Source organism: Mixta sp. Marseille-Q2659 (genome assembly GCF_940807255.1).
Taxonomy (GTDB): Bacteria; Pseudomonadota; Gammaproteobacteria; order Enterobacterales; family Enterobacteriaceae; genus Mixta.
This window is the reverse complement of sequence record NZ_CALNWY010000002.1, coordinates 165,732-221,714: the sequence shown is the minus strand read 5'-3', so window position 1 is coordinate 221,714 and position 55,983 is coordinate 165,732. Positions and strand designations below refer to the sequence as shown.

Sequence of the window (55,983 nt, the reverse complement as noted above, 5' to 3'; positions counted from 1 at the left end):
GAACAGGATGGATGGTATCGCGATATGTACCGCTATCAACAGCTGGAGGCGGCGCTAAACGAGGACGAGGTTAATCCCAGCAACGAGGAGAACGCCGGTGGCTGATACTAAAAAACTCTGGCCGACGTTAAAAAGATTACTTTCCTACGGCAAACCCTGGCGCAAAGCGCTGTCGCTGGCGGTGGCTATGCTGTGGATCGCTGCGGCCGCCGAAGTGTTAGGGCCAGTACTGATAGGCTATTTTATCGATCATTTAGTGGCGCGGCACTCGATGCCCATTGGGCTGGCTGCTGGTTTAGCCTGCGCTTATATTCTGCTTCAGGTATTGGCTGCGCTGCTGCATTACTGGCAAGCGTTACTGTTTAATCAGGCCGCGGTTGGTGTGGTGCAGCGCTTGCGATCGGACGTTATGGATGCTGCGCTGCGTCAGCCGCTCAGCGCCTTTGATATGCAACCGGTGGGACAGATTATTTCACGCGTAACCAATGATACAGAGGTCATAAAAGATTTATGGGTTACCGTGGTGGCGACGGTGCTGCGCAGCGCAGCGCTGATAGGTGCAATGTTGGTCGCTATGTTTAGCCTGGACTGGCGCATGGCGCTGGTTGCGGTAGCCATCTTCCCGTTGGTACTAGTCGTGATGTTAATTTATCAACGCTACAGTACCCCTATTGTGCGCCGGGTTCGCAGCTATCTGGCTGATATCAACAACGGCTTTAACGAAGTGATTAACGGCATGAGCGTTATCCAACAGTTTCGCCAGCAGGCAAGATTTGGCGAGCGAATCGGAGAGGCGAGCCGTTCGCATTATCTGGCGCGCATGGAAACCTTACGGCTGGATGGTTTTTTACTGCGTCCTCTGCTTAGCCTGTTTTCGGCCGCTATCCTGTGCGGGTTGCTGATGCTGTTTAGTTTCTCCTCCACAGGCATGTTTGAAGTCGGTGTGCTGTACGCCTTTATCAGCTATCTGGGGCGCCTTAATGAACCGCTTATTGAGCTGACCACCCAGCAATCGATGCTTCAGCAGGCCATTGTTGCCGGCGAGCGTATCTTTGAAATGATGGATGCGCCGCGTCAGCAGTATGGCAGCGAGCAGCAACCGTTACAGAGCGGACGCATCGATATTGAGCATCTCAGCTTTGCCTATCGTGACGGGCGTAATGTGCTGGAAGATATTTCACTTCAGGTGCCCGCGCGCAGTTTTGTCGCGTTGGTCGGCCATACCGGTAGCGGTAAAAGCACGCTTGCCAGCCTGTTAATGGGCTACTATCCGGTGAAGCAGGGCCGTATCGCGCTGGATGGCCGACCGCTGGAACAGCTTAGTCATCAGGTGCTGCGTCAGGGCATAGCCATGGTGCAGCAGGATCCAGTGGTGCTGGCTGATACCTTTTTTGCTAACGTCACGTTGGGACGCGACATTAGCGAGCAAAAGGTATGGCAAGTGCTGGAAACCGTTCAACTGGCAGAACTGGCGCGAGGTCTGACCGACGGCATTTATACGCGGTTGGGTGAGCAGGGCAATAACCTGTCGGTAGGGCAGAAACAGCTGCTGGCGCTGGCGCGCGTGTTGGTCGCCGAGCCGCAAATCCTTATTCTTGATGAGGCGACGGCAAATATTGACTCAGGTACCGAGCAGGCGATTCAGCTCGCTTTGCGCGAGGTCCGCAAAAAAACCACGCTGGTAGTGATCGCGCATCGTCTCTCTACCATTACTGAAGCCGATACGATTTTAGTATTGCATCGGGGCCAGGCGGTGGAACGCGGCACGCATCACCAACTGCTGGCGCAGCAGGGCCGCTATTGGCAGATGTATCAGCTACAACAGGCGGGCAGTGTACTGGCAGCGGGCAGTGCTGTAGAGGCCTGACGCTTTTTTGCACCACATTCAGGCGCACTTATCAGAATGTTCCCTATAAATGCACGCTAAAGCATCATAACGCACCTTAACGGTGCGTTTTTTTCTGCCCGTACTATTGCTGTTTCTCCGACCTTTCTTCCCCGCTTGCTGACAGTACGGTTTGGCGACGCCTTGTTTCTGTTCTTTCGCGCTTTGCTCATAAATGGCACAGCCTTTGCTTTACTCATCCTGCGTCGGGCAAATGGCCAATGATATTGAGCAAGGGGAGCGTATGAAGCTGGTTACCGTAGTGATTAAACCATTCAAACTGGAGGATGTGCGCGAAGCGCTCTCTTCTATTGGCATCCAGGGACTGACCGTAACAGAGGTGAAAGGATTTGGCCGTCAGAAAGGGCATGCGGAACTCTATCGCGGCGCTGAGTACAGCGTGAACTTTCTGCCGAAAGTTAAAATCGACGTCGCTATTGCTGACGATCAGCTGGATGAGGTGGTGGATGTGATCAGCAAGGCCGCCTACACCGGAAAAATCGGTGATGGCAAAATTTTCGTTGCCGAACTTCAGCGCGTTATCCGTATTCGCACCGGTGAAACTGACGAAGCCGCTCTTTAGGCCGGTTTCTGTATATTGTGATGGGATGGAATAAAATGAAAAAACTCATGACCAAAGGCCTTGTAGGCCTGGCGCTGTTACCATCGCTGACGATGGCGGCGCCTGCCGTTGCGGATAAGGCGGACAACGCTTTTATGATGATTTGCACCGCGCTGGTGCTGTTTATGACCATACCGGGGATTGCGCTTTTTTATGGCGGTTTAATCCGCGCCAAGAACGTGCTTTCTATGCTGACCCAGGTGTCAGTCACTTTTGCCATGGTTTGTGTCATTTGGGTGCTGTATGGCTACTCGGTGGCATTTAGCGAAGGGAATGCATTCTTCGGCGGGCTTAACTGGGTAATGCTGAAAAATATTAGCCTGACCGCGTTAACCGGCACTTTTTATCAATATATTCATGTGGTTTTCCAGGCCTCTTTCGCCTGTATTACCGTCGGGCTGATTGTGGGTTCCATCGCCGAGCGTATTCGTTTTTCCGCCGTGCTGATCTTTGTCGCTATCTGGCTGACGCTGGCTTACCTGCCGATTGCGCATATGGTATGGGCGGGCGGCTTCCTGGCACAGGATGGCGCGCTTGATTTTGCTGGCGGCACCGTGGTGCATATTAATGCCGCCGTAGCCGGTCTGGTTGGCGCTTACCTGGTGGGCAAGCGAGCAGGCTTTGGCAAAGAAGCGTTTAAACCTCACAACCTGCCAATGGTATTTACCGGCACGGCTATTCTTTACGTCGGCTGGTTTGGCTTCAATGCTGGATCGGCATCGGCGGCGAACGAAATCGCGGCGCTGGCTTTTGTTAATACCGTGGTGGCTACCGCTGGAGCGGTGCTTACCTGGACCTTTGGCGAGTGGGCGCTGCGTGGAAAACCCTCCTTGCTCGGTGCCAGCTCTGGCTTTATCGCTGGTCTGGTCGCCATTACGCCAGCCTGCGGCTACGTTGGTGTAGGCGGCGCGCTTCTTATTGGCCTGATTGGCGGCCTGGCTGGACTGTGGGGCGTAACGGTACTGAAGAAATGGCTGCGCGTTGACGACCCTTGCGATGTATTCGGTGTACACGGTGTCTGCGGCATTATCGGCTGTATCCTGACCGGCGTTTTCGCCTCTTCTTCCCTGGGCGGCGTAGGCTATGCCGAAGGCGTCACGATGGGGCATCAGATTTGGGTACAGATCCTGAGCGTCGTGTTGACCATTATTTGGACCGGCGTGGTGGCATTCATTGGTTTCAAAGTGGCAGATATGCTGGTTGGCCTGCGCGTGCCGGAAGAGCATGAGCGCGAAGGGCTGGATGTCAACAGCCACGGCGAAAATGCTTATAATCAGTAATCAGTAATCAGTAATCAGCTAATACAAAAAAAGGACGGTGCCTCATGCATCGTCCTTTTTTATCCTGTCAGCTGCGCTGACGCATCACGCCTTCCTGAACGGTTGAGGCAACTAAAATGCCATCCTGCGTATAAAACTCACCGCGTACAAAGCCACGGGCACCCGATGCGGAGGTGCTTTCCACGCTATACAGCAACCACTGATTTAAATTGACCGCCCGGTGAAACCACATCGAGTGATCGATAGTAGCGACCTGCATACCGGGCTCAAGGAACCCTTTTCCATGCGGCTGGAGAGCAACCGGCAGGAAATTAAGGTCTGAAGCGTAACCCAGTAAATATTGATGAATGCGTGCATCCTCTGGCATTGCGCCGTTAGCACGCAGCCAGACCTGGCGCGTCGGCGAATCAACATGGCCTTTTAGCGGGTTATGAAAAGTAACGGGGCGAATGTCTAACGGCTTTTCAGCCAGAAACTTGGCGCGTACTTTTTCAGGAATCATCGCCGCCAGCTGTTGCGCAATCTCAGTTTCACTGGCTAATCCATCCGGGCCTGGCACATCAGGCATCGATTTTTGATGTTCAAAACCGGTTTCCGGCGCCTGAAAAGAGGCGGTCATATAAAAAATAGGCTGACCATTTTGAATGGCGGAGACGCGGCGCGCGCTAAAACTATGTCCATCGCGCAAGGTTTCGACATCGTAAATAATCGCTTTTTGGCTATCGCCTGGACGTAAAAAGTAGCTGTGAAAAGAGTGAATATTTCGTTCAACGGGCACTGTTTGTTTGGCTGCATGTAACGCCTGGCCTACAACCTGCCCGCCAAATACCTGGCGGAGCCCCAGACCCTCGCTCTGGCCGCGGAACAGGCCCTCTTCTAATTTTTCTAACTGCAACAGGTTAAGTAAGTTATTTAATGCCTGGCTCATGGCGCGTTCCTCAATGATATAACGTGTTTAGTTTGCGAGATCCGACCAGTTCCTGCAACTACTGGTTATTACTAAAGGGATGGTTACTAAAAATGAACCTGGAGCTTGCCAGGCAAAAAAGGAGAACCTGTGCCAGAATTAAGCACATACAGCGTTTTATAGCTGTTTCGGCCAACTTGTCGCCGATACCACATTGATCAGAAGGAGAGGTTATCAATGAAATTCTGGTATGTAATGAGCGGAGCAGCGCTGGCCGTTGCCCTCGCAGGTTGTGCAGATAAAAGCGCCAACATTCCTGTTCCTGCTCCAGGTGCGGAATTAGCAGGACAATCAGTCATTGCTCAGCCAAACGTGAGTGGTTCGATTTATATTCGACAGAAAGTCGCGTTGCCGCCGGATGCCGCGTTAACGGTTACGCTTTCCGATGCTTCGCTGGCTAACGCTCCGGCAAAAGTTCTGGCGCAGCGCGTGGTCGTGACGCAGGGGAAACAGGCGCCGTTCCATTTTGTGCTGCCTTTTAACCCAGCGGATATTCAGCCGGACGCGCGTATCCTCTTAAGCGCGGCGATTACTGTGGATAATAAAGTTATCTTTATGACCGAGTCGGTAAAAGCAGCCGTTAATAATGGTGGAACAAAAATCGACTTAACGCTGGTTCCTGCGACGTCGGTAGCTATGCCGACCCAGAGCGGTGCGGCAACAACCGTACCATCAACTTCGCCGACCCAGGTGACGCCTTCGTCATCTGTTCCGGCGCCAACCAGCCTGTAATTGCGTCTATAGGGCCAGCATTGCTGGCCCTACCATTGCCAGCGATAGCGCGCCAGATCGACTTTTCCGTCGTCGCTGATTTCGATGCCTTCGGCCTCAAGCGCGTCACGCTGACGCAGCAGATCGTCCCCCTGCAAGGATATTTGTCCATGGCGATTGATAATACGATACCAGGGAAGACGGCTATCAGCAGGTAACCGCTTTAATAATCCACCTACCTGACGCGCCGCGCGCGGCGAACCCGCCAGTCGGGCAACCTCGCCGTAGGTTGTCACTGTTCCAAAAGGAATCGCCGCGATCACCTGCAAAACACGCTGTGCAAAAGAATCGTTTTCCATCATTTCTCTCTGCTGTTTTTTGCGCTTATCCTCGCAAAAAGCCAGACCAGAATAAATATTAAGCGCATCTGAAATGGTGTAAATGAGGAAATACGGAGAAAGGCAGGCGATTGTTTAATAAAACAACGGTTGCCGGCTGACGGCTTGCATTTGGTCCAGGCATCATTGATAATGCCTGCGCTCTGTAACGGAGCGCGTCAATGGGGGCCCTGTTGGTTCTCCCGCAACGCTAACTTGTGAACTCGGTCAGGTCCGGAAGGAAGCAGCCGCAGCAGGTGACGCGTGTGCCGGGATGTAGCTGGCAGGGCCCCCACCAATTCTGCTCCATCCTGCCAGACCTCTTTAATTACCGTACATATTTCCAGACTGAAACGGGAACTTTATCGTAGAGCTTGTTCATGGTTAATTCTGCTAAACGATGATCGGCAGCGGAATAAAAAACGGCCAGCTCATCATCCGGTAATTCATATTTATTCTTTTCAATGACACGTTCCAGCGTATCAATAGAACGGCAACGTCTTAAACGCATCAGATAGTCAGTTTTGGTCATAGTTTTTTCTGTCATGGTTAAACCATAATAAATGAACGGTTGCTAAAATGAATGGCTTGGCTGTAATGGCAGCTGAGCGCATTCTTCGGCGAAAAGATTAAATAGACGCCGGGCAGAGCGCTGCCAGCGCTGTAAATCCTGAACATTAATGCCGTAATTACTAAACAACATAAAAGTATCGTCAAGATAATCATCAATTTGGATGATTAAGTCTTCGTCTTCAGCATGCTTTATTTTGTAATTCATGGTGAAGGAAGCAATATGTTCAATAAGTTCATTGAGTTGCAAATTAGAAGCAGACGTAGGATCGTTAATCCAGCCATGATGGCTGTCGCCTAAAGTTGCCATACTTTCGTCGTACAGATTCTCACACAAGAAATTCAATTGGGCAATATCATGCCGTTTCGGTGAGTATTCGTCCATCTTTTTTCCCTCCATACATCGACCATTGTCTGCATGCGAAACAGCGAAAAAAGCTTCGTACTCTTTGGGTAATATTAAGATTCGTTAGTTAATCAGACAAGGTAAATATAACGTAAGTTTGCAATTTTCAGATAAGGTATTAGTAAAGTTACAGTTCATCCGCTGTAGAAGGGCGCGTATTATCAATGAAACCAAAAACCAGCGCGCCGGAAATCACCTCAAATTCAACAGTTTCTTGTTTCGTTTCTGTCTGATTAATGTCAAGACAGGGATTGAATACATTCCAGTCGAACTGGTAGTACATTTTATATCTGTTATCGCTCAGCGCTTCTACAGAAATAACCTTAATCGTTCCGGGAACTAAAAGAGCATTTTGTGAATACCATTGTAGATCCCCAATCAGCATTTTCTCTATTTTGGGAATGTTCTGTAGAAGAATGTCTTTTAATTTTAGCGGTTTTTTATCAGCTTGCAAAATATCGCAGGGTACAATTTTGCGCATTTTACCTCCGAAGAGTTTATTAATTCTTAAGGTAACAATGGGGATGAGTAGGCCAGAAGGCAAGAGGATTAAATTAAATTTGGACCTGCTTTTGTAGGCACAGAGCGGCTGCGCAAAGGCACATTTCTCCAGTAAGGAAAGGTTAATTATTTGAATTATTTATAGTTACGTTATATATGCGCTCAAAAACACCTTTATCCATGACATAAAAGGATACACTTTTTGTGTCCTAAACCTGATTGAGTACATGTCGGATGCGTTATTTTTATAAAAGGTGATGAGAACATTCTTACTGAGAGAGTGTTTATAAGGCTGGCAGAATTGCCAGCCCGGTCGAGCTTAACGTTTTTTCTTACGTCCCTGAACCGCCTTGAAACGCGGATTACTTTTACAAATGACATATATCCGGCCATGCCGACGTACTACTTGGCAATCTTTGTGCCGCGTTTTAGCGCTGCGTAATGAACTTAAGTGCTGCATAAAATTCCCTTAATCATTTTTGCCAAAGAAGCGGCCATATCGCTGATTAAAGCGCGCAGAACTGCCTTCGCGGCTGTAATCCTTTTGTTTACCGGTATAGTGCGGATGAGAAGCGGAAGAGACATCCAGCGCAACGTAAGGATAGGTTTCACCATCAATGTCGATTGTGCGATCGGTTTTGATGGTTGAGCCGGTTTTAAAATAATGGTCCACACTGGTGTCATGGAAGACGACGGTACGATAGTGTGGATGGATACCTTTTTTCATTTTTTACCCCAATTGATATGTTATATCATAACAATATTGTGCGCCTTTTGTTTTATGAATGCAATGGGTAAACCTGTTTAGAAGAGTCGTCAGTATCAGGCAGCGACGTAAAAGGGCAGGGAAGAAAAAGCGGCAAAAAAAGAGGCCACTTGCGTGGCCTCTGGGGAAAGTTACATCAGTTAATGTTGTTGCTCGACAGGATGTCCCTGTTCCAGCTCTTCTTTATGCTTGCTGAAGCGACGGCGCACCACAACAAAGAACACAGGTACAAAGAAGATGGCCAGAACGGTTGCGGTCACCATACCGCCCATTACGCCAGTACCTACTGCGTTCTGCGCGCCGGAGCCTGCGCCAGTACTGATAGCCAGCGGCAGTACGCCAAGAATAAAGGCCAGCGAGGTCATCAGAATTGGACGCAAACGCATACGCGTTGCTTCCAGCGTTGCCTCTATCAAGCCTTTGCCTTCTTTCTCCATCAAATCTTTAGCAAATTCAACGATCAGGATGGCGTTCTTCGCCGACAAACCTACCGTAGTAAGCAGACCTACCACAAAGTAGACGTCGTTACTCAGTCCGCGCAGCGTGGTAAATATCAGGGCGCCAATAACACCCAGCGGTACCACCAGCATAACGGCAAACGGAATTGACCAGCTCTCATAGAGCGCCGCCAGACAGAGGAACACCACGATCAGTGAAATCGCATAGAGCGCAGGCGCCTGGTTACCGGAGAGACGTTCCTGATAGGACATACCGGTCCAGTCATAACCAATTCCCTGCGGCAGCTGAGACGCCAACTGCTCCATCAGTGCCATAGCATCACCGGAGCTTCGGCCTGGCGCTGCCTGACCAAGGATCTCCATAGATGGCAGACCGTTATAGCGTTCCAGTCGCGGCGAACCATACTGCCATTGAGCGCTGGAGAAGGCGGAGAAGGGCACCATTTCGCCATTGGAAGCGCGGACATACCACTTATTGATGTCGTCCGGCAGCATACGTGAATCGGCTCTCCCCATCACATATACTTTTTTCACACGGCCACGATCGATAAAGTCGTTCACATAGGAGCCGCCCCAGGCTGCGCCCAGCGTCGTGTTAATATCGGAAATAGAGACGCCCAGCGCCTGCGCTTTTTCCTGATCGATAGTCAGCTTGTACTGCGGCGTATCTTCCAGGCCGTTAGGGCGGACGCCGACTAACGTATCCGAATGCTGTGCCACCATACCGAGCAGCTGGTTACGCGCCTGCATCAACTTGTCGTGTCCCAGGTTACCCTGGTCGATCAGCTCAAAGTCAAAGCCGGTTGCGTTACCCAGTTCGATAATTGCTGGCAGGTTAAACGGAATAACCATGGCATCTTTAATCGCGCCAAACGCCTGCATGGCACGCCCTGCGATCGCTCCTACCTTATTTTCTGTGCCGCTACGCTCATCCCAGGGTTTCAGGCTGACGAAGGCGATACCGGTGTTCTGACCGCGACCAGCAAAGCCGAAGCCGTTAACCGTAAACACCGACTGTACGTTCGCTTTCTCTTTGTTCAGGAAGTAATCAGTAACTTCATCGAGAACTTTCTGCGTACGTTCCTGCGTAGCGCCCGCTGGCAGCTGCGCCTGGGCTAACAGCAGACCCTGATCCTCTTCCGGTAGGAAGGAGGTAGGCAGGCGCATAAACAACACCGCCATACCCACAACGATAACCAGATAGATCAGCAAATAGCGACCGGTGCTGCGTACGATATGACCAACGCTATCAACATAGTGGTTGGTACTCTTATCAAACAGACGGTTAAACCAGCCGAAGAAACCGGTGGTTTTACCATGATCGCCTTTTTTGATTGGCTTCAGCATGGTAGCGCAAAGCGCTGGCGTCAGAATCAACGCCACAATGACCGACAGCACCATTGCGGAAACAATGGTAATGGAGAACTGGCGATAGATAACGCCGGTTGATCCGCCGAAGAAGGCCATCGGAATAAATACTGCGGAAAGCACCAGCGCAATACCTACCAGCGCGCCCTGGATCTGCCCCATCGATTTCCGCGTCGCTTCTTTGGGCGACAGGCCCTCTTCAGCCATCACGCGTTCGACGTTCTCTACTACTACGATAGCGTCATCCACCAACAGGCCGATGGCCAACACCATCCCGAACATCGTCAGGGTATTTATCGAGTAGCCAAACGCGCTAATAATGGCGAAGGTACCTAACAACACTACCGGCACCGCGATTGTCGGTATCAGGGTGGCGCGGAAGTTTTGCAGGAACAGATACATGACCAGGAACACCAGCACGATCGCTTCAAACAGCGTTTTTACCACCTCAAAGATGGAAATTTTAACAAACGGCGTGGTGTCGTACGGGTAAACAACTTTCAGACCGGCAGGGAAAGTAGGAGAAAGGCGCTCCAGCTCCGCTTTTACCGCATTGGCAGTATCCAGCGCATTTGCGCCGGTTGCCAGCTTAATACCCAGACCGGAAGCGGGATGGCCATTAAAGCGTGCAATAATTTCATAGTTTTCACCGCCCAGCTCGATGGTTGCAACATCGCGCAGACGCACCTGTGAGCCATCCGGATTAACCTTCAGCAGAATTTTGCCGAACTCTTCCGTCGAGGTCAGACGCGTTTGCGCAATGATCGAGGCATTCAGCTGCTGGCCTTTTACCGGCGGCGTACCGCCTAACTGACCGGCAGCAACCTGGGCGTTCTGCGTAGAGATGGCGTTAATCACGTCAACCGGCGTCAGCTGATAGTTATTCAGCTTATGCGGATCCATCCAGATACGCATCGCATATTGGGCACCAAACAGCTGCGTGTCGCCCACGCCTGAGGTACGGCTGATCGGGTCTTTGATGGTGGCCGAGACGAAGTCAGAAATATCATTCTGCGTCATGCTGCCATCTTCACTCACAAAGCCCGCTACCATCAGGAAGCTGCTGGATGATTTTTCTACCTGAATACCTTGCTGTTGCACTTCCTGCGGCAGCAGCGGCATTGCCAGCTGCAGTTTGTTCTGTACCTGCACCTGAGCAATATCGGCATCAGTGCCTGATTCGAAGGAGAGCGTTAATTGCAGCGCGCCAGATGAATCACTATTGGAGGACATATACATCAGCCCATCAATACCGTTCATATTTTGCTCGATAACCTGAGTTACCGAATCCTGCAACGTTTTCGCATCCGCGCCAGGGTAGTTTGCGTTTATCTGTACCGCCACCGGAGCAACGTTGGGATATTGCTCAATCGGCAGCTTAAGAATCGATAGCGCACCTGCCAGCATGATAATGATGGCGATAACCCACGCAAAAATGGGGCGATCGATAAAGAACTTAGCCATGTATCAGTGGCTCCTGTTTAAGACTGAGGTTTTTCAGACTGCGCCTGCGACTGTTGATTCGCTTTCGCATCGTCTGTCACTTCCTGCGGAGTTACCTGAGCGCCAGGTTTCGCACGCTGAAGGCCGACAGAAATCACACGATCGCCAGCCTGTACGCCCTCGGTGACCAGCCACTTATCGCCAATCGCCTGTTGAGCGGTAACATTGCGCACGGCAACTTTGTTGTCCTGACCAACTACCATCACCGTGGCCTGACCGGTCGGCGTGCGGCTGACAGCCTGCTGCGGAACCAGAATCGCATTCGGGTTAGTCCCTTCTTCAAGGCGCGCACGTACGAACATACCTGGCAGCAGACGATGATCCGGGTTCGGGAACACGGCACGTAGCGTAATAGAACCCGTGGTCTCATCAACGGTAACATCAGAGAATTCCAGGGTACCTGGCTGCTGATATTCGCTACCATCCGGCATCATCAGCGTCACATTAGCTTTGCCGTCGGTCTGTTTTAGCTGACCGGATTCCAGCTCTTTACGTAAACGCATGTATTCATCGCTGGATTGCGTCACGTCGACATACATCGGATCGAGCTGTTGAACGGTTGCCAGCGCCGTGGTTTGGCCACTTTGCACCAGTGCGCCTTCGGTAACGGCGGATTTGCCGATACGGCCACTGATTGGTGACGTCACTTTGGTGTAGGCCAGGTTAATACGTGCGGTTTCCACGTTAGCCTTAGCAACGGCGACGGCGGCTGCGGTCTGGCTTTGGGTGGCAACAGCCTGATCGTAATCCTGCTGACTGATATATTTGGTGCCTAACAGCGGCTGATAGCGTTTCACCGTAACGGCAGCGATTTGTGCATTAGCCTGAGCCTGAGCGAGATCGCCCTTGGCGCTGTTGTAGGTTGCCTGATAAGGCGCCGGGTCGATCTGATACAGCGATTCGCCCGCCTTAATATCGGTCCCTTCAACAAAGTTACGTTTTAAAATAATCCCCGAAACCTGCGGACGGACTTCCGCCACGCGGTAAGCGGAGGTTCTTCCCGGAAGCTCAGTCGTAATTTTCAACGGTTCGCTTTTAATTGTTACAACACCAACCTCAGGCGCCTGCTGCTGCTGGCCAGACTGTTGGGAATTATCATCACATCCTGTTAGCAAAAAGCTGCCTGAGAGCATCAGGACGGCCGCCAGAGGCGTTAACCCTCTGTTATTTTTCATAAATCAACCTCGATTGTTCAATATCGATTGGTCAATGGATCACAAACCGTTGAGCCATTGCTGCGTTTATATTATGGTCATGCTATGGTACATACATTCGCAAATGTATGTAAATCTGCCGCCGGGTAAAAGCGTTCACTATGGCACGAAAAACCAAACAACAAGCCCTTGAAACGCGGAATCAAATTCTTGATGCTGCCATTGCACGCTTTTCTGAATTTGGCGTTTCGTCGACCTCTCTTGCCGATATTGCCGCCGCAGCGGGTGTCACACGGGGCGCTATCTATTGGCACTTTAAAAATAAAACCGATCTGTTGAATGAGATCTGGGCGCTGTCTGAGTCTGGCCTGGAGGACGTTGAGCAAGAGTATCAGTCAAAATACCCTGACGATCCACTTTCTGTGATGCGTGCCATGCTGTGTTACGTTTTTCAGGCGACAGCGCGCGATCGTCGCCGCCGCGCATTACTGGAAATTATCTTCCATAAATGCGAATTCGTTGGCGAAATGTTGCCGCTACAACTTATGCAACAGAACCTCTATCTTGAGTGCTATGAAAAAATAGAGGATGTATTAGCGCACTGCATTGAGGCGGGGCAGCTGCCTGCCGGGCTCAATGTACGCCGTGCAGCGATTATTATCCGCGGTTATATCACCGGCATTATGGAAAACTGGTTATTTATGCCGGATAGCTTCGATATTCAAGAGGATGCGCCAGTGCTGGTAGATGCGCTGATCGATATGCTTAAAATCAGCCCTGGCTTATGTCAGGCATCCGTTAAGTAAGCATGTGCGCCTGCTGTTTTTTCTCATAATCGCGGCGTACGATTTCCAGCGCCGCCAGAACGGTTTCCGGCGCCATTTCACTTTGCTCAAGCAGCATAATTAAATCGATAGCCAGTTTAATTTCATCAGACGCACTTTCCAGCGACATTCTTTACTCCTTAACGTCGTATCACGCGCGTTACCGCGACTAACAGCAGGGCGCCCGCTAACGCCAGCAGTAATGCACGCGGATGCAGGCTGGCCAGGGTTCCCCAGTTAAAATAGACGCTGCTATAGCCGCCGACCAGGGCGCCGATTATCGCCAGAATAAGCATCGGCAGCCGACCGCTACGCACAGCCAAAAATTTACTTGCGAACAGACCAACGGCAAGGCCAACCAACAGCCAGGATAACAGTCCCATATTGATGTCCTTAATTAAGCACCCGTTCTAAACCTGTAAAGAGCCAGCTATAGATAAAATAGCCTGTCCGCGGCTGCTGAACAGCCAGCCCGCTGTGATAAAGTGAGCGCGCTGGCTTTTTTACAGGATACCGCATGCAGCGCCTTATATTACTGATTATTGGCTGGTTGGCTATCGTGCTGGGCACGTTGGGCGTGGTGTTGCCGCTGTTGCCGACGACGCCCTTTATCTTACTGGCGGCCTGGTGTTTTGCCCGATCTTCGCCCCGTTTCCATCATTGGCTGCTTTATCGTTCCTGGTTTGGCGCCTACATTCGTCACTGGCAGCAACATCGTGCGCTGCCGCCCGGCGTTAAAGGGCGCGCGATGCTTCTCATCATTGGCACTTTTGCGCTGTCTGTTTGGCTGGTTAAACTTTTTTGGCTGCGCATTATGTTGCTGTGTATGCTGGCTGCGTTATTGCTCTTTATGTGGCGCATGCCGGTAGTTGCAGGGCAAAAATCAGATAAATCCCCCAGGTAAAAGCGACGTTAGCTTTTTTACCTTATCGCTTTTCAAACACTTAAACTGCCAGGATGGCAAACGGTGTTGCATTTGTCCTGCGCTTTGCTTAGATTTGGTCGTTTTCGTGCGTGGCTTCCCTGATTTTATTATTTTCCGTCTGCGGCGTAGACCGTCAGCGTAAGGCGAAGCTGCGCGAGTCAGTTTAGTATTCACCAGGCATAACATTATGACCGCGACTGCGCAGCAGCTTGAATTTCTTAAAGACAGTATTAAAAGCGTTCCAGACTATCCGAAGCCAGGTATCCTGTTTCGTGATGTCACCAGCCTGCTTGAAGATCCGCGAGCTTTCGCTACAACGATTGATCTGTTCATTGAGCGCTTTCGCGATCGGGGAATTACCAAAGTTGTCGGTACGGAAGCGCGCGGCTTCCTGTTTGGCGCGCCGGTAGCGCTGGGTTTGGGCGTTGGCTTCGTACCGGTGCGCAAACCGGGCAAACTGCCGCGTGAAACCTGGAGCGAAACCTACGATCTGGAATATGGCAGCGACCAGTTGGAGCTGCACCGCGATGCGATCAAACCGGGCGATGTGGTGCTGGTGGTTGACGATCTGTTAGCGACCGGCGGTACCATTGAAGCGACCGTTAAACTGATCCGCCGCGCCGGCGGTGAAGTGAAAGACGCCGCGTTTGTTATCAACCTTTTTGATTTAAACGGCGAAGCCCGTCTGAACGCGCTGGGCATTGAATGCTACAGCCTGGTCTCGTTCCCCGGCCACTGAGTTTCCCTCCTTCAGCCTCGCCGTCGCGGCGGGGCTGTGTTAGCATGTCCCACTGGTTTTCAACACATCTCGTGAACGAATGAGTTATCAGGTCCTTGCCCGCAAGTGGCGTCCACAAGCGTTTTCCGATGTCGTTGGTCAGGAGCATGTACTGACTGCGCTGGCCAATGGCCTGTCGCTGGGACGCATCCATCACGCTTATCTTTTTTCCGGCACCCGAGGCGTCGGTAAAACCACCATTGCGCGCCTGCTGGCCAAAGGGCTCAATTGTGAAACCGGCATTACGTCGACGCCGTGCGGCGTTTGTGATAACTGCCGCGAAATCGAGCAGGGGCGCTTTGTCGATTTGATTGAAATCGATGCCGCCTCCCGTACCAAAGTCGAAGATACCCGCGATCTGTTAGATAACGTGCAATACGCGCCCGCGCGTGGCCGCTTTAAAGTTTATCTGATCGACGAAGTGCATATGCTGTCGCGTCACAGCTTTAACGCCCTGCTGAAAACCCTTGAAGAGCCGCCGGCGCACGTTAAATTCCTGCTGGCGACCACCGATCCGCAAAAGCTGCCGGTGACCATTCTGTCCCGCTGTCTGCAATTCCATCTTAAAGCGCTGGATGTCGATCAAATTCGTCAGCAGCTGGAATATGTACTGGCCCAGGAAAAAATCACGGCGGAGCAGCGAGCGCTACAACTGCTGGCGCGCGCGGCGGACGGCAGTATGCGCGACGCGTTAAGCCTGACCGATCAGGCTATCGCAACCGGTCAGGGGCAAGTCACGACGGAAAGCGTCGCCGCGATGCTGGGCACGCTGGACGACGACCAGCCGCTGGCGCTAATTGAAGCGCTGGCCGCCGCCGACGGGCAGCAAACCATGACGTTGCTACAACAGGCCGCCAGTCGCGGCGTGGAGTGGGAGGCGCTGCTGGTTGAGATGCTTCGCCTGCTGCACCGCATTGCCATGATTCAGCTGTTGCCCTCCGCGTTAAGCGACGAATATGCGGCAGTTGAACAACGTCTGCGTGAACTGGCGCGTATAGTGCCGCCTGCGGACGTGCAGCTCTATTACCAGACCATCCTGATGGGCCGAAAAGAGCTGCCGCTGGCGCCGGATCGGCGTATGGGCGTTGAGATGACGCTGCTGCGTGCGCTGGCGTTTCATCCGCAGGTAGAAATCGCCGAGCCGGTTACTCGTCCGGTAATGACGCCGCAGCCGAATGTTCAGGTGCCGCCTTCCGCCACTGCGGCGGCATTTTCCGCGCCGGAAGCTCCTTCTGCGGCATCCGCGCCGGTAGCCGAGGTGCCGAATACGCCGCTACCAGACGCCACCAGCCAGCTATTGCAGGCGCGAACGCAGCTGTTGCGCCAGCAGGGAGCAAACAAAACAAAAAAGAGTGAGCCGACAGCGCCAGGCGCGCGGTCGGCAGGCTCAGCGTTAGAAAGGCTTGCTCAGGTAACGGAACGCGCGAGCAGGCGGCCCGCAGCAGAAAATGCGGCGCCGGTGAAGAAAGAAGCTTATCGCTGGAAAGCGCAAACGACGGAAACGGAAGCTGCTGCGCCGCAGGTGGCCACGCCGAAGGCGCTGCGTTCGGCGTTGGAGCATGAAAAAACGCCTGAACTGGCCGCCCGGCTGGCCGAAGAGTCGTTGCAGCGCGACGCCTGGGCAGCGGAAATCGCCACGCTAACCTTACCGAAGCTGGTACAGCAGCTGGCGCTTAATGCATGGAAAGAAGATACGGCGCAAGGCGTTTGCCTGCATTTACGCAGCAGCCAGCGTCATCTTAATTCCGCCTCCGCACAGCAGGTTTTGACCGAAGCGTTAAGCAACGCCAGCGGCAAGCCGGTTGAATTGACTATCATTGAAGATGATAATCCTGCGGTATTGACGCCTCTGGAGTGGCGTCAGAAGATTTATGAAGAAAAACTGGCGCAGGCGCGTCAGTCCATCATTGCGGATAACCATATTCAGACGCTGCGTCGTTTTTTTGATGCCGATCTGGATGAGGAAAGTATTCGCCCCGTTTGAATCGCCGCATAACCTAACGGCTTACGCGGCCCGAGCAAAGAGAGAAATATATGTTTGGTAAAGGCGGTTTGGGTAACCTGATGAAACAGGCCCAGCAGATGCAGGACAAAATGCAGCAGGTACAGCAGGAAATCGCTGAAATGGAAGTGACCGGCGAATCTGGCGCGGGCCTGGTGAAAGTGACCATTAACGGCGCGCACAACTGCCGTCGCGTAGAAGTGGATCCGAGCCTGCTGGAAGATGATAAAGATATGCTGGAAGACCTGGTTGCGGCAGCATTCAACGATGCGGCGCGCCGTATCGCCGAAGCGCAGCAGGAGAAAATGGCCTCTGTTTCCTCCGGCATGCAGCTGCCGCCAGGCTTTAAGATGCCGTTCTGATGCAGACCAGCCCTTTGCTGGAGACGCTAATGGAAGCGCTGCGCTGCTTGCCGGGCGTTGGCCCGAAATCAGCGCAGCGCATGGCGTTTCAGCTTTTGCAGCGCGATCGCAGCGGAGGCATGCGTCTGGCGCAGGCGCTTACGCGCGCCATGTCGGAAATTGGCCACTGTACGGACTGCCACACCTTTACCGAACAGGAGATCTGCACCATTTGCGCGAACCCGCGTCGTCAGCAAAATGGGCAAATCTGTGTGGTGGAAAGCCCGGCGGATATTCACGCCATTGAGCAAACCGGGCAATTTGCCGGACGCTACTTTGTGTTGATGGGGCATCTTTCTCCGCTGGACGGCATCGGCCCGCACGATATTGGGCTGGATCGTCTGGAACAGCGGCTGGAAAAAGAGCCTATCCAGGAAGTCATCCTGGCCACCAACCCGACGGTGGAAGGTGAAGCGACGGCAAACTACATCGCCGGGCTCTGTTCGCAGTACGGCGTGGATGCCAGCCGCATTGCGCACGGCGTGCCAGTTGGCGGCGAGCTGGAAATGGTCGACGGCACCACGCTGTCGCACTCGCTGGCAGGCCGCCACAAGATTAAATATTGACCATCTGCTGGCACATTCGCGTGTGCCAGCTTGAAAACAGTTATCCCATCCCCATCTCTTCCTCAACGTTCGATAAACCTGTTTCAGTTGAGGTAGCAAAACCATGAAAGGACAAGAGACGCGTGGCTTCCAGTCAGAAGTTAAACAGCTTCTGCACCTGATGATCCATTCCCTCTATTCGAATAAAGAAATCTTTCTGCGCGAGCTGATTTCCAACGCTTCGGATGCGGCGGACAAGCTGCGTTTTCGTGCGCTCTCTTCGCCTGAACTGTATGAAGGCGATGGCGAGCTGCGCGTGCGGGTTTCTGTCGATAAGGAAAAACGTACCCTGACGCTGAGTGATAACGGCATCGGTATGCGTCGCGACGAGGTCATTGAAAACCTCGGTACCATCGCGAAATCGGGTACCAAAGCTTTCCTCGAATCTCTCGGCTCCGATCAGGCCAAAGACAGCCAGCTGATTGGTCAGTTCGGCGTCGGCTTTTATTCAGCGTTTATCGTGGCGGATAAAGTTACCGTACGTACCCGCGCGGCGGGTGCCGCGCCGGAAGAGGGCGTTTACTGGGAATCCGCCGGCGAAGGTGAATATACCATCGACGATCTGACCAAAGCGGACCGCGGTACTGAAATCATCCTGCACCTGCGTGAAGGTGAAGATGAGTTCCTCGACAGCTGGCGTGTGCGCAACGTCATCAGCAAATATTCCGATCACATCGCGCTGCCGGTCGAGATCGAAACCAAAGATGAAGAGAGCGACACCACTAGCTGGGAAAAGATCAATAAGGCGCAGGCGCTCTGGACCCGTAACAAAGCGGAAGTCAGCGATGAAGAGTACAACGAATTTTATAAGCATATCGCCCACGACTTTAGCGATCCGCTGACCTGGAGCCATAACCGCGTTGAAGGCAAGCAGGAATATACCAGCCTGCTCTATATCCCGGCGCGTGCGCCCTGGGATATGTGGAACCGCGATCATAAACATGGCCTGAAACTTTACGTGCAGCGCGTCTTTATCATGGACGACGCTGAACAGTTTATGCCGAACTACCTGCGCTTCGTGCGTGGCCTCATCGATTCCAACGATCTGCCGCTGAACGTTTCGCGAGAAATCCTGCAGGACAACCGTATTACGCAGAATCTGCGCAGCGCGCTGACCAAACGCGTTCTGCAAATGCTCGATAAGCTGGCGAAAGACGACGCGGAAAAATATCAGCAGTTCTGGAGCGAGTTCGGTCTGGTATTGAAAGAAGGCCCGGCGGAAGATCATGCCAACCAGCAGGCGATTGCCAAACTGCTGCGCTTTGCCACCACCAGCAGCGAAGGCGCGGCGCAAACCGTCTCGCTGGAAGATTACGTCAGCCGCATGGTGGAAGGGCAGGAGAAAATTTACTACATCACCGCCGACAGCTATGCCGCTGCGAAAAGCAGCCCGCACCTGGAGCTGTTCCGTAAGAAAGGGATTGAGGTGCTGCTGCTCTCCGATCGCATCGACGAATGGATGATGAGCTACCTGACCGAATTTGACGGTAAAACCTTCCAGTCCGTCAGCAAAGCGGATGAAACGCTGGACAAGCTGGCTGACGACGAGAACGATGCGCAGAAAGAAGCGGAAAAAGCGCTGGAGCCGTTTGTCGATCGCGTGAAAACGCTGCTGGGCGAACGCGTGAAAGAGGTGCGCCTGACGCATCGTCTGACCGATACGCCAGCCATCGTTACTACCGACGCCAATGAAATGAGTACCCAGATGGCGAAACTGTTTGCCGCAGCGGGGCAGGCGGTGCCGGAAGTGAAATATATCTTTGAGCTGAACCCGGATCATGCGCTGGTGAAACGCGCGGCGGATACCCAGGACGAAGCGCGTTTTGCTGAGTGGGTCGAGCTGCTGCTCGATCAGGCGCTGTTCGCTGAACGCGGTACGCTGGAAGATCCTAACCAGTTTATCCGTCGTATGAACCAGCTGCTGCTGGCCTGATAGTCGATAAGCTGGCCTCTAAGCCGACCTGCGGGTCGGCTTTTTTATGGCGGCGATCATTCTGAAAAACAGCGTTTCTCTGCCGTCAGGCTGGATCCTGGAGATAAACCGGTTAATGATAGCCGCAGGTAAAAGACGTTGGCTGCCAGAGCCGCTTCCCGCCCTGTTTTCTTGTGATGATCGGGGCTTAATGGTATGTTCTTGGCCTTCTTAGTTAGATCATGAATTCGCAAGGGGATTGACGCGATGCGTATTATTCTGCTCGGCGCACCGGGCGCAGGTAAGGGCACACAGGCTCAGTTCATTATGGAGAAATACGGTATTCCGCAGATCTCCACAGGCGACATGTTACGTGCAGCGGTGAAAGCCGGCACGGAACTGGGCAAACAGGCGAAAGCCATTATGGACGAAGGCAAACTGGTTACCGATGAGCTGGTGATTGCGCTGGTAAAAGAGCGCATTGCGCAAGACGATTGCCGTAACGGTTTCCTGCTGGACGGTTTCCCGCGCACCATTCCGCAGGCTGATGCCATGAAAGAAGCTGGCATCAAAATTGACTGCGTGCTGGAATTCGACGTGCCGGATGAGCTGATCGTAGAACGTATCGTTGGTCGTCGCGTTCATGCGCCGTCAGGCCGCGTTTATCACGTCACCTTTAATCCGCCGAAAGTGGAAGGCAAAGATGACGTTACTGGCGAAGAGCTGACCACGCGTAAAGACGATCAGGAAGAAACCGTGCGTAAGCGCCTGGTCGAGTATCATGACATGACCGAGCCGCTGGTAGCCTATTATCAGCAGGAAGCGCAGGCGGGCAACACCCAGTACCACAAAATCGACGGCACGCGTAAAGTGACCGAAGTCAGCGCTGAGCTGGCGAAAATTCTGGGCTAACGCGCGCGTTTGCTCCGCTATCAGGAATATCGTTATGATATTCCTGATCCCTTCCCGGATCGTTACAAATCCTTTCTGAACCGCTTCTGCCGTTCGCTTTTACCCGCATTCCTCTATACTTTGCCGCTAAGCGTTTTCATCTCTTGAAAGGAAAGGTTTTACCGGCGAGCTTATCGGCCTCCGCCAGGGTAAAATCATCGCGAAAAATCCGTTAAACCATTTGAAAAAACAGGGATATACGATGAGGCAAGATAAACCCGGCGTCTTGCTGGTCAACCTGGGCACGCCAGATGCACCGACAACGCCAGCGGTGAAACGCTATCTGAAACAATTCCTTAGCGATAAGCGCGTGGTCGATACGCCGCGCTGGCTCTGGTGGCCGATTCTGAACGGCATCATTTTGCCGATCCGCTCGCCGCGGGTGTCAAAACTCTACGCGTCCGTCTGGATGGAAGAGGGTTCGCCGCTGATGGTGTTCAGCAAACGTCAGCGTAACGCGCTGGCCGCGCAGCTCGATATTCCGGTTGAGCTGGGCATGAGCTACGGCAACCCCAGCCTGAAAAGCGCGGTCGACAGCCTGATGGCGCAGGGCGTTACGCGCCTGATTGTGTTGCCGCTCTATCCGCAATTCTCCTGTTCCACCGTGGCGGCGGTCTGGGATGGTTTAAGCAACGTGTTTGCTGGCTACCGTTCGATGCCCGACGTACATTTTATTCGCGACTATGCTGAACATCCGGCCTATATCGCCGCGCTGAAAGCGTCGGTTGAGCGATCCTTTGCGCAGCATGGCAAGCCCGATCTGCTGGTGATGTCCTATCACGGCATTCCACAGCGTTTCGCTAATGAAGGTGACGATTACCCTCAGCGCTGCCGCGACACCACCGAGGCGCTGACGCGCGCGCTGGGCCTGAACGATAACGAAGTGATGATGACTTTCCAGTCGCGCTTTGGCCGCGAGCCCTGGCTGACGCCCTACACCGATGAAACCATGCGTGGTTTACCGGCAAAAGGCGTGCGTCATATTCAGATTATGAGCCCTGGCTTTTCTGCCGACTGTCTGGAAACGCTGGAAGAGATCAGCGAACAGAACCGCGAATTTTTCCTGCACGCGGGCGGTGAGAAATTTGAATATATCCCGGCGCTCAATGACGATGCGGAACATATCTCGATGATGCTGGCGCTGGTCAACGCGCATCGCTGAGTAACGGCGGAGGAATATGATATTATCCTCCGCCTGTTTTACTCTGAATCTGACAATCATGAAATTTCCTGGCCAACGCAAATCCAAACACTATTTTCCCGTCAATGCCCGCGACCCGCTGTTACAGCCCGTGCAGCCGGAGAGCGAAACCGGCACCAGTTGGGTGGTCGGCATCGATCAAACGCTGGTAGATATTGAAGCGAAAGTGGATAACGCTTTTGTCGCGCGTTATGGGCTTAGCGTTGGACATTCGCTGGTTATTGAAGATGATGTGGCGGACGCGCTTTACAACGAGCTGATGCGGGAAAACTTGATCACCCATCAGTTCGCCGGCGGCACCATCGGCAATACCATGCACAACTATTCGGTGCTGGCCGATGACCGCTCGGTGCTGCTGGGCGTAATGTGTAATAACGTCCAGATCGGCGGCTACGCCTATCGCTATCTCTGCAACACTTCCAGCCGTACCGATCTCAACTATCTGCAAGGTGTTGACGGCGCAATTGGCCGTTGCTTTACGCTGATTAGCGATAACGGCGAGCGCACCTTCGCCATCAGTCCCGGCATGATGAATCAGCTGCGCCCGGAAAGCATACCTGAAGCGGTGATCGCTGGCGCCTCCGCGCTGGTGCTGACCTCCTATCTGGTGCGCTGCAAGTCTGGCGAACCGATGCCGGAAGCGACGATGCAGGCGGTCGCCTGGGCGAAACAGTACAACGTGCCGGTGGTGCTGACGCTGGGAACCAAATATGTGATCGCCGAAAATCCGCAGTTCTGGCGTGATTTCCTGCGCGATCATGTTTCTATCGTGGCGATGAACGAAGAGGAAGGGCTGGAGCTGACCGGCTGCGCCGATCCGTTGCTGGCCGCGGATAAAGCGCTGGACTGGGTGGATCTGGTTCTCTGCACCGCCGGTCCGAACGGCCTTTATATGGCGGGCTACACCGAAGAGAGTGCAAAACGCCAGACCAACCTGCCGCTGCTGCCCGGCGCGATTGCCGAATTCAATCAGTACGAATTCAGCCGCGCCATGCGCTATCAGGATTGTGAAAATCCGCTGCGCATCTATTCGCATATCGCCCCTTATATGGGCGGGCCGGAAAAAATCATGAACACCAACGGTGCGGGCGACGGCGCGCTGGCGGCGCTGCTGCATGATATTACCGCCAATAGCTATCACCGCAACAATGTGCCGAATTCCAGCAAGCATGTACGCAATTACCTGACTTACTCCTCTCTGGCGCAGGTCTGTAAATATGCTAATCGCGTGAGCTATCAGGTATTGAATCAGCATTCGCCGCGCCTGACGCGCGGCCTGCCGGAGCGTGAAGATAGCCTGGAAGAGGCATACTGGGAACGTTAAACCTTTAGCGCGGCCAGCCGCCGCGCGTCAGTTAAGGATGCTGAGGCAACGGCTGCGCGTCCAGCCCGGCTTTCAGCATCGCCAGCATACTGTTGGCGATTTCCCGCTCGCCCATAATCACATTATCCGCACCGCGCTCCAGAATGTAGTGAACCTCATCGTCATAATGGGCGCGGGCGATAATCTCCAGATGTGGATGCTTTTCGCGTGCTGCCGCAATAATCTCGCCCGCTTCGTAGCCGTTGGGGATACTCATCAGCAGCCAGCGTGCGCAGTCCAGTCGGGCCAGATCCATAGTTTCGGCGCGAGCAGCATTGCCCAGAATGGCGCGAATGCCTTGCTCGCGCAGCATCTCTATACGTGACCGCGCGTTTTCCACCACCACAATCGGGATCTCCGCCTCCAGCAGCAGCTGGCCGACCATGCTGCCCACGCGACCATAGCCGACGATAACCGCATGGTTGCAAATATTCACCGGGATCTGTTTTTCCTCCTCGGTGGCTTCCTCCAGACTCTGCTCTTCGAAATTCTCGCTTTTCTCCAGATAGCGCTCCAGCAGCGTAAAGAGAATCGGGTTAAGCATGATCGACAGAATCGCGCCCGCCAGCACCAGATTGCGCCCTTCGTCGCTCAGCAGATTCAGGGAGATGCCCAGCCCGGCCAGAATAAATGCGAACTCGCCGATTTGCGCCAGGCTCACGGAAATAGTCAGCGCGGTACGGCGCGAATGGCCAAGCAGGGTTACCAGCAGCCAGGCTGCCGCGGATTTACCCAGCACAATAATTGCCAGCGTACCCAGCACCGCCAGCGGCTGCTGGATCAAAATCATTGGATCGAACAGCATGCCCACTGACACGAAAAACAGGACGGCAAAGGCGTCGCGCAGCGGCAGCGTATCGTGGGCGGCGCGATGGCTCAGCTCTGATTCATTCAGCACCATGCCCGCGAAGAACGCGCCCAGCGCAAAAGAGACGTCAAAAAGCTCGACGGCGCCAAAGGCGATGCCCAACGCCAGCGCTAATACCGACAGCGTAAACAGCTCCCGTGAGCCGGTAGCGGCGCTGCGTGCCAAAATCCAGGGCACTACACGGCGGCCCACGACCATCATCAGCACCATAAATGCGGCGACTTTGCCGATGGTAAAGAGGAGATCCCACGCCAGCAGCGTCAGGCTGGCATTGCCTTTTTCCAGCATGCCGGCGATGGCAGGCAGCAGCACCAGCGTTAATACCATCACCAGATCTTCAACGATCAACCAGCCGATGGCGATCTGCCCGCGCTGCGTATCGATCAGCTGGCGCTCTTCCAGCGCCCGCAGCAGCACCACGGTACTGGCGGTAGAAAGACAAAGACCGAATACCAGTCCGGTCATCCATTCCCAGCCCATCGCCATGCTCAGGCCCATACCCAGCAGCGTAGCAACGGTAATCTGGGCAATGGCGCCTGGTATCGCGATCGCTTTTACCGCCATCAAATCTTTCAGAGAGAAATGCAGCCCGACGCCAAACATCAACAGAATAACGCCCAGCTCCGCCAGTTCCTGCGCCAGATTCATATCGGCGACAAAGCCCGGCGTAAAGGGACCGGAGAGAACGCCTGCTAACAGATAGCCCACCAGAGGTGAAATGCGTAGCCGACTGGCGAGCATTCCCAGGAGGAAAGCGAGGACAAGGCCTCCAACAATAGTGGTAATCAGCGGGGTGCTGTCGTGCATGCTGTCTCCTTCTGTGTGCAACTGTGTCCGGTTGTAACTAGTGTAAAGCAAAATGGAGATTTCAGCGTAAGAATTAAACCAGATAAACGTAAAAAAGTGCGAAATATCTAAAAAACGGGTGATGCTGGCCATTTTTTTTACTTATGACGTGCCAGCCTTGATAGCCACTGTGAATGATGGGCATTTTTTTGCAAAAATAAGGTGCTAAAAAGGTTTTCTTTATCACATAAAGGTAATGAAACTGGCGAAAAAGCCTGGAAAATGAAAAAGCAGGCTGTTTCTACGGGTATTTCCCGTCTGGAAAAAGCCTGAATCGCGGCGCGATAACTTTTATTGCGGGAAAGGCCGGCTTCAGGCATAACAGGCTTTATCATTGCGGCGGCGTTACAAATTCGCTGGCGTACATTAACATGTTGGCGGTAACTGCCCGGCGGCTGCAGGCCGGCTGCTTAGCTTGTCGACAAGGAGAATAACGTTGCGCTTTATCAATACCCTTATCATGGGCGGGGTGCTTTCCCTGAGCCTGCTCTCTTCGCAGGCGCTGGCATGGGAAAAGGGCCGCGTCTATAAATTCACCGTCCTGCATACCAACGATCATCATGGTCGCTTCTGGCGTAATGAGCAGGGCGAATATGGCCTGGCGGCGCAAAAAACGCTGATGGACAGCATTCGCTACGATGTCCAGGCGCACGGTGGCGCAGTGCTGATCCTCTCCGGCGGCGACATTAACACCGGCGTACCGGAATCGGATCTCCAGGATGCCGAACCCGATTTTCGCGGCATGAACCTGGTCGGCTACGATGCGATGGCAATAGGCAATCACGAGTTTGATAATCCGCTTTCGGTACTACGCCAGCAGCAGAAGTGGGCGAAGTTTCCGCTACTTTCCGCCAATATCTATCAAAAAAGCAGCGGCGAACGCTTATTTCAGCCCTACGCGCTGTTTAACCGCATGGGTTTAAAAATCGCGGTGATCGGATTGACCACCGATGACACGGCGAAAATTGGCAATCCTGAATACCTGACCGATATTGAATTTCGTCCGCCGGCCAGCGAAGCGAAAAAAGTCGTGGAGGCGTTACGCGCCAAAGAAAAGCCCGACGTTATTATCGCTGCCACCCATATGGGCCACTACGATAACGGCAATCACGGCTCCAACGCGCCGGGCGATGTGGAGATGGCGCGCGCGCTGCCGCAAGGCTACATCGACTTAATCGTTGGCGGGCATTCACAGGATCCGGTCTGCATGGCGCAGGATAACCTGAAGCAGGTGGATTACGTCCCGGGTTCGCCCTGCGTGCCCGATCGCCAGAACGGCACCTGGATTGTACAGGCGCATGAATGGGGCAAATATGTTGGGCGTGCCGACTTTACCTTCCGCGATGGCGTGCTGACGCTGGAAAACTACCAGCTGATCCCGGTTAACCTGAAACACAAGGTGAAGAACAGCGACGGCAAGGATGAGTGGATTAATTATCAGCCGGAAATCGCTCAGAACGGCGCTATGATGAAGTTGCTGACGCCTTTTCAGAAAAAAGGGGAAGCGCAGCTGAAGGTGCAAATCGGCAGCGTTGACGGCCGTCTGGAAGGCGATCGCAGCAAAGTGCGCTTCGTACAAACCAATTTGTCTCGCCTGATCCTTGCCTCGCAGATCGCCCGTACCAAAGCGGACTTTGCCGTCATGAGCGGCGGCGGCGTGCGCGACTCCATTGAGGCGGGGCCGATCACCTATAAAGACGTGCTGAAAGTGCAGCCGTTTGGCAACACGCTGTGCTGGGTTGAGATGAAAGGCAGCGAGGTGGAAAAATATCTGGCGGTGGTCGCCAACAAACAGGTGGACTCCGGCGCCTATGCGCAGTTTGCCAACGTCAGCCTGGTGGCGGACGGGCAGGGCGTTAGCGAGGTAAAAATCAACGGCGAGCCGTTACAGGCGGATAAAACCTATCGCATGGCGACGCTAAGCTTTAACGCCAACGGTGGCGACGGATATCCCGCGATCAATACGCTGCCAGGATTTGTGAATACCGGCTTTGTCGATGCGGAAGTGTTGAAACAATATATTGAGCAGCACTCGCCGCTGAAGGCGGAACACTATGCGCCAGGCAATGAGATCGTACATCTTAGTCCAGCGCAAAAGCAGGAGCGAGACAAGCAGGAAACGCACCGTCGCAGCTATCCGCAGATGATTCTGGCCTGGTTAACCGGCAAGGATTAACAACGCGCCCGCCGATTGACATCGGCGGGCCAGATCTTACCGGCTTTCGCAGGGTGTACGCCGCTTTTCCCGCAGCCAGTCCCAGAGCCAGTTATAGACCACGGTATAGGGCAGGAAAAACAGAAAGAAACCCACTTCCAGCATAAACGCCTGCAGCAGGCCAATTCCCAGCATCGTTGCCGCGACCGGCAGCCCAATAAGAATAAATCCGCCCTCAAAACAGAGCGCATGAGCAATACGCAGCCCTAAGCCGCGTTTCACTTTGTCACGCGGAAACAGCCGATCAAACAGGGCGTTATAAACGATGTTCCATACCATGGCGATAGTTGATAACGCCAGCGCCAGCGCGCCCATCTGGAACAGCGGTTTATCCATGATGAATGCCGCCAGCGGTGAAACGATCAGGATCGCCAACGCCTCAAAACCAACGGCATGCAACAGGCGTTCTTTAAATGAGCGGGTATTCATAACATCTCCTTATTAACGGGACGCTTATTTTCCTGAGGCGCTGGGCTAAAATAAAATGAACTCCCATCGATAAAAGCGATAGAACGATGCGTTATTCACCGGAATCCTTGCAGGCTTTTGTTTATGCAGTAGAAAAAGGCTCTTTTTCAGCGGCGGCGCGCGCGTTAGGAAAAAGTCAGTCTACCGTCAGCGCCGCCATTGCAAATCTGGAAACGGATTTAGGTTTTAAGCTGTTTAACCGTGCAGGACGTGAGCCGGTGCTGACCGAGGCGGGCGGGCATGCGTTACGCCGGGTGAAAGAGATCCTGACCGCCAGCCAGCGCCTCGATGAACTGGCCGTGCGCCTGTCAGACGACGTTGAGCCGCGTCTCAGCATGGCGATTTCTGATTTCTGGCAGGCGGATCATCATGAGCAGCTGCTGAAGCGCTTTGAAGCGCGCTATCCGCATATCGCCTTTGAATGTATGATCGCTGAAGATGAGGATGTGATCGATCTGCTGCTGGCGAATCGAATCCATCTTGGCGTGATTCGTGTGCAGGCTGCATTACCTGCCGCTATTGCTACTTCCCGTTTACAGGTGCAGGCGCAGATGGCGGTATTTATTCATCGCGATCATCCGCTGGCTCGTCAACCCGAGGTCAGCCAGACCGATCTGGCGCGGGTAAGGGAGCTGCGGTTAAACACCTGGGCCAGCGTAAGGGAACCCGTTTCCGCAGGGCAGGTTTGGTCGGCGCCATCCTACTGGCTATTGCTGGAGATGGCGGAGCAGGGATTTGGCTGGTCCATTCTGCCGCGCTGGCTGGTGGAGCAGTATGGTCACGGTCTGTTACAAACTCTGCCGTTAGCGGGCTGGCCGCAGAATATTGCGGTGGATGCCGTCTGGTCAACTCAGACCCCGCCGGGGCCGGCAGGGCGCTGGATGATCGACCAGCTGTGCGCGCAGCGTGCTTAATCGTGGCGGGCGATATCCGCGAGGCTGGCTTCCAGTAACGACGCCAGATCGCCGGGCGCCAGTTCAATATCCAGCCCGCGTTTGCCGCCTGAAATAAAAATGGTTGGGAAAGCGGCGGCCTGGCTATCGATAACCGTCGGCAGGCGTTTTTTCTGGCCCAGCGGACTGATACCGCCAATCAGATAACCGGTAACGCGCTGTGCCTGCTGGGGATCGGCCATTTCCACTTTTTTCGCACCCAGCGCCTTCGCTACCTTTTTTAAATCAAGCTGGCCGGCCACCGGCGTCACCGCAACGGCGAGCTGTTTGCTGTCGCCGTTAAGCGCTACCAGTAACGTTTTATACACCTGCTGCGGATTAAGGTTGAGCTTACGCACCGCTTCATCGCCGAAATGCGTTTCGTTACTGTCATGCTCATAGGGATGCAGCGTAAAAGGGATTTTTTTCTTTTCCAGTAATTTTATTGCGGGCGTCATCGCTTATTTCCTGGCTGTGGAAAATGATTAACGGGTAAAAAATAGCGCTGGTGAAATCGCAGGCTTTGAGAGAAAATCGCCTGGCGTCAGCAATTCAGTTGCTGATGAATAACCAAAATCATAAACAAATTCCTCTTTGACGGGCCGATAGCAATATTGGCCTTTTTATCTGCGCTTTAGCAGCGCCGGTAAATGTTCTCGCCGTACAGGTGCAGCGCGCCGACCGCCACAACATAACGCCCCGGCGGCAGCTGGCGCAACAGTCTGTCCCAGCGTTGGTTACGCTGGCTCATTAACAGATCGTTGAGTTCGGTGCTGAACGTGGTTGGCAGCGCCGGTCGGCTCGGCTGCGGCGGTTTTTCCAGCCACCAGCTAATCATGGTTTGCAGCAGGCGCGCATTGGTGTGCCAGTGTTCCAGCGTGTCCGCTAACAGCGACTGTCCTTCTTCCGGCAGGGTTTTCAGCAGGTCGAGTTGTTCATCTGCGCCCTCAAGCTCAATAATCCGGCGTCCCTGCGCGTGCGCCGCCTGAAGCAGCTGATAATCAATGCCGTAATCGGGCCGCAGCCCCAGACGCTGCGCCTGTTGCGCCTGCAGCATCAGTGCGATTTGCCACAGCGGCAGCCTGTCAAGCTGCGTCAGATCCAAATTCAGCTCAGCGCACTGCCGCGCTAATTTTTGCAAGGTATCGGCATCGACTCTTTCCGCCAGCGGCGGCTGCGCGGCACTATGGCTGAAAGGGGAGGCGCTGCCGGTAATATCCGCCTCGACAATCAGCGCGTCTGCCTTTTCAAGACGCGCAAGTAACCCCGGCGGCAGCGGCATCATATTGCGCGTGCCCATATGAATGCTGCCTACCAGATGCAGTTGCCGGTTGCCCGGCAATCTGACATCAATGGCGGGCCAGCTGTAATGGGACGGAACCAGCGTGCGTAACAGCGCCGTCAGGTTATGCAGCCATCTCTCCATTCTTTTACCCTTTTCCGCCAGTTAGCTTCACATGCTAGCGGTTTCATCTGGCGATGAACAGGCGAAAGCGTAACAGCAGATGACCTGCGACGACGCTTAGCGTTCCGGCGGCTGATAGCGCAGCAGACGGTTGGCATTGCTGACCACAGTAATGGACGACAGCGCCATCGCCGCGCCGGCGATCACCGGACTGAGCAGCGTGCCGGTCAGCGGCCAGAGAACACCTGCGGCAATGGGAATGCCCAGCGAATTATAGACAAAGGCGCCCAGCAGATTCTGCTTCATATTACGCAGCGTGGCGCGCGCAATCGCCAGCGCATCGACCACGCTGTGCAGATCGTGGCGCATTAGCGTAATCGCCGCCGTTTCGATGGCGACATCGCTACCGCCGCCCATCGCAATCCCCACATCGGCCTGTGCCAGCGCGGGCGCATCGTTGATGCCATCGCCAATCATTGCGACCTTATGGCCCGCTTGCTGAAGCTGAACAATGGCTTGCGCCTTTCCGTCCGGCAGTACGCCTGCAATCACCCGATCCAACCCGGCTTCGCGCGCAATGGCTTTGGCGGTAATTTCATTATCACCGGTCAGCATAATCAGCTGATAGCCCAGCCCGTGCAGACGTTGCAGCGCGCTAACGCTCTCTTCGCGCAGCGGATCGCGGATTGCCAGCAGTCCCGCCAGCTGGCCCGCCACCGCCAGAAATACCGGTGTCGCGCCGCCAGCCGCCAGCTCATCGGCAAGGGCCGCCGCCTGTTCGGCATCGATCTGTTGCTGCGTCAGCAGCGCGGCGTTGCCCAACAGCATCGGCTGACCTTCCAGCCGCGCGCTGATGCCGGAACCACGCAGCGTGCGAAACTCCGTACTTTGCGGCAGGGTAATCTCTCCGGCGCGATCGCGAATTGCTTTCGCCAGCGGATGACTGGAGCCCTGCTCCAGCGCGGCCGCCCAGCGTAAAACCTGCTCTTCGCTGTAGCCGTTAAAGGGAGTAATTTGCGTAACCTGCGGTGCGCCCAGCGTCAGCGTGCCGGTTTTATCAAAGACCAGCGTATCGAGTTCGCTGGCGCGCTGTAGCGCGTCGGCATCGCGTACCAGCACGCCGAATTCCGCCGCGCGCCCGACGCCTGCGATAATTGACATCGGTGTCGCCAGTCCTAACGCGCAGGGACAGGCGATAATCAGAACGGTGGTGGCAATCACCAGCATATAAACCAGCGAAGGCTGCGGGCCGAAGAAGTACCAGACGGCGGCGCTGACTAGCGCAATCAGGACGACGGTCGGCACAAAAACCGCGGAGATGCGATCCGCTAACTGCCCGATCGCCGGTTTGCTGCTCTGCGCCTGGCGAACCAGTTGAATAATGCGCGACAGGGTGGTGTTTTTGCCGATGGCGCTGGCACGGAACAGCACGCTGCCGTCCTGGACCAGCGTACCCGCATGAAGGGCGCCTTCGCTGGCTTTATGCTGCGGCAACGGTTCGCCGATCAGCATTGACTCATCCATCCAGGCTTCGCCTTCGGTAATGACGCCATCAACCGGAACGCGATCGCCGGTCACCAGCCGTAAGGTCATGCCAACTTGCACATCGCTTAATGGAACAGTTTTTTCTGCGCCATCGATAACCATGCGCGCCGTGGCTGGCGTCAAATCCAGCAGGCGCTCCAGCGCTTTTGACGAGCGCTGACGCGCCCGTTGTTCCAGCGCGTGGCCTAAATCAGGCCGATAATCATGGCGCTGGCTTCGTAATACAGGTGGCGCGCGGCCATAGGAAAAAAGTCGGGCCACAGGTTGACGCTGATGGAATAGAGCCAGGCGGCCAGCGTGCCCAGCGCGACCAGCGTATCCATGGTCGCGGATCCGTTGCGCAGGCTGCGCCAGGCGCTACGATAAAAATGGCCGCCTGCAACAATCATGACCAACAGTGTCAGCACGCCGACAATCAGCCAGCCGCTGCGGTTGCTGGCGGTAAGCATCATATTGTCGCCAAACAGACCGTAAATCATCAGCGGCACGCCGAGCGCCAGCGCCAATGCCGACTGCCAGCTAAAGCGGCGCATCGCCTGCTGCGCGCCGCGCTGCTGTTTCTCACGGCGCTCGCTTTCATCAACAATCACTTCTGCACCATAGCCAGCCGCTTCTACGGCAGCAACCAGCGCATCCGGCTGCGGCGCGCCGATCACCAGGGCGCTGCGCTCGGCCAGATTAACGCGCGCCTGTTGAACGCCCGCGACCTGCGTCAGCGCTTTCTCAACCCGGCTAACGCAACTGGCGCAGCTCATGCCGTCAATTAACAGCTGATAGTTTTCCGCCGCCGTATCTGCCTGGGTGGGCAGCGCCGCATCGTCTGTCGCTGTTTCGGCATCGGCAGAAGGACGTGAACGGGTGGTCGCCGCATTCGCCTGAGATGCTTTATCAGCCGGTATGGCCTTTGAATGAATCAAAGGCCGGGCGTTTTCCGCTGTCAGCTGGCCTGCTGATGCTGACAGCGGCTCAGGCTTTGGGGGCGTGCTTTCCGGCAGGCTGGCGTGATAACCCGCCTGTTCTACGGTAGCGATCAGCGCTTCAGGCGCGGCGTCACCGGTAATGCGGGCCTCATTCAGCGAAACCTCCGCCTGCTGAACATCCTGACGCTGTTCCAGCGCCTCTTTTACGCGTTTCACGCAGTGTCCGCAGGAAAGGCCATCCAGTGTTAAAAGAGTGGTATGTGACATAAGGTCGCTCCCTTTATTCAGTGAAAGTCATCTGGAAGCTATAAGCTTAAACCTTCCATCAAGGGCAAGGTCAAGTTTTTAACCCATTGATAAATTTAAAGTTAAGAAATTTCCTGTGAAGATCGATAAAAAAAGCAGGCAAAAGCGGACGTAATAAAGTGAATTTTATGGATGCTTTCTGGCAAAAATAATTTTTCAGGCTGGTTAATAAAAAATAACCGTCAGGGGGAACGCTACAGAAATAACCAATGGAGAAGGGGAACGATCCGTTTTAATATAACAAGGTTAACACTGAGAATTTTTTCGTATTTAAAGTTAACGCGATAATAAACAGGAGATAAGCGGCTACCTTTTTCTGCTATTTTGCGTTTTGCTTATTTTGCACAACAAGGGGAGCTGAAGCCGCTCTCTGCTACAGGGGTTCCCCTTGATGTTAAGCCGTTAAATTATTGCTGGTGGGTTAAAAATTCAATTAACCATACTTGCGCGCAAAATTCTCATCGGAGGAGCAAAGATAGATAATAAATTCAACGAAGGCAATAAGCGAAGGAATAAACGTCCAGCAAAACAGCAGATACAGAATGCCCTGGCCCGTTCTTCCTAAATAAAATTTATGTACACCCAGTCCGCCTAAAAATAACGCCAGCAGCGCTGCGGAAATACGCCTTTTTCCCTGGCCTGGCAGATTTTGTTTTGCGCCGCAGTTAGGACAAGCCGTCGCGCTATTATGTATTTCTTTACCGCAGCCGCGGCAAAACACCATATTAGACATAAAAACCCCTGTTTTATTTATATGCGTTAACGCGCGGTATTCTATGTGTTTTGCCTGAGCGGATAAGTTGATCAATATCAGCCAAAGAGGTGAACCCCTGCATGAAAGGTAAACATCCGCAAAGTATGATGTTGTCGAGCAGCAAAAAAAGTGATGGCAGAAAAGGCCACTGTCCAACATATCGAATCAGCGTTATTCTGCCAGCAACGGTGAAAAGGAGGGACAGATGAATATCAGCGATGTGGCAAAAAAAACCGGCTTAACCAGCAAAGCCATTCGTTTTTATGAAGAGAAAGGGCTGGTTACGCCGCCATTACGCAGCGAGAACGGCTATCGCAGCTATACGGCGCATCATCTTGAAGAACTAACACTGCTGCGTCAGGCGCGCCAGGTCGGTTTTAATCTTGATGAATGCCGCGAACTGCTGCATTTGTTTAACGATCCGGCGCGCCACAGCGCTGATGTTAAAGCGCGCACGCTGCAAAAAGTGAAAGAAATCGAAGCGCATATTTGTGAACTGAACCTGATGCGTGAGCGGCTGCTGGCGTTGGCCGATAGCTGCCCCGGCGATGAGAGCGCGGATTGCCCGATTATTAATAATCTGGCGAGCTGCTGCCATAGCGCAAAAGCGTAGCGGATGCTGGCTTTGCCGCTATGTTCATGATGAGCCGTTGACCTGTTTGCAAAGGCTTACTGATTAATTGATTCAGTATTCGAGGTGTTAGTTGGAAGGGATGCAGCGAGCCAGGATTGGCTGATTACGCGTTATTCAGCCTGCGCTTTCCGGCGTCTGCGGCGCGATGCGCAGGGTAACGCCTTCGATATTGATCACCACAACCCGCGTTCCGGCAGGCAGATCGCGGTCGGCCTGCACGCGCCAACTGCTGTCGCCGATACGCACATGCCCCAGTCCATTTACCAGCGCTTCGCTTAAGGTAAGCTGCATGCCGATCATCTGCTTGCCGCGCTGATTAAGTAGCGTATCGGGCTGTTTTTGGCGCAGCGCCAGCCAGCGATACCAGAGAAAAGCAGCAAGCAGCGTTAATACGGCGAACAGGATGCCCTGCGCTTCCCAGGAAAAGGGCAGCAGCCATCGAATTAATCCCACCGCCAGCGCTGCCATACCGCTCCACAGCAGATAGCCGCTGGTACCAAGCATCTCGGCAACCAGTAACAGCCCGCCCAGCGTCAGCCAGAACCAGTGCGGATGATTAAAGATGGCCGCCATCACTATTTGTTACTCCGTGAGGACTTGCCTTCGTTCAGCAGTTCGCTGATACCAGCGATCGAGCCCATAATGCTGGTGGCATCCAGTGGCATCAGCACCACTTTGCTATTGTTGGCCGAGCCGATAGCCTGCAGCGCATCGGTATATTTTTGCGCGACAAAGTAGTTCACCGCCTGCAGATCACCGGCAGCAATAGCTTCAGAAACCATTTTGGTCGCTCGCGCTTCAGCTTCAGCCGCACGTTCACGCGCCTCCGCCTGCAGAAATGCCGACTGGCGTTCGCCTTCCGCTTTTAATATCTCCGACTGTTTTTCCCCTTCGGCACGTAAAATCGCCGCCTGGCGAATCCCTTCCGCCGCCAGAATATCGGCACGCTTGGTTCGTTCCGCTTTCATCTGCGCGTTCATGGCGGCAATCAGCTCCTGCGGCGGACGCACATCGCGAATCTCGATGCGGGTAACCTTAATGCCCCAGGGATTTGTCGCTTCATCAACAATATGCAGCAGACGCGTATTAATGCTGTCGCGTTGTGACAGCATCTCATCCAGCTCCATCGAACCGAGAATGGTACGGATATTGGTCAATATCTTTTTTAATCGTAATTCCATAGAATATTCCTCATTTACTGGTCTGAGGTAGAAAAACGTGAAAATCAGAGATGCTGTAGGATATGTAAGGTTTAGCTCTGCTATACAAGAGCAAGGAACATCTGTGCGCCGCCAAAGAAAAATGATCGACGACTGGTGCAAGGTTCGCCCTGAAGTGACCCTTCATAATGTATACACAGATCTTGGCAAATCTGCTTGGAACACCAGTAAGCACGATGAGCGCAAAGAGTTCTTATCTATGATTGACCATCGCAAAAGAGAACTGTTCCCTAAGCCTGTCTATTTGCTGGTGGAAGATGCCAGCCGGTTATCACGTCTCGACTTTAATGAAGCTGTTGCTCAGATGAACATGCTTATCAAATTGGGCTTCGTGGTTGTTTTTCTGGCCTCCGATAAAATCTACAACTCTACTAATTTTAAACAACTCGGTGATCACATATCATTCCTTGTTGAAGCTGAAGCACACAATAAAGCAAGTGAACAAAAATCTTATCATTCGCGTAAAAACTGGAAGCAACTTCGGGATGATGCAATTTTAACCGGTAAGCTGATAAGCAAATCATGTGCGCGTTGGGTAGTACCTGTCGCAACAGGTACTGGGGAACTTAATGCAGCAGGTCGCAAAACCACTTTCATATTTAATGAGCATGCTGAAACTGTTAGGCGCGTTTTTGAAATGCGTCTTGCTGGTAAGAGCATGAATAGTATCGCTGCTATTCTCAATGCAGAAGGTGTCAAGACACTGACTGGAAAGAACAAAGGCTGGAACCAGACATCTGTTCACGGGATTCTAAATAATCGTGCTGCGATTGGTGATTACGTTCCTTCCAAAAAGACAGTTAATCTTGCTGAAGCTGACATAATACCGGGTTACTACCCTATGATAGCGGGGCTTACTCGCGCAATGTTCCAGACTGTTCAGAGTATGAGAGAAGGGAAAGGGCGAGTTAGTGAATCTGAAAACCCGACCAACGTTAATCTGTTCAAAGGGTTGCTTAAGTGCCTTTGCGGGGGAGCTATTATTTCTTCTTCAGTAACCCCTAAGCGCTATGGTTACTACACATGTAGTATGTATCGCTTAAAGCGTTGTTCCTGCTTTACTGAGTATCCTGAGGGTTCAGGAAAGGGGAGGCGGAATAAAGGTAATGCTATTTCTCGTTTGTTGGTGGATGAAGCAATAACAAAGGGCATTCTATACAATCTACCATTGTTATTATCTGGCTCAAATTCTGACAACCATCAGCTTAACGATCTTATGGCAGAACATGAGCAGCTTGAGCATGAGCTAAATATGCTTGAGGACAATATGTCCCAAATGAAAGCGTCACCCAGGATGATTAAGCGGTACGAGGAAAAAGAGATTGAATTAATCGCAAAGCAAGAAGAGATCGACAGAATAAGATCAAGGATATTGACGTCAGTAAATGTAGAAACTGCCGACAAGTTAGATCTGAGTAAGCGGGAAGGGCGTATAGAACTTAATCTTATTGCTAAGAAATACATCAGCGAGCTACGGTTAGATATGAAGCATAAAACCTGTGACATTGCTTTACACAATGGCTATCGCTTCCTCAATTATCCTCTTGATCGGGAAGATTTTAACGGAGCAAGCTGGATAAATTTCTTTCTGATGTTAGGTGAACGTGAATATAGGTTTACCGGTAAAGAGAATCTTACCAGTGGATTACCTGGCAGATTAGAACCTTATCGAGTAGTAGAAGGTAAACCAGTCCAAGCGGGTAAGGGCTATGATGATAAATGGCCTGAAGTTGAATCAGATTACCCAACGCCATTAGAATGACCACCCGAATGGAAAAGATGCCCTAAATTTACTTTAAGGGCATCACTGATAATTAACAACGTGATAGAGACAGAAGGTTGTTGTTCCACTTTCCATCAGCGTAAGTCTTTATAAATTTCGGCCTCCCGTTGCCAGGATCAACTACTCCAACATTTGCCCGCACTGTACCTGCTTGTTGAACATAAAAAGTGTGCTGCTTGCTTTCGATAGCATGTACTACCTGAGCAACAGTCCACTTCGAACCAGCGGGAGTGAACTGATCGCTACCCACATGTGTAATATGCTCATGTTGAACGTTATTATTGTCAGAAAGAGTAATGCATTTAATACGTACATCCACCATTGGGGTCACCATTTGCTGTGTGTTAGGGCAAGAACTGATAAAGCTCAACAGGATCACCGCACGAATCAGTTAGCAGTAAACAACCGTTCTAAAGTATGCCGAAGGATTCTGAATAGGCTTTGAATCATCAGTGTCATTGAAGCATGTCGAAATGTTTCATAAATTGCTCAGCATCACGTTTATGCAAGGTTTGCAGCAAAATATCATAGGTGACTTTAGCGTTCTTGAGCGTGCGATTAAAGAGCGTAGTATAGATGACGCTGACTCAATGAACTGAAAGCTATTATTGACCAGTTGTCTAAGCCCGAAACAAGGGATTATGTTGAGAAAGGCTTCTGTGCATGGATCGGTAAGAGGGCGGGTAAAGCTTTCACTGGTGCAACCAAAATTACTGGTACAGCAGCGCCTGCATTACTGACAAACGTTATTTGCCATCATTATGAAATACACATATAAGCGCATTGTTGATGAAAGGAAACGAGCGCATGTACATAACGCCTTTTCATTTTGGATAAAGATTAATAATTATCCCTAATGACCTCATCATACCGTTCAATTAGTGTTAGTTGCTTCTTGTTGTCTTTGTACGTGTTAAGCCATTTATCCACTGCTTCATCAAAGAGGAAAAGGAAATCCGTATAATTGATATATACAATGTTGTTGTGGTATTGCGTTGGGTGCCCTCTTTTGCAGACAGCGATGCTCAGACGACGCTCTTTACCTTGCATTACCTTATGAGAGTTAAGATTTGTCATGTGCAGAAGAGAGTTTCTAAGCTCGTAGAGTTCATCTGATGTGACATCCAGGTCGCTCAAATCAGAATAGGTGTCCAGCCAGTTTTGAAACACTCGCTTAGTATTTCCATATTCAAGATAAGCTATAGTGTCGATGAAAGACATCAAGAGCTTGAAGCTCGCCAGATAGTGCTTTTCATTAAAGAGCAGCTTTATGTAGTGGCACACTAAATTTGGCCACCTGAACAGAGGTGATATGCTCACCTCAGAACATTACAGGTGCCTCAATGAAAAAAAGAAATTTCAGCGCAGAGTTTAAACGCGAATCCGCTCAGTTGGTCCTTGATCAGAACTACACCGTTGCAGCTGCGGCCAGTGCTATGGATGTGGGTCCTTCTACCATGACGCGATGGGTAAAGCAGTTGCGGGATGAACGACAGGGCAAAATACCTAAAGCCTCCCCTATAACCCCAGAACAGATTGAAATACGTGAGCTGAAGAAAAAGCTACAACGCATTGAAATGGAAAACGATATATTAAAAAAGGCTACCGCGCTCTTGATGTCGGACTCCCTGAACAGTTCTCGATAATCGGGAAACTCAGGGCGCGTTATCCTGTGACCACTCTCTGCCACGTGTTCGGGGTTCACCGCAGTAGCTACAAATACTGGAAAAACCGTCCTGAAAAACCAGACGGCAGACGGGCTGTATTACGCAGTCAGGTACTTGAGCTACATGGCATCAGCCACGGTTCGGCCGGAGCAAGAAGCATCGCCACAATGGCAACCCAGAGAGGCTACCAGATGGGGCGCTGGCTTGCTGGCAGGCTCATGAAAGAGCTGGGGCTGGTCAGTTGCCAGCAGCCGACTCACCGGTATAAGCGTGGCGGTCATGAGCACGTAGCTATCCCGAATCATCTTGAGCGACAGTTCGCTGTAACAGAGCCAAACCAGGTGTGGTGCGGTGATGTGACCTATATCTGGACAGGTAAGCGCTGGGCGTACCTCGCCGTTGTTCTCGACCTGTTCGCAAGAAAACCAGTGGGCTGGGCAATGTCGTTCTCACCGAACAGCAGACTCACCATTAAAGCGCTGGAAATGGCATGGGAAACGCGCGGCAAGCCCGCCGGAGTAATGTTCCACAGCGATCAGGGCAGTCATTATACAAGCAGGCAGTTCCGGCAGTTACTGTGGCGTTGCCAAATCAGGCAGAGTATGAGCCGACGTGGAAACTGTTGGGACAACAGCCCGATGGAACGCTTCTTCCGGAGTCTGAAAAACGAGTGGGTGCCAGTGACAGGTTATATAAACTTTAGCGAAGCTGCTCATGCGATCACGGACTATATCGTCGGGTATTACAGCTCGCTAAGGCCGCATGGCTATAACGGTGGGTTACCCCCAAACGAATCGGAAAACCGATACTGGAAAAACTCTAACTCGGTGGCCAGTTTTTGTTGACCACTTCAATTGGGACTGAAAGCGCAACGTTCAGCAACACACCAGGACAACATAACTCATCACAGATGGATGCTGTGATCTTCAATAATATCAGGATGGAAGGGCGCGTATCGGTTGATAACAGTCCGACCACTACGAGCAGCGATGATGTTGAGTTTCGTTTCTACAACCTGAACAAGACAACCCGTCAGGCTTTGATGCATGAGAATGCAACACTGATGATCAAGGCTGGCTATGACACGTCATGGCAACGTGATTCTGAAGGTAACATTATTACTGAGTATGACAGCCTACCGATCATCTTTATTGGCGGTATCGTTCACGCTTATACGAAGAAAGACACTGGCTCAAACGATGTTGTGACCGTGGTCAACTGTAGTTCTGACCATAAAATCCGCAACATGACTAAGGTGTCTGTAGCCTATAAGCCAGGTACTACCAAAGCTGACGTTATCAAAGACCTCGTTAAGCGTCTTGGTTTCCCTGTCAGCCGTATGGAACTGAGCAGCCTTGGTGATACCGCTTATCCATCTGGTAAGTCTGTTTATGGACAGCTTGACCATGCTCTGACCCGTATCTGTAAGGAATGTGGTCTTCAGTACAGCATTCATAACGGTACAATCAGTGTTCTTCGGTCTGATAACCAGCCAGCAAAGGGAAGTAACACCTGTGTTGACGCCTGGCTATACACACCTGCTCAGATTATGGAACTTGACGCTTACTTTGAACAGAAATCTGTAAAGCTGGTGGCAAAGAAGACTGGTTCAAATCGTGGTAAGTCAAAAACGCCTGAAGACGAGACAGTCACCACTAAGAACGGTGTCCGTACAAAACCCCGCCACGGGATCATGATGAAGTCTCAGCTTAACGGTAATGTGAAAATGCATGACTTCGTTAAGTTGGATGGACTGAACGCGGTAATGTCCGATGGTTCAGATGGTGATCTAAAGGATGGTGTCTACCGTATAATTAGGATCGACCATTCGATCAATTGGCCTGAAGGTGAGTGGTCAACAGGGTTAAAACTGGTAGAGATACAATGACATAAAAGTATTCCATAAGAGAGTTAGTAATATTTATTAGGTTTCTGCCCAGTTAGGTGCAATGCCTAAGTCACTGAAAATTCTTTGAAGTATAGAAAAATCTGTTGGCCAATACTTTTTTAAAGTAGTTGGAAAGCGATAAGCAAGAAAATAAGATAAAAAAATTATTGGCTGGCGGAATTCAAAGAAATCACTTGTATCTTGATGGTGGCTAATTCTCTCTTTCAAAAAAGTATACTCTTGATTGTCAAAGAAATTCCCAAGATCCTCAACTGTGCATTTCCTCAGTAATGCTCGATTACTGTCTACAAAAATTACTGCGTTTCGGTCATCAATATTATCCACATTAACAAGCCCAGAACGAGATGCATAGCTATTTATAGCGTTAAGCCAGTTGGTGACATTAACACTCGCAGCTTCAAGCTCCTTTTTAGCATGGCATAATAGGTCATCTGTGGTTTCCATGAGCGCCATGCCCTTAGCAAAGTTACGCCTAATCGTTTGATCTACTTGAAGATTAGTTTTGTAAATTGTATCGTGAGCTAACTCCGCATACGCATGTTGAAGTAAGGTTCTCAACTGTACTTCACATGGCGTACCTTCCTTTATTATTTGTCCTTCAAACTCATGTTCACTACTTGCATATACAATGTAGTGAACAGATTGATAGTCGAAGATACGCGCATCTGAGCCACGCCATTCATCGAATTCCTTATCTTTGGAAAATGTCCAATAGGGCAGTGACTCTACAATTTCCGTGAGTAATTTCAGCTGATCTGTGAGCAGAACTACGAAGCGGATACCTGCTTTATCGGTGATTTCACGATAAGGATCTTTGTATTTTCCTTTCTTCCTGAGAAAAGCCTTTGAGACTAAGGAGTCGACCGTCTTAACACGACCTGACGGCATGATTTTAATGTATTCATCGTAAACAGATTTTCTTTCAAGGCGTTGGAGAAGTTCGGCATCAATTTTTGAAATGACAAAATTTGCCCACGCTTTGTACATAGCGCGTTCAGACTTATAAAGTTCAATAAATTCATGCCGTTCCATTATTACACCTGGTCAGTGAGTGTACCCTTGATCTTGATTGTCGTATGTTCGTCTGTTTCTTCAACTATGGAAACAGATTTGTCAAAAAGTTCCGCTGGACCTGTAAGTTTGATGTTCGTTGAGAAGTTCATTTTTCTGAACACCAATTTACGCTTTATGATGCTTAAGTCTTTTTCAACAGCAGTCATTGGAAACTGCTTCGCTGTCATGAAATGGCTGTAATCGTCTCTGACGTCTTCAGGCATGTAACGTGTAGCGAACTCGCTTACTTGGATTGTGACACTTTGATCAACTTTTAGGTAGGTATGAAGTGCTTGTTGAATCCCCACTCGTGACTCTGCATCCACCTCTGTCGAATTGATAAATTCACTTGTCAGCTCATAGAAATCACGAGTTCGCTGCTTGCCATTCTGCGGTATTCTTAACCCAAGAAAGTTAGAATAGAAGTAGCGTGCAGCCTTTCGATCGTCATTTGCTTTTATATTGTTATCAAAAACATATGCTTCAAAATCATCTTTTACTCGTTCTGCTACCGGAAGCTGGCTGCGAGAAATTTCAATGAATGCACCTACTTTGTAAAGCCGTGATTGAGGCGTAAGAATTAGATTGTCAAGATACTCAATTAAAACCTGTCCTTGATTAACCTTTTCAGAAAATCCTGCCTGCTGTTCTGCTTTAATGATGAAAAGGCATCGCTTATTACTAACACCTACGGTTCCTGAAATAACAACTAAAGTTCCACCAGGCCAGCTCTTATTTGTATGAGCTTGGGTATGTAGCTCAGCGATTGTTGCAGAATTGGTTATAAAGTCTTCGGTATTATCATCAAGAAGTGTTACAACACTTCTGAAACAACTTGCATCGCCATCAAGTGCAATTTCCATCTGAAGGCTATGAGAACCATTTCCTAAAACTTTAGTAATTCTTTCTTCGAGTTTTTGCGCACCTAAATCGCCAAGCTCAGTTAATACTGAGCTGGTAATAGGATCTACACGACCTTCGTCATTAGGCTTGTAGACGTTATGTAAAATGATTTTTTGGAACTTTAAATTGCTGAAAGTAAACGACATAATTTCTCCGCTGCCTATCCTTTGGAGCAAATAATTTTCTTTTTCAGAGTTAATCAGCCGCTACAAGGATTAAGCGTAACTGTGCATAGAGTAAAAAGTAAACAATTGATAAATCTTTTTGCAGCTTCGATTATATGTTTTTCAAAGTCAAAATCTATCATAAGTTATCTTGGCCTAATCCTTGATTCAGGATGGCAAAGAAGTCATTAATGCTGAAGAAAAGAAAGAGTAGTCTTTTATTTTTTATTTAATTCATTGTTTTTAAACTTATTTTTAATCATCATGGCCGCTTTTAGCGGCTAAGATTTTACGCACGAAAAAAATATGCATTGGTCATCGTCAGATTAATGATCGCCTGCTCAAGGTTACTGACCTCATAAGCGGCACGCGCGGGATCCACCACCTGAATAAAGCAGACGGCGTCGATGGTGACATTGGCGTTATCTTTAGAAATGACTTCCTGAGAAGGCACATCCAGTACCTGTTCCATCATATTGATCTTGCGACCAATACGATCCATAAAAGGCACCAGCAGATTGAGGCCTGGCTGTAATGTTTTGGTATAGCGGCCAAAGCGCTCAACCGTCCACTGATACCCCTGCGGCACGATTTTAACGCCTGACCAAACGATAATCAGCGCAACGACGATAAGAACGGAAACGACGGCAAACATATAACCTCCAGACTGTCTTATGACGGGCCGATCCTCGGCCCGTTTTTGGCAGAATTAGTAAAGCAGCGAGTATAACAGGCGACGGTATTTCGCCGCCAGCGCATCGCCGGTGCCGAGGGCCGCCAGAATCTCCTGCAGCATTTTGCGCGCCTGGCCATCCGCCGCGTTCAAATCTTTCTTCAGATGCGAATAAAGCAGCTCCAGCGCCTCTTCGTTACGACCGACCTGATGCAGTTGCAGCGCCAGTTTGCTTGCCAGATCGGCATTGGTCGGATCGCTCTCCAGCTGTTGCTGAAGCAGCTGAATTTCCGGCGTGTCCGCCGCCTGTTTCAGCAGATCGATCTGCGCCATCAGCCCCTGATAACGGGTATCCTGATCCTGCAGCGGTACCACTTTCAGCACCGCTTCCGCCTCATCGCTGCGGTTAAGGCTGATCAGCACTTCCGCCAGCAGAAAGCCGATGTCGCTCGACTGGTTGCTCAGCTGCCACGCCTCTTTCAGCAATGGCAGCGCGTCGAGGGTTTTGCCCTGCTGCACCAGTTCCATCGCCTGCTGCGTTTTAAGTTCTTCCTCACGCGGCAGCACTTTTTGCAGCAGCGCGCGGATCGCGTCTTCCGGCTGCGGTCCCTGGAAGCCATCGACCGGCTGGCCGTTCTGGAACAGGTAAACGGTAGGGATGGCGCGCAGGCCAAACTGCGAGGCGACCATCGGTTCATTATCGCAGTCGAGCTTCGCCAGCACGAACTGCCCGGCATATTCCTGCGCCAGCTTTTCCAGCACCGGCGTTAACTGCTGGCAGTGCTGGCTGCGATCGGACCAGAAATAGAACAGCACCGGCACAGCCATCGACTGTTCCAGCGTCTGCTGTAGGTTTGACTCGTTAATATCAATGATCGAAGCGTGTAATGACATGTAGGCGTCTCTTTGTCTGATGACTTTGTTACGATATTGGGGCATCGCGCCAGGCTTCAAGCCAAATTTGCGCTGCTGCGTTAGTTGCCGCGTAAAATGCGATCCAGTATCCAGCCCGGCAGTAAACGTCGCAGCCAGCTCATCGCATGTGCGACCAGCGTCACAGGATAGCGCAGGCGCGGATGACGGCTCTCCAGCGCATGACGCAGCTTGGGCAGAATCGCTTCCGGCGGCAGGGTAAAACGCGCCGCAATGCCCGGATTTTTCACCGGTTTTTCGCGCTGGGTCTGATTAACGTTATCTGTAAAGCGTGTATGAATCGGACCCGGTTCAATCAGGCTGACGCGCACGCCGCTGCCGTGCAGCTCCATGCGCAGCGCATCGGACCAGGCTTCCAGCGCATATTTGCTGGCGGCATAGGCGCCGCGTCCTGGCGTCGAAATCAGGCCCATCACCGAACTGGTATTGATAATGCGCGCCTCGCCGCTGGCGCGTAGCGCGGGCAGCAGCAGCATGGTCAGCTGATGCGTACCGAACAGATTGCTGGCGAACTGCTGTTCCAGCTGTTGACGCGACAGCGTTGCCAGCGGGCCGTAAACGCCATAGCCAGCATTATTAAACAGGCCGTAAAGCTGATTGCCGGTCAGGGAGATAACCTGCGCCGCCGCCTGAGCGACGCTCTCTTCGTTGTCCAGATCGAGCTGAATGCCGATAAAGCCCAGCTCATTCATGCGCGCCACATCGTCCGCTTTGCGACAGGCAGCCAGCACGCGATAGCCGCGCATTAAGAGATCGTTGGCGGCGACCAGCCCAATGCCGCTGGAACAGCCGGTGATTAACACGTTTTTTTGCATAACTTTACGTCCATGGCATCTGTGCCGTTTATTACTCGTGCTTAACTAAGGGAGCCAATTCTTTATCCATCAGATCGGTAATAAATGCCTGCGCATCCGGCGCGGGATGAATACCGTCCTGCTGCATCCATTGCGGCTTAAGATAAACCTGCTCCATAAAGAAGGGCACCAGCGGAATATCGTACTGCTGGGCCAGTTTGGTATAGATATTGCTGAAAGCATCGTTATAGCGACGCCCATAGTTGGCCGGTAAGCGAATCTGCATTAACAACGGTTTCGCATTCGCCGCCTGCACCGTCGTGATGATTTTACTTAAATCCTGCTCAATATTTTGCGGTGGAAAACCGCGCAGGCCATCATTGCCGCCCAGTTCGATCAACACCCAGCGTGGCTGATGCTGTTGCAGCAGCGCCGGCAAACGCGCCAGCCCTTGTACGGTGGTATCGCCGCTGATGCTGCCGTTGACGACCTGCGGCTGCCGCTGCCATTTTTTATCCAGCAGGGCGGGCCAGGCCTGTGCGGCGGACATGCGATAGCCCGCGCTCAGGCTATCACCGAGGACTAATAATGTATCTGCGGACGCCGCGCGTGCCAGCAGCAGTAATAACAACAGGAAGGGATAATGCCAGCGGAAAATATTGTTGAAGTTCATCATCTTACTAAATCCGTCGGTGAAGGAGAGCATCAGCTGTTGATCCTTACCGGAGTTGACCTGGTTGTCAAACCGGGGGAGAGCATTGCCCTGATTGGCGAATCGGGATCGGGCAAATCGACGTTGCTCGGCATCCTGGCCGGACTGGATGACGGCAGCAGCGGCGAAGTCTGGCTGTGCGGTTCGCCGTTACAGAATCTGAACGAGGAGCAGCGTGCGGCGCTGCGGGCAAAACATGTTGGCTTTGTATTTCAGTCATTTATGCTGGTGCCGACGCTGAGCGCGCTGGAAAACGTTCAGCTGCCAGCACTGTTGCGCGGCGAGTCGGATCGGCAAAGCCGCGATCAGGCGCAGGCGCTGCTGGAACAGCTGGGGCTGGGCAAGCGTCTGCATCATCTGCCTTCTCAGCTTTCGGGCGGCGAACAGCAGCGCGTGGCGCTGGCGCGCGCGTTTAACGGTCGTCCCGATGTGCTGTTCGCCGACGAACCGACCGGTAATCTCGATCGGCAAACCGGCGATCGGATCGCCGATCTGCTGTTTTCTATGAACCGCGACAGCGCCACCACGCTGATTCTGGTCACCCACGATGCACAGCTGGCGGCGCGCTGTGATCGACGGTTGCGCGTGCGTGACGGCAAGCTGTGGGAGGAAGCATGATTTGGCGCTGGTTCTGGCGTGAGTGGCGCTCGCCCTCGCTGTTGATTGTCTGGCTGGCGCTAACGCTTGCCGTGGCCTGCGTGCTGGCGCTCGGCACCTTAGGCGATCGCATGGAGAAAGGGCTCAGCCAGCAGAGCCGGGAATTTATGGCGGGCGACCGCACGCTGCGAAGTGCGCATCCGATACCGGAACCGTGGCTGGCGCAGGCGCAGCAGCTGGGGCTGAAGGTTTCCGGCCAGCTGACCTTTATGACCATGACTTTTTCGGGTGAGACGCCGCAGCTGGCGGGCGTTAAAGCGGTAGATAACCGCTATCCGATGTTTGGCGAACTGCGTACCGATCCGCCGAACCTCAAGCCGCAGCCCGGCAGCGTACTGCTGGCACCACGCCTGATGGCGTTGCTCAACGTCAGGCCGGGCGATGAATTGGATGTCGGCGACAGCACGTTGCGCATTGCCGGAACGGTATTACAGGAGCCGGACGCCGGTTTTAATCCTTTTCAGACCGCGCCGCGCCTGTTGATGAATCTGGCCGACGTGGAGAAAACCGGTGCGGTTCAGCCCGGCAGCCGCCTGACCTGGCGCTATAAGTTTGCCGGCGATCCTGAGGCGTTAAGCCGCTACGACAGCTGGATTACGCCGCAGCTGAAAAGCGATCAGCGCTGGTTGAGCGTGGAAAATTCGGAAGATGCGCTGGGACGATCGATGCAGCGCGCGCAGCAATTCTTACTGCTGTCGGCGCTGCTGACGCTGCTGCTGGCGGTCGCCGCCGTCGCCGTGGCGATGAGCCATTACTGCCGCAGCCGCTACGATTTGGTGGCGGTGCTGAAAACGCTGGGCGCGGGTCGTCGCGCCTTGCGCAGGCTGATCGTCGGGCAATGGCTGGCGGTGCTGCTGCTGGCGGCGCTGGCGGGCAGCATTTTGGGCGCGGGCTTTGAGGCGCTGCTGTTAAAAATGCTGCGTCCGGTTCTGCCTGGTGAACTGCCCGCCGCTGGCATCTGGCCGTGGGTATGGGCGCTGGGCGCACTGTTTACCATTTCGCTGCTGGTGGGGCTGCGGCCTTATCGGCTGCTGCTGGCTACCCAGCCGCTGCGCGTGCTGCGTCAGGATATCGTCGCCTCTGTCTGGCCGTTACGCATCTATCTACCGGCAATGGCGCTGGTGGTAGTGGCGCTGCTGGTTTTGCTGGTCGGCAACAGCAAACTGCTTTGGGCCTTGCTGGGCGGTATTGTTCTGCTGGCGGCGCTGCTGGCGGCGTTGGGCTGGGGCGCGCTATGGCTGCTGGGGCGGTTAACGGTGCGCAGGCTGGCGCTGCGTCTGGCGGTCAATCGCCTGCTGCGTCAGCCTTGGGTGACGCTGAGCCAGCTGGCTGCCTTTTCGCTCTCTTTTATGCTGCTGGCGCTGCTGTTGGTATTGCGCGGCGATCTGCTGGATCGCTGGCAACAGCAGCTGCCTGCCGATAGCCCCAACTATTTCCTGCTAAATATCAGTCGCGAGCAGGTAGCAGATGTGCAGCATTTTCTGGCGCAACATCAAATCACGCCTGGCACTTTCTATCCGGTTGCCCGCGTGCGCCTGACGGAAATCAACCATCAACCGGCCGATCCGAGCCTTGATAACGCGCTGAACCGCGAGTTGAATCTGACCGCGCTGGCGCGTCGCCCGGAACATAACCCGATTGTGGCCGGACAGTGGCCGCCGCGCGCTGGCGAAGTCTCGATGGAAGTGGAACTGGCCGATCGGCTGGGCGTAAAACTGGGCGATACGCTGACTTTTACCGGCGATACCCAGCAGTTCAGCGCCACCATCAGCAGTCTGCGTAAGGTGGACTGGGAAAGTCTGCGGCCCAACTTCTTCTTTATTTTCCCACCGGGCGCGCTGGATGAGCAGCCGCAAACCTGGCTGACCAGCTTCCGTCTTGATGGACACAACGAGGTGCTGGCGCAGCTTAACCGCGCCTTTCCTACTCTTAGCCTGCTCGATATTGGCGCGATGATGCGTCAGATAGGGCAGATTCTGACGCAGGTCAGTCAGGCGCTGGAAATTATGGTGGTGCTGGTGACCGCCTGCGGGCTGTTATTATTGCTGGCGCAGGTTCAGGTTGGCATGCGTCAGCGGCGGCAGGAGCTGGTGGTTTATCGCACGTTGGGCGCCGGGAAGAAATTGCTGCGCACCACGTTGTGGTATGAGTTTGCGCTGTTGGGCGTTGTCGCGGGCGCGGCGGCGGCGCTGGGCGCAGAAGCGGCCCTGTGGGGATTACAGCGGAAAGTGTTCGATTTTCCCTGGCAGCCTGATTACCGGCTGTGGCTCGCGCTGCCGTTAAGCGGGGCGCTGCTGCTGTCGCTGTGCGGCGGCTGGTTGGGCATTCGGCTGCTGCGCGGTAAAGCATTGTTTCGCAGTTTCTAAAGAGGATGGAGATGGAATGTCTGCGAGAGGGTTCTGCCCATCCGTAAAGACGCAATTTCCGTTATCCATAACAGACTCGACCCGCGCCTTGTATGGCGCGGGACGCTTTACTCCTCGCCAGAAACTTTCTCGCCTTAGCTTCAGGCGTTGCCTGTTGGCTTCCGCCTCAGTTTTTCAGCATGCAGGCTGTCCGCACCTGGCGGACAGCGCGCTTAACCGAGCTTTGCCTGCGCCCAGGCAATGCCGCTGGCATATTCCGGCGGCAGCATCGGCACCAGCGCCTCAAGCGCGGCGGCTATGCGCTGGCCGTCGGGATCGTTCAGGTTCAGATGGCCCACTTTACGGCCAGCGCGCACCTCTTTTTCATACCAGTGCAGATGCACCAGCGGCTCACTCAGCCACTGCGGATTTACCGCCGTACCGATCAAATTCACCATCGCCGACGGCGTGCTGACCACCGGCTGCGGCAGCGGCAGATCGAGAATGGCGCGCAGATGCAGCTCAAACTGGCTGATGGACGCGCCGTTTTGCGTCCAGTGGCCGCTGTTGTGGACGCGCGGCGCCAGCTCATTAATCAGCAAACCCTGCGGCACGACAAAACACTCCATCGCCATCACGCCGACATAGTTCAGCTCCTGCATAATTGCGCCGAGCATCTGCTCCGCCTGCTGTTGCAGCGCGCTGTCCGGCTGCGGCAGCGCCACACTGGTACGAAGAATGCCGTCCTGATGCAGATTATGCGTCAGCGGATAGAATACCGTCTGGCCATGATGCCCGCGCGCGCCAACCAGCGAGACTTCGCCGGAAAAGTTAATGCCTTGCTCAACGATACATTCGCCGTAACAGTCGGCGGGCAGCGTATCGGTTTCATCAGCACGTAAGCGCCACTGGCCGCGTCCGTCATAGCCGCCGGTACGTCGTTTAACGATTGCCAGCTCGCCAAGTTTCGCAAACACCTGCGGCCACCGATCGGCGGCGATGAGCAGCTGCCAGGGCGCCGTCGCCAGACCCAGCCGATCGAGCAGCTGTTTTTGCGTCAGGCGATCGGCCAGCAGCGGAAAAATATCGCGGTTCACAAACGCTGAATGCAGCGCCAGCTCACGCGTCAGAGCCGTTTCCGGCCAGCGTTCGATTTCAGCAGTGATCACGCTTTGCTGAATCGGCAACGCTTCCGGTTCAGCATCAAGACCAACCGGATAAACTGCGATGCCCAGCGGCTCGCCCGCCTGACGCAGCATCCGGCCTAACTGACCATTTCCCAGTACGCAAACCGGCTTCATGCTTCCTCCCGCGGATCGGGGTTATTCAGCACTTCATCGGTCTGCGCCTGACGCCAGGCGGCAAGACGCGTCGCCAGTTCGCGGTCGTGCGTCGCCAGAATCTGGGCCGCCAGCAGCGCCGCATTGGCCGCGCCCGCTTTACCAATCGCCAGCGTGCCGACCGGAATGCCACGCGGCATCTGCACAATAGAATAGAGGCTATCGACGCCGCTCAGCGCTGCGCTCTGTACCGGCACGCCCAGTACCGGCACCAGCGTTTTCGCTGCCAGCATGCCCGGCAGATGCGCCGCGCCGCCGGCACCGGCGATAATCACCTGAAAACCGTTGTCCGCCGCGCCTTCGGCAAAGCTGAATAGCTTATCGGGCGTGCGATGGGCAGAAACAATTTCAACATGGAAGGGAACGGCCAGAGCGGTAAGGATCTCCGCAGCGAACTGCATAGTGGCCCAGTCACTTTTCGAACCCATGACAATGGCGATGCGGGTCGGGGCGGCGTTAAGAGACATGCGGATGTGGCTCCTGTGATTATCCAAAAGTCACCGGCGTGGTTTTCACGCGGTCGGGAAGGGCACAGAGAATAGCATGACTCAGAGGCAAGGAAAACGGTTGCGTAGGCGGATAAAGGGGCTGAAGCGGCCTGTTTTTCGCTTCAGAAAGGGAAATGAATCAGGTTAACGCCAGCGGGCGTCACTTCAATCATCGACCCCGCGCTGTGCCAGGCGCCAAGCACCAGCCGCTGCGCAGGCTGACCGTTTGCCGTCAGCGTATGAACCGCCGGACGATGGGTATGACCATGAATCAGCCACTGCACCCGACGGCGCTGCATGGCGTCAATAACTGCCTGGGCATTCACATCCATAATCGACGCGGATTTCTGGCTGTTGGCGTCTTTGCTGCTGTCGCGCATACGCAGCGCGATACGCTGGCGCAGCCGAAGCGGCAAAGCAAGAAACAGCCTTTGCAGCCAGCGCTGATGCACCTTGCGGCGAAAACGCTGATAGCCTTCGTCGTCGGTGCAAAGCGTATCGCCGTGCATTATCAGCAGTCGTTTGCCGTAGAGATCCAGTACCTGCTCTTCCGGCAGCAGCGTCATTCCGCTGGCGCGGGCATAGCGCTTGCCCAGCAGAAAATCCCGATTGCCGTGAATAAAGTAAACCGGCAGCGGCAGCGCGCGCAGAGCGGCGGCAATTTGCTGATGCAGCGGGTCAGGATCGTCATCGCCGATCCAGGCTTCAAACAGATCGCCGAGGATGTAGAGCGCATCGGCGCCAGGCGTTTCGCGCTGTAAAAAACGCAGAAAACCGGCAGTAATTGCCGGTTCTTCCTGACACAGATGCAGATCTGCGATGAATAGCGTGCGTGACATTACTCGCTAACGATGACTTTCTGAATGATCACATCTTCTTTCGGTACGTCCTGATGCATACCGCTGCGGCCGGTGGAAACGCCTTTGATTTTATCAACCACGTCCATGCCTTCCACCACTTCGGCGAATACGCAGTAGCCCCAACCCTGCAGGCTTTCGTCACGGAAGTTCAGGAAGTCGTTGTCCGCAACATTGATAAAGAACTGCGCGGTGGCGGAGTGCGGTGCGGAGGTACGCGCCATAGCCAGCGTGCCACGGGTGTTTTTCAGGCCGTTGTTGGCTTCGTTGCGGATTTCCGCTTTGGTTGCTTTCTGTTTCATGCCCGGCTCAAAGCCGCCGCCCTGGATCATAAAGCCATTGATCACACGGTGGAAAATGGTGTTGTCGTAGAAACCTTCACGACAATAATCCAGGAAGTTCTGCACGGTCGCCGGCGCTTTGTCATCGAATGTTTTGATCACGATGTCGCCATGATTAGTCTGGAAAGTAACCATAATCTCGTCCTGTAAAGGTTGGAGTTTTCAAGATACTGCCCTCGTTCGCCGTTGAATGGCGCCGGGCCAGTTTTAACCGACGCTTCTTATACCACAATTCCCCTTACGGCGTCAGTAAGCGCATAAGCGGTGTGCGCTGCATCCTTTCTTGCACTGTGTCGTGCTGCGTTGGAGGCTCTCTTATATTGCGCTGTGCTGCACCTTTCTTGCATTGCGTCGCGCTTACGTGAAAAATAGAGCGCTATTCTGAATCATTCGGGTTGCAGATGGCGATTGCTTGTCAATCCACTGTAGCTTACTGAATTCGTTTACCGCACACGCTCATACGGAAAGTTCAATGCTGAAAATTTTTAATACCCTGACGCGACAAAAAGAGGAATTTAAACCGATTCATGCCGGAGAAGTCGGCATGTACGTGTGCGGCATTACCGTTTATGACCTGAGCCATATCGGCCATGGCCGTACCTTCGTCGCCTTTGATATTGTGGCGCGCTATCTGCGCTATTGCGGCTATCAGCTGAAATATGTACGTAATATCACTGATATTGATGACAAAATCATTAAACGCGCCAACGAAAATCAGGAGTCGGTAGAAGAGCTTACTAACCGCATGATTGGCGAAATGCACGCCGATTTCGCCGCGCTGAATATTCTGCCGCCCGATCTGGAGCCGCGCGCGACGCGTCATATTAGCGAGATCATTGAGCTGGTAGAGAAGCTGATTGCCCGTGGTCACGCCTATGTCGCCAGCAACGGTGACGTGATGTTCGCGGTCGACAGCGATCCAGAGTATGGCTGCCTCTCCCGTCAGGATCTGGAGCAGTTACAGGCGGGCGCGCGCGTGGAAGTGGCCGATGTGAAGCGCAATCCGATGGATTTCGTGCTGTGGAAAATGTCGAAAGCGGATGAGCCGAGCTGGCCGTCGCCGTGGGGCGCCGGACGTCCGGGCTGGCATATTGAATGTTCAGCGATGAACTGCAAACAGCTGGGCGAGCATTTCGATATTCACGGCGGCGGCTCTGATTTGATGTTCCCGCACCATGAAAATGAGATTGCCCAGTCAACCTGCGCCCATGACGGCCCTTATGTCAATTACTGGATGCACTCCGGCATGGTGATGGTTGACCGTGAGAAGATGTCCAAATCGCTCGGCAACTTCTTTACCATTCGCGACGTACTGCAACATTTTGATGCGGAAACGGTGCGTTATTTCCTGATGTCCGGTCACTATCGTAGCCAGCTTAACTATGGCGAAGAGAACCTGAAGCAGGCGCGTGCGGCGCTGGAGCGTCTCTATACCGCGCTGCGCCACACTGATGCCAGCGCTGACGCGGCAGGCGGCGAAGCGTTCGTTACCCGTTTCCGCGAGGCAATGGATGATGATTTCAATACGCCGGAAGCTTATTCCGTGCTGTTCGATCTGGCGCGTGAAGTGAACCGTCTGAAAGCGGAAGATATGGCGGCTGCCAACGGTCTGGCGGCGCGTCTGCGCGAGCTGGCGGGCATATTGGGCCTGCTGACGCAGGACCCGGAGCTTTTTCTGCAGGGCGGCGCACAGGACGATGAGGTAGCGGAAATCGAAGCGTTGATTAAAATGCGCAACGATGCGCGTCAGGCGAAAGACTGGGCGCAGGCGGATATTGCCCGCGATAAGCTGAATGCACTGGGCATCGTGCTGGAAGATGGCCCGCAGGGTACCACCTGGCGTCGTAAATAATCAGCGCCATAAATGTTTGGATAACAAAGTCACTATCAAAGGCCGGTTTTCACCGGCCTTTTCGATGTTAACAAAACAGGCAGCAACGTGCTGTTAGATCTGCCGCAGCCGACTCTCTTATTTATACTTTCTGCTTCTGCTTCTGCTTCTGCTTCTGCTTCTGCTTCTGCTTCTGCTTCTGCTTCTGCTTCTGCTTCTGCTGTTTTACCACTTATTCGGGCTTTCTCTGCCTCTCAAATCCTTTATCAGTTTTATCTGTGCGGTTTTTTGCGGTTTTTTGCCGTATATTGCGTATAAGGAGGATTTATGCACAAAGCCGCACGTCAGAAAAAACTCTTAGCGCTGCTCAGCGAGCAGGGAGAATGCAGCGTGGCGCAGCTTGCGCAAATGCTGCGGGTTTCGGTTGATACCGTGCGCCGCGATCTTAACGATCTGCAACAGCAGGGGCTGGCGCAGAAAAACCACGGCGGCGCCATCGCGCTGGACGTGCCGGTGATGACGCGCCGGGCGCGTAGCGCGCTGCTTAGCGATACCAAAAGACGGCTGGGCCAGGCCGTTGCCGCGCAGATCCCGCCGGGCAGTACCGTCATGCTGGATGCGGGCAATACGGTGCTGGCGGTGGCCGCCGCACTAACCGTGCCTGCGCGGGTGATTACCGCCTCGCTGGATATCGCCTGGGCGCTCAGCGATCGCCCCGATATTGAGCTAATTTTGCTGGGTGGCCAGTGGGATCATGATCAGCGCCTGTTTGCTGGCGCCGCCACGCTGGCGATGCTTCAGCGCTATCGCGCCGATATTGCCGTGCTGGGCGCCTGCGCGGTGCATCCCACACTGGGCCTGAGCGCCAGCCAAGAAGCGGACGCGGAAATTAAGCGCGCCATGCTGGCTTCCTGCGCGCAACGCTGGCTGGTGGTCGATCATTTAAAGCTGAACCGCTGTCAGCCGCATCGGGTTGCTGACTTAACTGAAATAGAACGCCTGTTTATCGATCGTCCCTGGAATGAACTGCCGCCCTTAGATTCCACCGACGTTTCTGTTATCGCCGAAGGAGAACAAGATGAGTCATACCGCTACGTCTGAAAAAATGCTTAACGCTGTGCTGATCGGCTACGGCTTTGCCGGGAAAACCTTTCATGCGCCGCTGCTCTCCGCGACGGCGGGCCTGAATCTGTATGCGATCGTTTCCAGTAATGCCGCCAAGGTTCATGCCGATCTGCCGGGCATCCAGGTGATCACCGATGCGCAGCAGGCGATCGCGCATCCTGAGGTCGATCTGATCGTGATCGCCTCGCCGAATGCTACCCATGCGCCGCTGGCGCGCCAGGCGCTGGAAGCGGGTAAACACGTGGTGGTGGATAAACCTTTCACGCTGGATATGCAGGAAGCGCGCGATCTGATTGCGCTGGCGCAGGAAAAAGGGCTGCTGCTGTCGGTATTCCATAACCGCCGCTGGGACAGCGACTATCTCGGCGTGCGTCAGGCGATAGAGCAGGGCGCGGTAGGGAAAGTGGTGCAGTTTGAATCGCATATCGATCGCTTTCGTCCGCAGGTGCGCGTGCGCTGGCGCGAGCAGAATGTGCCGGGCAGCGGTCTGTGGTTCGATTTAGGCCCGCATCTGATCGACCAGGCGCTACAGCTGTTTGGTCTGCCGGAAAGCGTGCAGGGCAATATCGCCACGTTGCGCGACAATGCGGAAGTGAACGACTGGGCGCACGTGCTGTTAAATTATCCGACCCATCGGGTTATTTTACACTGCAGTATGCTGGTGGCCGGCGGCGTATCGCGTTTCAGCGTTCACGGCACGCAGGGCAGCCTGATTAAGGCGCGCGCGGACCGGCAGGAGAGTCAGCTACTGGCGGGCGTAACGCC

At 53.3% G+C, this 55,983-nt stretch carries 56 protein-coding genes, 1 other RNA gene, 3 pseudogenes and 1 other annotated feature (2 of these 61 running past the window's edge); of the genes and pseudogenes, 28 read left to right on the top strand and 32 right to left on the bottom strand.

What is annotated here, in order from left to right:
• From P3C52_RS03090 to amtB, 4 genes are all read left to right on the top strand, one after another.
• Positions 1-105, top strand: the 3' portion of a protein-coding gene (locus tag P3C52_RS03090; protein WP_275553745.1) for a SmdA family multidrug ABC transporter permease/ATP-binding protein. The gene continues 1,674 nt to the left of window position 1, outside the view; 105 of the gene's 1,779 nt are visible here — the last part of the coding sequence; its start codon lies off the left edge, out of view; its stop codon occupies positions 103-105.
• Entirely contained in the window at positions 98-1,867 is a 1,770-nt protein-coding gene (locus P3C52_RS03085; protein WP_275553744.1) for a SmdB family multidrug efflux ABC transporter permease/ATP-binding protein, read from the top strand. The genes P3C52_RS03090 and P3C52_RS03085 overlap by 8 nt, the downstream gene beginning before the upstream one ends.
• A 262-nt stretch (positions 1,868-2,129) precedes the next feature.
• The gene (gene glnK / locus P3C52_RS03080; protein WP_038627577.1) at positions 2,130-2,468 is read left to right on the top strand and encodes a P-II family nitrogen regulator; all 339 of its coding nucleotides are present in this window, start codon (positions 2,130-2,132) and stop codon (positions 2,466-2,468) included.
• Positions 2,469-2,503: 35 nt separating this feature from the next.
• A complete protein-coding gene (amtB, locus tag P3C52_RS03075; RefSeq protein WP_275553743.1) occupies positions 2,504-3,787 on the top strand; it encodes an ammonium transporter AmtB in 1,284 nt (427 codons plus the stop codon).
• Positions 3,788-3,854: 67 nt separating this feature from the next.
• Here the strand turns inward: amtB and tesB are convergent, their stop codons facing one another.
• A complete protein-coding gene (gene tesB, locus P3C52_RS03070) occupies positions 3,855-4,715 on the bottom strand; it encodes an acyl-CoA thioesterase II (protein WP_275553742.1) in 861 nt (286 codons plus the stop codon).
• A gap of 216 nt (positions 4,716-4,931) precedes the next feature.
• Between tesB and P3C52_RS03065 the strand changes: the two genes are divergently transcribed.
• Positions 4,932-5,486, top strand: coding sequence for a YbaY family lipoprotein (locus P3C52_RS03065; RefSeq protein ID WP_275553741.1), 555 nt, complete (start codon positions 4,932-4,934; stop codon positions 5,484-5,486).
• Between the two features lie 29 nt (positions 5,487-5,515).
• Here the strand turns inward: P3C52_RS03065 and P3C52_RS03060 are convergent, their stop codons facing one another.
• Positions 5,516-5,827 (bottom strand): MGMT family protein, encoded by a 312-nt coding sequence (locus P3C52_RS03060; RefSeq protein ID WP_275553740.1) that lies wholly within the window; start codon positions 5,825-5,827, stop codon positions 5,516-5,518.
• 207 nt (positions 5,828-6,034) lie between these two features.
• Between P3C52_RS03060 and ffs the strand changes: the two genes are divergently transcribed.
• An RNA gene (gene ffs, locus P3C52_RS03055) (signal recognition particle sRNA small type) lies at positions 6,035-6,131 on the top strand.
• 39 nt (positions 6,132-6,170) lie between these two features.
• On the opposite strand, the gene P3C52_RS03050 is transcribed toward ffs, so the two are convergent.
• The 7 genes from P3C52_RS03050 to P3C52_RS03020 all read right to left on the bottom strand — a co-directional run bounded on the left by P3C52_RS03050 (position 6,171) and on the right by P3C52_RS03020 (position 12,589).
• Positions 6,171-6,389 carry an HHA domain-containing protein gene (locus P3C52_RS03050; RefSeq protein ID WP_275553739.1) on the bottom strand — a complete coding sequence of 73 codons (219 nt, stop codon included), beginning with the start codon at positions 6,387-6,389 and terminating at the stop codon, positions 6,171-6,173.
• 27 nt (positions 6,390-6,416) lie between these two features.
• Complete coding sequence (gene tomB / locus P3C52_RS03045) at positions 6,417-6,797, bottom strand: Hha toxicity modulator TomB (RefSeq protein WP_275553738.1); 381 nt, start codon at positions 6,795-6,797, stop codon at positions 6,417-6,419.
• Between the two features lie 148 nt (positions 6,798-6,945).
• Positions 6,946-7,299: a hypothetical protein gene (locus P3C52_RS03040; protein ID WP_275553737.1), complete on the bottom strand. Its 354-nt coding sequence runs from the start codon at positions 7,297-7,299 to the stop codon at positions 6,946-6,948.
• A gap of 339 nt (positions 7,300-7,638) precedes the next feature.
• On the bottom strand, positions 7,639-7,779 hold the full coding sequence (ykgO, locus tag P3C52_RS03035) for a type B 50S ribosomal protein L36 (RefSeq protein ID WP_275553736.1): 141 nt from the start codon (positions 7,777-7,779) through the stop codon (positions 7,639-7,641).
• Positions 7,780-7,788: 9 nt separating this feature from the next.
• Complete coding sequence (locus tag P3C52_RS03030; RefSeq protein ID WP_275553735.1) at positions 7,789-8,046, bottom strand: type B 50S ribosomal protein L31; 258 nt, start codon at positions 8,044-8,046, stop codon at positions 7,789-7,791.
• A gap of 179 nt (positions 8,047-8,225) precedes the next feature.
• Positions 8,226-11,375, bottom strand: coding sequence for a multidrug efflux RND transporter permease subunit AcrB (gene acrB, locus P3C52_RS03025; protein WP_275553734.1), 3,150 nt, complete (start codon positions 11,373-11,375; stop codon positions 8,226-8,228).
• A gap of 17 nt (positions 11,376-11,392) precedes the next feature.
• Positions 11,393-12,589 (bottom strand): efflux RND transporter periplasmic adaptor subunit, encoded by a 1,197-nt coding sequence (locus P3C52_RS03020; protein ID WP_275553733.1) that lies wholly within the window; start codon positions 12,587-12,589, stop codon positions 11,393-11,395.
• 140 nt (positions 12,590-12,729) lie between these two features.
• On the opposite strand from P3C52_RS03020, the gene acrR reads away from it, so the two are divergent.
• Positions 12,730-13,374, top strand: a complete 645-nt coding sequence (acrR, locus tag P3C52_RS03015; RefSeq protein ID WP_275553732.1) for a multidrug efflux transporter transcriptional repressor AcrR — start codon at positions 12,730-12,732, stop codon at positions 13,372-13,374.
• Here acrR and rsmS read toward each other — a convergent pair.
• Entirely contained in the window at positions 13,367-13,522 is a 156-nt protein-coding gene (rsmS, locus tag P3C52_RS03010; RefSeq protein ID WP_275553731.1) for a pleiotropic regulatory protein RsmS, read from the bottom strand. The two genes, acrR and rsmS, sit on opposite strands and share 8 nt — an antisense overlap.
• A gap of 10 nt (positions 13,523-13,532) precedes the next feature.
• Positions 13,533-13,775 carry a hypothetical protein gene (locus P3C52_RS03005; protein ID WP_275553730.1) on the bottom strand — a complete coding sequence of 81 codons (243 nt, stop codon included), beginning with the start codon at positions 13,773-13,775 and terminating at the stop codon, positions 13,533-13,535.
• A gap of 134 nt (positions 13,776-13,909) precedes the next feature.
• Between P3C52_RS03005 and P3C52_RS03000 the strand changes: the two genes are divergently transcribed.
• The 9 genes from P3C52_RS03000 to P3C52_RS02960 all read left to right on the top strand — a co-directional run bounded on the left by P3C52_RS03000 (position 13,910) and on the right by P3C52_RS02960 (position 23,491).
• A complete protein-coding gene (locus tag P3C52_RS03000; protein WP_275553729.1) occupies positions 13,910-14,296 on the top strand; it encodes a DUF454 family protein in 387 nt (128 codons plus the stop codon).
• Between the two features lie 208 nt (positions 14,297-14,504).
• Positions 14,505-15,056, top strand: a complete 552-nt coding sequence (gene apt, locus P3C52_RS02995; RefSeq protein WP_275553728.1) for an adenine phosphoribosyltransferase — start codon at positions 14,505-14,507, stop codon at positions 15,054-15,056.
• Positions 15,057-15,135: 79 nt separating this feature from the next.
• Positions 15,136-17,079 carry a DNA polymerase III subunit gamma/tau gene (gene dnaX, locus P3C52_RS02990; RefSeq protein ID WP_275553727.1) on the top strand — a complete coding sequence of 648 codons (1,944 nt, stop codon included), beginning with the start codon at positions 15,136-15,138 and terminating at the stop codon, positions 17,077-17,079.
• Positions 16,421-16,482 (top strand) — a sequence feature (DnaX frameshifting element). (Overlaps the previous gene by 62 nt.)
• Before the next feature lie 50 nt (positions 17,080-17,129).
• Positions 17,130-17,459, top strand: coding sequence for a YbaB/EbfC family nucleoid-associated protein (locus P3C52_RS02985; RefSeq protein ID WP_038627543.1), 330 nt, complete (start codon positions 17,130-17,132; stop codon positions 17,457-17,459).
• Positions 17,459-18,064 (top strand): recombination mediator RecR, encoded by a 606-nt coding sequence (gene recR / locus P3C52_RS02980; protein ID WP_275553726.1) that lies wholly within the window; start codon positions 17,459-17,461, stop codon positions 18,062-18,064. The genes P3C52_RS02985 and recR overlap by 1 nt, the downstream gene beginning before the upstream one ends.
• 103 nt (positions 18,065-18,167) lie before the next feature.
• The gene (gene htpG / locus P3C52_RS02975; RefSeq protein ID WP_275553725.1) at positions 18,168-20,036 is read left to right on the top strand and encodes a molecular chaperone HtpG; all 1,869 of its coding nucleotides are present in this window, start codon (positions 18,168-18,170) and stop codon (positions 20,034-20,036) included.
• A 246-nt stretch (positions 20,037-20,282) separates the two neighbouring features.
• Positions 20,283-20,927 (top strand): adenylate kinase, encoded by a 645-nt coding sequence (gene adk / locus P3C52_RS02970; protein WP_275553724.1) that lies wholly within the window; start codon positions 20,283-20,285, stop codon positions 20,925-20,927.
• A gap of 241 nt (positions 20,928-21,168) precedes the next feature.
• A complete protein-coding gene (hemH, locus tag P3C52_RS02965) occupies positions 21,169-22,128 on the top strand; it encodes a ferrochelatase (RefSeq protein WP_275553723.1) in 960 nt (319 codons plus the stop codon).
• Positions 22,129-22,186: 58 nt separating this feature from the next.
• Positions 22,187-23,491 (top strand): inosine/guanosine kinase, encoded by a 1,305-nt coding sequence (locus tag P3C52_RS02960; RefSeq protein ID WP_275553722.1) that lies wholly within the window; start codon positions 22,187-22,189, stop codon positions 23,489-23,491.
• A gap of 31 nt (positions 23,492-23,522) precedes the next feature.
• On the opposite strand, the gene ybaL is transcribed toward P3C52_RS02960, so the two are convergent.
• Complete coding sequence (ybaL, locus tag P3C52_RS02955) at positions 23,523-25,205, bottom strand: YbaL family putative K(+) efflux transporter (protein ID WP_275553721.1); 1,683 nt, start codon at positions 25,203-25,205, stop codon at positions 23,523-23,525.
• Positions 25,206-25,342: 137 nt separating this feature from the next.
• Complete coding sequence (locus P3C52_RS02950; protein WP_275553720.1) at positions 25,343-25,564, bottom strand: hypothetical protein; 222 nt, start codon at positions 25,562-25,564, stop codon at positions 25,343-25,345.
• Between the two features lie 140 nt (positions 25,565-25,704).
• On the opposite strand from P3C52_RS02950, the gene ushA reads away from it, so the two are divergent.
• Positions 25,705-27,420, top strand: coding sequence for a bifunctional UDP-sugar hydrolase/5'-nucleotidase UshA (gene ushA / locus P3C52_RS02945; RefSeq protein ID WP_275553773.1), 1,716 nt, complete (start codon positions 25,705-25,707; stop codon positions 27,418-27,420).
• Between the two features lie 36 nt (positions 27,421-27,456).
• On the opposite strand, the gene P3C52_RS02940 is transcribed toward ushA, so the two are convergent.
• Complete coding sequence (locus P3C52_RS02940) at positions 27,457-27,888, bottom strand: multidrug/biocide efflux PACE transporter (RefSeq protein ID WP_275553719.1); 432 nt, start codon at positions 27,886-27,888, stop codon at positions 27,457-27,459.
• Between the two features lie 86 nt (positions 27,889-27,974).
• On the opposite strand from P3C52_RS02940, the gene P3C52_RS02935 reads away from it, so the two are divergent.
• Positions 27,975-28,841, top strand: coding sequence for a LysR family transcriptional regulator (locus tag P3C52_RS02935; RefSeq protein WP_275553718.1), 867 nt, complete (start codon positions 27,975-27,977; stop codon positions 28,839-28,841).
• Here the strand turns inward: P3C52_RS02935 and ybaK are convergent.
• The 4 genes and pseudogenes from ybaK to P3C52_RS02915 form a co-directional block, all read right to left on the bottom strand.
• Complete coding sequence (gene ybaK / locus P3C52_RS02930; protein ID WP_275553717.1) at positions 28,838-29,317, bottom strand: Cys-tRNA(Pro)/Cys-tRNA(Cys) deacylase YbaK; 480 nt, start codon at positions 29,315-29,317, stop codon at positions 28,838-28,840. The genes P3C52_RS02935 and ybaK overlap by 4 nt on opposite strands.
• A 165-nt stretch (positions 29,318-29,482) precedes the next feature.
• Positions 29,483-30,285 (bottom strand): annotated as a pseudogene (locus P3C52_RS02925) (TraB/GumN family protein).
• Between the two features lie 96 nt (positions 30,286-30,381).
• Positions 30,382-32,996 (bottom strand): annotated as a pseudogene (gene copA / locus P3C52_RS02920) (copper-exporting P-type ATPase CopA).
• 472 nt (positions 32,997-33,468) lie between these two features.
• Complete coding sequence (locus P3C52_RS02915) at positions 33,469-33,768, bottom strand: TM2 domain-containing protein (protein WP_275553772.1); 300 nt, start codon at positions 33,766-33,768, stop codon at positions 33,469-33,471.
• 226 nt (positions 33,769-33,994) lie between these two features.
• Here P3C52_RS02915 and cueR point away from each other — a divergent pair, with 226 nt between their 5' ends.
• Positions 33,995-34,402 carry a Cu(I)-responsive transcriptional regulator gene (gene cueR, locus P3C52_RS02910; protein WP_275553716.1) on the top strand — a complete coding sequence of 136 codons (408 nt, stop codon included), beginning with the start codon at positions 33,995-33,997 and terminating at the stop codon, positions 34,400-34,402.
• 135 nt (positions 34,403-34,537) lie between these two features.
• On the opposite strand, the gene P3C52_RS02905 is transcribed toward cueR, so the two are convergent.
• Positions 34,538-34,996 carry an NfeD family protein gene (locus P3C52_RS02905; protein WP_275553771.1) on the bottom strand — a complete coding sequence of 153 codons (459 nt, stop codon included), beginning with the start codon at positions 34,994-34,996 and terminating at the stop codon, positions 34,538-34,540.
• Between the two features lie 2 nt (positions 34,997-34,998).
• Positions 34,999-35,652: an SPFH domain-containing protein gene (locus tag P3C52_RS02900; protein ID WP_343252004.1), complete on the bottom strand. Its 654-nt coding sequence runs from the start codon at positions 35,650-35,652 to the stop codon at positions 34,999-35,001.
• Here P3C52_RS02900 and P3C52_RS02895 point away from each other — a divergent pair.
• Positions 35,642-37,405, top strand: a complete 1,764-nt coding sequence (locus P3C52_RS02895; protein ID WP_275553715.1) for a recombinase family protein — start codon at positions 35,642-35,644, stop codon at positions 37,403-37,405. The two genes, P3C52_RS02900 and P3C52_RS02895, sit on opposite strands and share 11 nt — an antisense overlap.
• Positions 37,406-37,457: 52 nt before the next feature.
• On the opposite strand, the gene P3C52_RS02890 is transcribed toward P3C52_RS02895, so the two are convergent.
• Positions 37,458-37,748 (bottom strand): DUF3892 domain-containing protein, encoded by a 291-nt coding sequence (locus P3C52_RS02890; RefSeq protein ID WP_275553714.1) that lies wholly within the window; start codon positions 37,746-37,748, stop codon positions 37,458-37,460.
• Positions 37,749-38,266: 518 nt separating this feature from the next.
• A complete protein-coding gene (locus P3C52_RS02885; RefSeq protein WP_275553713.1) occupies positions 38,267-38,710 on the bottom strand; it encodes a hypothetical protein in 444 nt (147 codons plus the stop codon).
• Between the two features lie 59 nt (positions 38,711-38,769).
• On the opposite strand from P3C52_RS02885, the gene P3C52_RS02880 reads away from it, so the two are divergent.
• Positions 38,770-39,938, top strand: a protein-coding gene (locus tag P3C52_RS02880; RefSeq protein ID WP_275553712.1) for an IS3 family transposase whose coding sequence is annotated in 2 segments (ribosomal slippage) — positions 38,770-39,019 and positions 39,019-39,938 — 1,170 coding nt in all. Because the reading frame shifts where the segments join, the coding sequence is not laid out codon by codon here.
• Positions 39,935-40,981: a hypothetical protein gene (locus tag P3C52_RS02875; RefSeq protein ID WP_275553711.1), complete on the top strand. Its 1,047-nt coding sequence runs from the start codon at positions 39,935-39,937 to the stop codon at positions 40,979-40,981. Before P3C52_RS02880 ends, P3C52_RS02875 begins: the two co-directional genes overlap by 4 nt.
• Before the next feature lie 36 nt (positions 40,982-41,017).
• On the opposite strand, the gene P3C52_RS02870 is transcribed toward P3C52_RS02875, so the two are convergent.
• From P3C52_RS02870 to tesA, 6 genes and pseudogenes are all read right to left on the bottom strand, one after another.
• Complete coding sequence (locus P3C52_RS02870) at positions 41,018-42,034, bottom strand: RelA/SpoT domain-containing protein (protein ID WP_275553710.1); 1,017 nt, start codon at positions 42,032-42,034, stop codon at positions 41,018-41,020.
• Positions 42,035-42,036: 2 nt separating this feature from the next.
• Positions 42,037-43,104, bottom strand: a complete 1,068-nt coding sequence (locus P3C52_RS02865; RefSeq protein WP_275553709.1) for a nucleoid-associated protein — start codon at positions 43,102-43,104, stop codon at positions 42,037-42,039.
• A 328-nt stretch (positions 43,105-43,432) separates the two neighbouring features.
• A pseudogene (locus P3C52_RS02860) lies at positions 43,433-43,777 on the bottom strand (SPFH domain-containing protein); the annotation flags it as partial.
• 54 nt (positions 43,778-43,831) lie between these two features.
• Entirely contained in the window at positions 43,832-44,689 is an 858-nt protein-coding gene (locus P3C52_RS02855) for a co-chaperone YbbN (RefSeq protein ID WP_275553708.1), read from the bottom strand.
• Positions 44,690-44,769: 80 nt separating this feature from the next.
• Positions 44,770-45,543: an SDR family oxidoreductase gene (locus P3C52_RS02850; protein ID WP_275553707.1), complete on the bottom strand. Its 774-nt coding sequence runs from the start codon at positions 45,541-45,543 to the stop codon at positions 44,770-44,772.
• A gap of 31 nt (positions 45,544-45,574) precedes the next feature.
• A complete protein-coding gene (gene tesA, locus P3C52_RS02845) occupies positions 45,575-46,198 on the bottom strand; it encodes a multifunctional acyl-CoA thioesterase I/protease I/lysophospholipase L1 (protein WP_275553706.1) in 624 nt (207 codons plus the stop codon).
• On the opposite strand from tesA, the gene ybbA reads away from it, so the two are divergent.
• Together ybbA and ybbP are read left to right on the top strand one after the other, a co-directional pair.
• Positions 46,166-46,852: a putative ABC transporter ATP-binding protein YbbA gene (gene ybbA, locus P3C52_RS02840; RefSeq protein WP_275553705.1), complete on the top strand. Its 687-nt coding sequence runs from the start codon at positions 46,166-46,168 to the stop codon at positions 46,850-46,852. The two genes, tesA and ybbA, sit on opposite strands and share 33 nt — an antisense overlap.
• The gene (gene ybbP / locus P3C52_RS02835; RefSeq protein ID WP_275553704.1) at positions 46,849-49,257 is read left to right on the top strand and encodes a putative ABC transporter permease subunit YbbP; all 2,409 of its coding nucleotides are present in this window, start codon (positions 46,849-46,851) and stop codon (positions 49,255-49,257) included. Before ybbA ends, ybbP begins: the two co-directional genes overlap by 4 nt.
• Positions 49,258-49,469: 212 nt before the next feature.
• On the opposite strand, the gene purK is transcribed toward ybbP, so the two are convergent.
• The 4 genes from purK to ppiB all read right to left on the bottom strand — a co-directional run bounded on the left by purK (position 49,470) and on the right by ppiB (position 52,397).
• The gene (gene purK / locus P3C52_RS02830; RefSeq protein ID WP_275553703.1) at positions 49,470-50,537 is read right to left on the bottom strand and encodes a 5-(carboxyamino)imidazole ribonucleotide synthase; all 1,068 of its coding nucleotides are present in this window, start codon (positions 50,535-50,537) and stop codon (positions 49,470-49,472) included.
• On the bottom strand, positions 50,534-51,043 hold the full coding sequence (gene purE / locus P3C52_RS02825) for a 5-(carboxyamino)imidazole ribonucleotide mutase (protein ID WP_275553702.1): 510 nt from the start codon (positions 51,041-51,043) through the stop codon (positions 50,534-50,536). Before purE ends, purK begins: the two co-directional genes overlap by 4 nt.
• A 143-nt stretch (positions 51,044-51,186) precedes the next feature.
• Positions 51,187-51,903, bottom strand: coding sequence for a UDP-2,3-diacylglucosamine diphosphatase (lpxH, locus tag P3C52_RS02820; RefSeq protein ID WP_275553701.1), 717 nt, complete (start codon positions 51,901-51,903; stop codon positions 51,187-51,189).
• Positions 51,903-52,397, bottom strand: coding sequence for a peptidylprolyl isomerase B (ppiB, locus tag P3C52_RS02815; protein WP_275553700.1), 495 nt, complete (start codon positions 52,395-52,397; stop codon positions 51,903-51,905). The genes lpxH and ppiB overlap by 1 nt, the downstream gene beginning before the upstream one ends.
• 337 nt (positions 52,398-52,734) lie before the next feature.
• On the opposite strand from ppiB, the gene cysS reads away from it, so the two are divergent.
• The 4 genes from cysS to P3C52_RS02795 all read left to right on the top strand — a co-directional run.
• On the top strand, positions 52,735-54,114 hold the full coding sequence (cysS, locus tag P3C52_RS02810; protein WP_275553699.1) for a cysteine--tRNA ligase: 1,380 nt from the start codon (positions 52,735-52,737) through the stop codon (positions 54,112-54,114).
• Positions 54,115-54,201: 87 nt separating this feature from the next.
• Positions 54,202-54,411, top strand: a complete 210-nt coding sequence (locus P3C52_RS02805; RefSeq protein ID WP_275553698.1) for a hypothetical protein — start codon at positions 54,202-54,204, stop codon at positions 54,409-54,411.
• 9 nt (positions 54,412-54,420) lie between these two features.
• Positions 54,421-55,194: a DeoR/GlpR family DNA-binding transcription regulator gene (locus tag P3C52_RS02800; protein WP_275553697.1), complete on the top strand. Its 774-nt coding sequence runs from the start codon at positions 54,421-54,423 to the stop codon at positions 55,192-55,194.
• Positions 55,172-55,983, top strand: the 5' portion of a protein-coding gene (locus P3C52_RS02795; RefSeq protein WP_275553696.1) for an oxidoreductase. 283 nt of this gene lie beyond the right edge of the window; 812 of the gene's 1,095 nt are visible here — the first part of the coding sequence; it begins with the start codon at positions 55,172-55,174; the stop codon falls past the right edge of the window. Before P3C52_RS02800 ends, P3C52_RS02795 begins: the two co-directional genes overlap by 23 nt.

What these genes read in the sequence shown, in the direction of transcription:
- glnK (WP_038627577.1), top strand. Translation starts at nt 2,130, where the DNA reads ATGAAGCTGGTTACCGTAGTGATTAAACCATTCAAACTGGAGGATGTG.
- amtB (WP_275553743.1), top strand. Translation starts at nt 2,504, where the DNA reads ATGAAAAAACTCATGACCAAAGGCCTTGTAGGCCTGGCGCTGTTACCA.
- tesB (WP_275553742.1), bottom strand. Translation starts at nt 4,715, where the DNA reads ATGAGCCAGGCATTAAATAACTTACTTAACCTGTTGCAGTTAGAAAAA.
- P3C52_RS03065 (WP_275553741.1), top strand. Translation starts at nt 4,932, where the DNA reads ATGAAATTCTGGTATGTAATGAGCGGAGCAGCGCTGGCCGTTGCCCTC.
- P3C52_RS03060 (WP_275553740.1), bottom strand. Translation starts at nt 5,827, where the DNA reads ATGATGGAAAACGATTCTTTTGCACAGCGTGTTTTGCAGGTGATCGCG.
- P3C52_RS03050 (WP_275553739.1), bottom strand. Translation starts at nt 6,389, where the DNA reads ATGACAGAAAAAACTATGACCAAAACTGACTATCTGATGCGTTTAAGA.
- tomB (WP_275553738.1), bottom strand. Translation starts at nt 6,797, where the DNA reads ATGGACGAATACTCACCGAAACGGCATGATATTGCCCAATTGAATTTC.
- P3C52_RS03040 (WP_275553737.1), bottom strand. Translation starts at nt 7,299, where the DNA reads ATGCGCAAAATTGTACCCTGCGATATTTTGCAAGCTGATAAAAAACCG.
- ykgO (WP_275553736.1), bottom strand. Translation starts at nt 7,779, where the DNA reads ATGCAGCACTTAAGTTCATTACGCAGCGCTAAAACGCGGCACAAAGAT.
- P3C52_RS03030 (WP_275553735.1), bottom strand. Translation starts at nt 8,046, where the DNA reads ATGAAAAAAGGTATCCATCCACACTATCGTACCGTCGTCTTCCATGAC.
- acrB (WP_275553734.1), bottom strand. Translation starts at nt 11,375, where the DNA reads ATGGCTAAGTTCTTTATCGATCGCCCCATTTTTGCGTGGGTTATCGCC.
- P3C52_RS03020 (WP_275553733.1), bottom strand. Translation starts at nt 12,589, where the DNA reads ATGAAAAATAACAGAGGGTTAACGCCTCTGGCGGCCGTCCTGATGCTC.
- acrR (WP_275553732.1), top strand. Translation starts at nt 12,730, where the DNA reads ATGGCACGAAAAACCAAACAACAAGCCCTTGAAACGCGGAATCAAATT.
- rsmS (WP_275553731.1), bottom strand. Translation starts at nt 13,522, where the DNA reads ATGTCGCTGGAAAGTGCGTCTGATGAAATTAAACTGGCTATCGATTTA.
- P3C52_RS03005 (WP_275553730.1), bottom strand. Translation starts at nt 13,775, where the DNA reads ATGGGACTGTTATCCTGGCTGTTGGTTGGCCTTGCCGTTGGTCTGTTC.
- P3C52_RS03000 (WP_275553729.1), top strand. Translation starts at nt 13,910, where the DNA reads ATGCAGCGCCTTATATTACTGATTATTGGCTGGTTGGCTATCGTGCTG.
- apt (WP_275553728.1), top strand. Translation starts at nt 14,505, where the DNA reads ATGACCGCGACTGCGCAGCAGCTTGAATTTCTTAAAGACAGTATTAAA.
- dnaX (WP_275553727.1), top strand. Translation starts at nt 15,136, where the DNA reads ATGAGTTATCAGGTCCTTGCCCGCAAGTGGCGTCCACAAGCGTTTTCC.
- P3C52_RS02985 (WP_038627543.1), top strand. Translation starts at nt 17,130, where the DNA reads ATGTTTGGTAAAGGCGGTTTGGGTAACCTGATGAAACAGGCCCAGCAG.
- recR (WP_275553726.1), top strand. Translation starts at nt 17,459, where the DNA reads ATGCAGACCAGCCCTTTGCTGGAGACGCTAATGGAAGCGCTGCGCTGC.
- htpG (WP_275553725.1), top strand. Translation starts at nt 18,168, where the DNA reads ATGAAAGGACAAGAGACGCGTGGCTTCCAGTCAGAAGTTAAACAGCTT.
- adk (WP_275553724.1), top strand. Translation starts at nt 20,283, where the DNA reads ATGCGTATTATTCTGCTCGGCGCACCGGGCGCAGGTAAGGGCACACAG.
- hemH (WP_275553723.1), top strand. Translation starts at nt 21,169, where the DNA reads ATGAGGCAAGATAAACCCGGCGTCTTGCTGGTCAACCTGGGCACGCCA.
- P3C52_RS02960 (WP_275553722.1), top strand. Translation starts at nt 22,187, where the DNA reads ATGAAATTTCCTGGCCAACGCAAATCCAAACACTATTTTCCCGTCAAT.
- ybaL (WP_275553721.1), bottom strand. Translation starts at nt 25,205, where the DNA reads ATGCACGACAGCACCCCGCTGATTACCACTATTGTTGGAGGCCTTGTC.
- P3C52_RS02950 (WP_275553720.1), bottom strand. Translation starts at nt 25,564, where the DNA reads ATGCCTGAAGCCGGCCTTTCCCGCAATAAAAGTTATCGCGCCGCGATT.
- ushA (WP_275553773.1), top strand. Translation starts at nt 25,705, where the DNA reads ATGGGCGGGGTGCTTTCCCTGAGCCTGCTCTCTTCGCAGGCGCTGGCA.
- P3C52_RS02940 (WP_275553719.1), bottom strand. Translation starts at nt 27,888, where the DNA reads ATGAATACCCGCTCATTTAAAGAACGCCTGTTGCATGCCGTTGGTTTT.
- P3C52_RS02935 (WP_275553718.1), top strand. Translation starts at nt 27,975, where the DNA reads ATGCGTTATTCACCGGAATCCTTGCAGGCTTTTGTTTATGCAGTAGAA.
- ybaK (WP_275553717.1), bottom strand. Translation starts at nt 29,317, where the DNA reads ATGACGCCCGCAATAAAATTACTGGAAAAGAAAAAAATCCCTTTTACG.
- P3C52_RS02915 (WP_275553772.1), bottom strand. Translation starts at nt 33,768, where the DNA reads ATGTCTAATATGGTGTTTTGCCGCGGCTGCGGTAAAGAAATACATAAT.
- cueR (WP_275553716.1), top strand. Translation starts at nt 33,995, where the DNA reads ATGAATATCAGCGATGTGGCAAAAAAAACCGGCTTAACCAGCAAAGCC.
- P3C52_RS02905 (WP_275553771.1), bottom strand. Translation starts at nt 34,996, where the DNA reads ATGGCGGCCATCTTTAATCATCCGCACTGGTTCTGGCTGACGCTGGGC.
- P3C52_RS02890 (WP_275553714.1), bottom strand. Translation starts at nt 37,748, where the DNA reads ATGGTGGATGTACGTATTAAATGCATTACTCTTTCTGACAATAATAAC.
- P3C52_RS02870 (WP_275553710.1), bottom strand. Translation starts at nt 42,034, where the DNA reads ATGGAACGGCATGAATTTATTGAACTTTATAAGTCTGAACGCGCTATG.
- P3C52_RS02865 (WP_275553709.1), bottom strand. Translation starts at nt 43,104, where the DNA reads ATGTCGTTTACTTTCAGCAATTTAAAGTTCCAAAAAATCATTTTACAT.
- P3C52_RS02855 (WP_275553708.1), bottom strand. Translation starts at nt 44,689, where the DNA reads ATGTCATTACACGCTTCGATCATTGATATTAACGAGTCAAACCTACAG.
- P3C52_RS02850 (WP_275553707.1), bottom strand. Translation starts at nt 45,543, where the DNA reads ATGCAAAAAAACGTGTTAATCACCGGCTGTTCCAGCGGCATTGGGCTG.
- ybbA (WP_275553705.1), top strand. Translation starts at nt 46,166, where the DNA reads ATGCCAGCGGAAAATATTGTTGAAGTTCATCATCTTACTAAATCCGTC.
- tesA (WP_275553706.1), bottom strand. Translation starts at nt 46,198, where the DNA reads ATGATGAACTTCAACAATATTTTCCGCTGGCATTATCCCTTCCTGTTG.
- ybbP (WP_275553704.1), top strand. Translation starts at nt 46,849, where the DNA reads ATGATTTGGCGCTGGTTCTGGCGTGAGTGGCGCTCGCCCTCGCTGTTG.
- purK (WP_275553703.1), bottom strand. Translation starts at nt 50,537, where the DNA reads ATGAAGCCGGTTTGCGTACTGGGAAATGGTCAGTTAGGCCGGATGCTG.
- purE (WP_275553702.1), bottom strand. Translation starts at nt 51,043, where the DNA reads ATGTCTCTTAACGCCGCCCCGACCCGCATCGCCATTGTCATGGGTTCG.
- lpxH (WP_275553701.1), bottom strand. Translation starts at nt 51,903, where the DNA reads ATGTCACGCACGCTATTCATCGCAGATCTGCATCTGTGTCAGGAAGAA.
- ppiB (WP_275553700.1), bottom strand. Translation starts at nt 52,397, where the DNA reads ATGGTTACTTTCCAGACTAATCATGGCGACATCGTGATCAAAACATTC.
- cysS (WP_275553699.1), top strand. Translation starts at nt 52,735, where the DNA reads ATGCTGAAAATTTTTAATACCCTGACGCGACAAAAAGAGGAATTTAAA.
- P3C52_RS02800 (WP_275553697.1), top strand. Translation starts at nt 54,421, where the DNA reads ATGCACAAAGCCGCACGTCAGAAAAAACTCTTAGCGCTGCTCAGCGAG.